This is a genomic window from Victivallaceae bacterium (assembly GCA_036659455.1).
Taxonomy (GTDB): Bacteria; Chlamydiota; Chlamydiia; order Chlamydiales; family Chlamydiaceae; genus JAVXCN01.
Map to the genome: position 1 here is coordinate 115,343 of JAVXCN010000001.1, position 57,671 is coordinate 173,013.

43 protein-coding genes and 4 tRNA genes (2 of these 47 running past the window's edge) are annotated in these 57,671 nt (G+C 38.0%); 21 read left to right on the top strand and 26 right to left on the bottom strand.

Translation table 11 applies throughout. The features are described 5' to 3' along the window. From RSA43_00495 to RSA43_00510, 4 genes are all read right to left on the bottom strand, one after another. Window positions 1-231, bottom strand: the start of a protein-coding gene (locus tag RSA43_00495; GenBank protein ID MEG2495771.1) for a hypothetical protein. Its footprint begins 3,117 nt before the window's first position; the window shows 231 of its 3,348 coding nt (coding positions 1-231); it begins with the start codon at window positions 229-231; its stop codon lies off the left edge, out of view. Further along, the gene (locus tag RSA43_00500; protein MEG2495772.1) at window positions 228-1,439 is read right to left on the bottom strand and encodes a YihY/virulence factor BrkB family protein; all 1,212 of its coding nucleotides are present in this window, start codon (window positions 1,437-1,439) and stop codon (window positions 228-230) included. Before RSA43_00500 ends, RSA43_00495 begins: the two co-directional genes overlap by 4 nt. Window positions 1,440-1,614: 175 nt before the next feature. Next, window positions 1,615-2,433, bottom strand: a complete 819-nt coding sequence (locus tag RSA43_00505; protein ID MEG2495773.1) for a class I SAM-dependent methyltransferase — start codon at window positions 2,431-2,433, stop codon at window positions 1,615-1,617. Window positions 2,434-2,460: 27 nt separating this feature from the next. Next, window positions 2,461-3,648 carry a hypothetical protein gene (locus RSA43_00510; GenBank protein MEG2495774.1) on the bottom strand — a complete coding sequence of 396 codons (1,188 nt, stop codon included), beginning with the start codon at window positions 3,646-3,648 and terminating at the stop codon, window positions 2,461-2,463. Window positions 3,649-3,847: 199 nt separating this feature from the next. Between RSA43_00510 and rpe the strand changes: the two genes are divergently transcribed. The 4 genes from rpe to accC are packed head-to-tail and all read left to right on the top strand — an operon-like array spanning window position 3,848 to window position 6,980. Beyond that, window positions 3,848-4,549, top strand: coding sequence for a ribulose-phosphate 3-epimerase (gene rpe / locus RSA43_00515; protein MEG2495775.1), 702 nt, complete (start codon window positions 3,848-3,850; stop codon window positions 4,547-4,549). Between the two features lie 2 nt (window positions 4,550-4,551). After that, complete coding sequence (locus RSA43_00520; GenBank protein ID MEG2495776.1) at window positions 4,552-5,109, top strand: elongation factor P; 558 nt, start codon at window positions 4,552-4,554, stop codon at window positions 5,107-5,109. A gap of 13 nt (window positions 5,110-5,122) precedes the next feature. Further along, window positions 5,123-5,626, top strand: a complete 504-nt coding sequence (gene accB, locus RSA43_00525; GenBank protein MEG2495777.1) for an acetyl-CoA carboxylase biotin carboxyl carrier protein — start codon at window positions 5,123-5,125, stop codon at window positions 5,624-5,626. Window position 5,627: 1 nt separating this feature from the next. After that, a complete protein-coding gene (accC, locus tag RSA43_00530) occupies window positions 5,628-6,980 on the top strand; it encodes an acetyl-CoA carboxylase biotin carboxylase subunit (GenBank protein MEG2495778.1) in 1,353 nt (450 codons plus the stop codon). Here the strand turns inward: accC and RSA43_00535 are convergent. Beyond that, window positions 6,954-7,610: an LOG family protein gene (locus RSA43_00535; GenBank protein MEG2495779.1), complete on the bottom strand. Its 657-nt coding sequence runs from the start codon at window positions 7,608-7,610 to the stop codon at window positions 6,954-6,956. The two genes, accC and RSA43_00535, sit on opposite strands and share 27 nt — an antisense overlap. 58 nt (window positions 7,611-7,668) lie before the next feature. Between RSA43_00535 and RSA43_00540 the strand changes: the two genes are divergently transcribed. Together RSA43_00540 and RSA43_00545 are read left to right on the top strand one after the other, a co-directional pair. After that, window positions 7,669-8,550 (top strand): UbiA family prenyltransferase, encoded by an 882-nt coding sequence (locus tag RSA43_00540; protein MEG2495780.1) that lies wholly within the window; start codon window positions 7,669-7,671, stop codon window positions 8,548-8,550. 8 nt (window positions 8,551-8,558) lie between these two features. Beyond that, window positions 8,559-9,209 carry a UbiX family flavin prenyltransferase gene (locus RSA43_00545; protein MEG2495781.1) on the top strand — a complete coding sequence of 217 codons (651 nt, stop codon included), beginning with the start codon at window positions 8,559-8,561 and terminating at the stop codon, window positions 9,207-9,209. Here RSA43_00545 and RSA43_00550 read toward each other — a convergent pair. The 5 genes from RSA43_00550 to RSA43_00570 form a co-directional block, all read right to left on the bottom strand. After that, entirely contained in the window at window positions 9,168-10,073 is a 906-nt protein-coding gene (locus RSA43_00550; protein MEG2495782.1) for a YitT family protein, read from the bottom strand. The two genes, RSA43_00545 and RSA43_00550, sit on opposite strands and share 42 nt — an antisense overlap. Window positions 10,074-10,097: 24 nt before the next feature. After that, window positions 10,098-10,171 (bottom strand) — tRNA-Asp (locus RSA43_00555). Window positions 10,172-10,175: 4 nt separating this feature from the next. After that, window positions 10,176-10,248, bottom strand: a tRNA-Val gene (locus RSA43_00560). Between the two features lie 78 nt (window positions 10,249-10,326). Continuing rightward, a complete protein-coding gene (surE, locus tag RSA43_00565) occupies window positions 10,327-11,151 on the bottom strand; it encodes a 5'/3'-nucleotidase SurE (GenBank protein ID MEG2495783.1) in 825 nt (274 codons plus the stop codon). An 80-nt stretch (window positions 11,152-11,231) separates the two neighbouring features. Beyond that, window positions 11,232-11,978: a tRNA 2-thiocytidine biosynthesis TtcA family protein gene (locus RSA43_00570; protein ID MEG2495784.1), complete on the bottom strand. Its 747-nt coding sequence runs from the start codon at window positions 11,976-11,978 to the stop codon at window positions 11,232-11,234. 168 nt (window positions 11,979-12,146) lie between these two features. On the opposite strand from RSA43_00570, the gene RSA43_00575 reads away from it, so the two are divergent. The 3 genes from RSA43_00575 (at window position 12,147) to RSA43_00585 (ending at window position 13,120) form a co-directional block, all read left to right on the top strand. Further along, window positions 12,147-12,557, top strand: coding sequence for an SEC-C metal-binding domain-containing protein (locus tag RSA43_00575; protein MEG2495785.1), 411 nt, complete (start codon window positions 12,147-12,149; stop codon window positions 12,555-12,557). 171 nt (window positions 12,558-12,728) lie between these two features. Further along, a tRNA-Thr gene (locus RSA43_00580) sits at window positions 12,729-12,800 on the top strand. Window positions 12,801-13,037: 237 nt separating this feature from the next. Further along, window positions 13,038-13,120, top strand: a tRNA-Tyr gene (locus tag RSA43_00585). 748 nt (window positions 13,121-13,868) lie between these two features. Here RSA43_00585 and RSA43_00590 read toward each other — a convergent pair. From RSA43_00590 to RSA43_00600, 3 genes are all read right to left on the bottom strand, one after another. After that, a complete protein-coding gene (locus RSA43_00590; protein MEG2495786.1) occupies window positions 13,869-17,255 on the bottom strand; it encodes a hypothetical protein in 3,387 nt (1,128 codons plus the stop codon). 15 nt (window positions 17,256-17,270) lie between these two features. Continuing rightward, window positions 17,271-20,660: a hypothetical protein gene (locus tag RSA43_00595; protein ID MEG2495787.1), complete on the bottom strand. Its 3,390-nt coding sequence runs from the start codon at window positions 20,658-20,660 to the stop codon at window positions 17,271-17,273. Between the two features lie 83 nt (window positions 20,661-20,743). Further along, a complete protein-coding gene (locus tag RSA43_00600; protein ID MEG2495788.1) occupies window positions 20,744-24,127 on the bottom strand; it encodes a hypothetical protein in 3,384 nt (1,127 codons plus the stop codon). 203 nt (window positions 24,128-24,330) lie between these two features. Here RSA43_00600 and RSA43_00605 point away from each other — a divergent pair, with 203 nt between their 5' ends. Genes RSA43_00605 through RSA43_00615 form a run of 3 tightly spaced genes read left to right on the top strand, consistent with a single transcriptional unit; the run spans window position 24,331 to window position 26,692 of the window. Continuing rightward, window positions 24,331-25,125, top strand: coding sequence for a hypothetical protein (locus tag RSA43_00605; protein ID MEG2495789.1), 795 nt, complete (start codon window positions 24,331-24,333; stop codon window positions 25,123-25,125). A 14-nt stretch (window positions 25,126-25,139) separates the two neighbouring features. Then, a complete protein-coding gene (locus tag RSA43_00610) occupies window positions 25,140-25,943 on the top strand; it encodes a hypothetical protein (GenBank protein ID MEG2495790.1) in 804 nt (267 codons plus the stop codon). A gap of 17 nt (window positions 25,944-25,960) precedes the next feature. Continuing rightward, entirely contained in the window at window positions 25,961-26,692 is a 732-nt protein-coding gene (locus tag RSA43_00615) for a hypothetical protein (GenBank protein ID MEG2495791.1), read from the top strand. Between the two features lie 59 nt (window positions 26,693-26,751). On the opposite strand, the gene RSA43_00620 is transcribed toward RSA43_00615, so the two are convergent. From RSA43_00620 to RSA43_00630, 3 genes are read right to left on the bottom strand one after another with little or no spacing between them, the layout of a single operon-like run. Next, window positions 26,752-32,460, bottom strand: a complete 5,709-nt coding sequence (locus tag RSA43_00620) for a hypothetical protein (protein ID MEG2495792.1) — start codon at window positions 32,458-32,460, stop codon at window positions 26,752-26,754. A gap of 35 nt (window positions 32,461-32,495) precedes the next feature. Further along, window positions 32,496-38,174, bottom strand: a complete 5,679-nt coding sequence (locus tag RSA43_00625; protein ID MEG2495793.1) for a hypothetical protein — start codon at window positions 38,172-38,174, stop codon at window positions 32,496-32,498. A 41-nt stretch (window positions 38,175-38,215) separates the two neighbouring features. Then, entirely contained in the window at window positions 38,216-43,933 is a 5,718-nt protein-coding gene (locus tag RSA43_00630) for a hypothetical protein (protein ID MEG2495794.1), read from the bottom strand. A gap of 232 nt (window positions 43,934-44,165) precedes the next feature. Here RSA43_00630 and RSA43_00635 point away from each other — a divergent pair, with 232 nt between their 5' ends. From RSA43_00635 to RSA43_00645, 3 genes are all read left to right on the top strand, one after another. Beyond that, entirely contained in the window at window positions 44,166-45,008 is an 843-nt protein-coding gene (locus tag RSA43_00635; GenBank protein ID MEG2495795.1) for an RluA family pseudouridine synthase, read from the top strand. A 125-nt stretch (window positions 45,009-45,133) separates the two neighbouring features. Continuing rightward, complete coding sequence (locus RSA43_00640) at window positions 45,134-46,129, top strand: hypothetical protein (GenBank protein ID MEG2495796.1); 996 nt, start codon at window positions 45,134-45,136, stop codon at window positions 46,127-46,129. Between the two features lie 181 nt (window positions 46,130-46,310). Then, complete coding sequence (locus RSA43_00645; GenBank protein ID MEG2495797.1) at window positions 46,311-46,808, top strand: hypothetical protein; 498 nt, start codon at window positions 46,311-46,313, stop codon at window positions 46,806-46,808. Between the two features lie 116 nt (window positions 46,809-46,924). Here RSA43_00645 and RSA43_00650 read toward each other — a convergent pair whose 3' ends face one another. From RSA43_00650 to kdsB, 7 genes are all read right to left on the bottom strand, one after another. Next, window positions 46,925-47,560 (bottom strand): adenylate kinase, encoded by a 636-nt coding sequence (locus tag RSA43_00650; protein MEG2495798.1) that lies wholly within the window; start codon window positions 47,558-47,560, stop codon window positions 46,925-46,927. A 12-nt stretch (window positions 47,561-47,572) separates the two neighbouring features. Beyond that, complete coding sequence (gene pgl, locus RSA43_00655) at window positions 47,573-48,337, bottom strand: 6-phosphogluconolactonase (protein ID MEG2495799.1); 765 nt, start codon at window positions 48,335-48,337, stop codon at window positions 47,573-47,575. Window positions 48,338-48,582: 245 nt separating this feature from the next. Continuing rightward, complete coding sequence (gene zwf / locus RSA43_00660; protein ID MEG2495800.1) at window positions 48,583-50,094, bottom strand: glucose-6-phosphate dehydrogenase; 1,512 nt, start codon at window positions 50,092-50,094, stop codon at window positions 48,583-48,585. A 9-nt stretch (window positions 50,095-50,103) separates the two neighbouring features. After that, window positions 50,104-50,556 (bottom strand): Holliday junction resolvase RuvX, encoded by a 453-nt coding sequence (gene ruvX, locus RSA43_00665; protein MEG2495801.1) that lies wholly within the window; start codon window positions 50,554-50,556, stop codon window positions 50,104-50,106. After that, entirely contained in the window at window positions 50,516-52,150 is a 1,635-nt protein-coding gene (locus RSA43_00670; protein MEG2495802.1) for a CTP synthase, read from the bottom strand. The genes ruvX and RSA43_00670 overlap by 41 nt, the downstream gene beginning before the upstream one ends. A 73-nt stretch (window positions 52,151-52,223) precedes the next feature. Then, on the bottom strand, window positions 52,224-52,364 hold the full coding sequence (locus RSA43_00675; protein MEG2495803.1) for a hypothetical protein: 141 nt from the start codon (window positions 52,362-52,364) through the stop codon (window positions 52,224-52,226). Between the two features lie 244 nt (window positions 52,365-52,608). Beyond that, window positions 52,609-53,367, bottom strand: coding sequence for a 3-deoxy-manno-octulosonate cytidylyltransferase (gene kdsB / locus RSA43_00680; GenBank protein ID MEG2495804.1), 759 nt, complete (start codon window positions 53,365-53,367; stop codon window positions 52,609-52,611). A gap of 216 nt (window positions 53,368-53,583) precedes the next feature. Here kdsB and RSA43_00685 point away from each other — a divergent pair, with 216 nt between their 5' ends. Continuing rightward, a complete protein-coding gene (locus tag RSA43_00685; GenBank protein MEG2495805.1) occupies window positions 53,584-54,270 on the top strand; it encodes a hypothetical protein in 687 nt (228 codons plus the stop codon). Here RSA43_00685 and RSA43_00690 read toward each other — a convergent pair. Both RSA43_00690 and RSA43_00695 read right to left on the bottom strand, forming a co-directional pair. Continuing rightward, entirely contained in the window at window positions 54,256-54,534 is a 279-nt protein-coding gene (locus RSA43_00690) for a hypothetical protein (protein ID MEG2495806.1), read from the bottom strand. The two genes, RSA43_00685 and RSA43_00690, sit on opposite strands and share 15 nt — an antisense overlap. A 211-nt stretch (window positions 54,535-54,745) precedes the next feature. Next, window positions 54,746-54,943, bottom strand: a complete 198-nt coding sequence (locus RSA43_00695; protein MEG2495807.1) for a hypothetical protein — start codon at window positions 54,941-54,943, stop codon at window positions 54,746-54,748. 329 nt (window positions 54,944-55,272) lie between these two features. Between RSA43_00695 and RSA43_00700 the strand changes: the two genes are divergently transcribed. From RSA43_00700 to RSA43_00720, 5 genes are all read left to right on the top strand, one after another. Beyond that, window positions 55,273-55,893 (top strand): tyrosine-type recombinase/integrase, encoded by a 621-nt coding sequence (locus RSA43_00700; protein ID MEG2495808.1) that lies wholly within the window; start codon window positions 55,273-55,275, stop codon window positions 55,891-55,893. 21 nt (window positions 55,894-55,914) lie between these two features. Next, complete coding sequence (locus RSA43_00705; GenBank protein ID MEG2495809.1) at window positions 55,915-56,121, top strand: helix-turn-helix domain-containing protein; 207 nt, start codon at window positions 55,915-55,917, stop codon at window positions 56,119-56,121. 64 nt (window positions 56,122-56,185) lie between these two features. Beyond that, window positions 56,186-56,434, top strand: coding sequence for a hypothetical protein (locus RSA43_00710; protein MEG2495810.1), 249 nt, complete (start codon window positions 56,186-56,188; stop codon window positions 56,432-56,434). A gap of 128 nt (window positions 56,435-56,562) precedes the next feature. After that, window positions 56,563-57,282, top strand: coding sequence for a ParA family protein (locus RSA43_00715; protein MEG2495811.1), 720 nt, complete (start codon window positions 56,563-56,565; stop codon window positions 57,280-57,282). A gap of 2 nt (window positions 57,283-57,284) precedes the next feature. Then, a complete protein-coding gene (locus tag RSA43_00720; protein ID MEG2495812.1) occupies window positions 57,285-57,614 on the top strand; it encodes a hypothetical protein in 330 nt (109 codons plus the stop codon). Window position 57,615: 1 nt separating this feature from the next. Here the strand turns inward: RSA43_00720 and RSA43_00725 are convergent, their stop codons facing one another. After that, window positions 57,616-57,671, bottom strand: the 3' end of a protein-coding gene (locus RSA43_00725) for a hypothetical protein (protein MEG2495813.1). It continues 259 nt past the right edge of the window; the window shows 56 of its 315 coding nt (coding positions 260-315); its start codon lies beyond the right edge, outside the window; it ends in the stop codon at window positions 57,616-57,618.

Below are 57,671 nucleotides of genomic sequence, written 5' to 3' on the forward strand. Positions count from 1 at the left end.
ATTTCCGGTTTTCGGATCTTCCATTTTTAAAGAAGATAACGTTTGTTTACCGAACCATGAAAGAGAAGAATGTTTATATGAACATTTCCATCCGGTTTTTTCTAAAATCAATTTTTCAAATATTTTTTTACAAATAAACACATCAGAGAAATAAGGAACGGAAAAAACGGCCAGACCAACGAAGCAAAAAATAAGGATGATTGTCGTTTTAAGGTGTTTTTTTTTAATCATGACTTACTTTCAATATCGGTTACCAACAAGTTAAAAGATGATGATTTTCCTTCTTCAAGAATTTTTGTTAGAGAGGTTTCGATAATTTCTATTTTTTCTTGATTCGGAAAATTGTTGTTTTTTCGTTGCTTAATCAGTAATTCGAAGACGGTCATAATCGATATTTTTTCAAGAGGAGAAGAAGGTTGGTACCTTTTGCCTTTTAATGAAATAATCTCATTTAAAAATCCTTGGTTTATAAGAAAAGAAGTATATTTTTGAGTTTCGGATAAACCTATTTTCAATTTTTTTGCCAAATCGTTAAGAGAAGGTGCAGGCTTACCGTTACGGAAAATGTCGAAACAATAGCTGAGAATAAATGAACAGATGACCGTAGTGAAGAAAACGCCTTCGTGGAGATGTACGGCCGGTCCTGAATAAGTATCCAGGTTTTGTAGGGAGAATGTCAAAGCTCCTCCGATCAGGAACATGTACCAGCATACATACATCCACACAATTAAAATCGGAAGGGATGATAAAGCTCCGTAGGTCACACTGTAGTCAAATATCTTGATTTGAAAACTGAAATACCAAGCTTGCAGAACATAATACAAGGATCCGATAATGAATCCGGAAATAAAGGCAGGAGATGCCTTTACTTCTGCATGGGGCATGAACATATACATGCAGGATAAAAGCACGCATACGATCAGATAAGGGAGAAGATAGGAAATAAAATAAAAGATAATGATTGAAGTATTCAGATTTAAAAATTTAGGTTGTGTTAGAGGAAGAACTTTAGTTAAGTAAACGAAAGAACCACTCGATAGAAGGAAAATGGCCGGACTGATCAAAACGACGGCAAGATAAGCTCCGATTCTTTTAAAACTCTTGATTAATGAATGAGATTCCCAAATCTGATTCATTGTGTCTTCTATGGTTCTCAAGATACTGATTCCTGCCCAACAAAAAACCAAAAAACTTCCTGCCAGTACGATAATCGCAGTGCTTTTTCCCGGATTGGAGGCAGCAGTTTCCGATAACTTTTGAATTTGATCACGATAAGTAGGAAATTTTTCGAATAACCAACCTTTAAAATCGAAACTGGATAAAAAGCCTTGAGAAAGTCTAAAGAAAAAAACGAAAACGGGAGCTATCGTTAATAATCCGTAATAGGTTAATAAAGAAGCTCCTTTGTCAACGTCTTTTTTAATTGAGATCTTTAACATAATCAAAACCGTTTTCAAACTTCTAAGTAGAAAGTTTTTAAAAGGTTGTTTAGGTGAACATGAATAATTCCAAATATCATACTTAAAAAAACGACGCAATTTAGATATCATAGAAATAAAAAATGATTTTATTTTATTTTAATGAAAAAAATAAATATTAGATAAAATAAAAATTTTATTTTCTCAAACAAGATATCTTATAGGCTTTGATAGCGAGGAACAAAGGAATTTCTTTACGCGCTTTATTTTCGGCTTTGCTTTTGGAACCGATCGATGTTTTATCGGAAATCCACTCTTCCATACATTTAATTAACAGACCGGCTTCGGAAAAGACTTGAGTCCAATAAGAAAGAGGGAAATGAAAAGAAATCGTCGAAACAGAGTTCTTTTTACCCGGATTCATGACGATCGGAATGGAGGTTTTCGTGAGATACCGATCGACTCGACGATAAACGGATTGTTGTTTTTCGTCCACGCTCCATGAAGACAATCTGGGAATTCTAAAGCAAGGGTGATTTAAAACCGCTATGAAAACACCCCCTTCTTTTAGTAAAGAGACTCCGTAATTGATTGCTCGATCAGGGTATTCCATATTTTGTAAGGATAAAAGAGCAACGGCATGAGAAAAAGCCATCGGATTTTTCGAATGTTCGGTTGTTGTTGCAACGGAAAGATCCTTAATCGAAAAGCTATGATTTTTATTTCGGTTCTTGAGCTCGGCTTCTCTAATTAAAGAAGGCGAGACATCCAATCCCAGATAACCGATTTTTTGAGGAATAGCTCTGGAAAGAACGCCTTGACCGCATCCGAGATCGAGAAGAAAGTCGGATATATTTCGTTTATCCACTTGTTCTTGAGGATTTTTAAAATCAAGAAGTTTGAGCAACCTCGGTAATATAACGTTGCGGTGATAATAATGACCTTTATCGGCTACGGATTTACCGTACTCTTTCGAAACCTCTTCCCAAGAAGATGAAGTCGTTTTACGTTTCATGGATTGTAATTGTATCCGTTAGTGATTTCAACTGTTGTTATCGTCTATTTCCGAATTTTCTTGAGCCCGGCTTGACGATTCGGTCATTCGATCAACCTCCCGAGACAATCGATCAATCTCACGTTGAAGTTGAGTGCATTGAAGTTGAGATCGATGGACGATTTCTTCCAAACATTGAATTTGAGTTTGTAAGGTTACTCTGGTTGATTGAGCTTGGGCTATATCTTCTTTAATATGGCTCAATCTCTCCCTTTCCTCACTAACGGAATCGCTTAATTCCCGTCGAGCTTGTTCAAGAGCACTCCGTGCTTCGGTTAAATCTCTGATGTTTAGACGACATTGCTCGGCATTTTGGGCCATCGATCTTTTGAAGTCGTCACTGAAAATACTCATCAGATGATTAATGAGAACTGCTGCCTGAGTCTTGAATTCACTTACGTCGATTTTTAATTCACCTGACGTTTCCCGTAAATCCTGAGACGTTATCTCAATTGCTTGGATTTCCTTCAGACATGTCGTTAGTTGATCCAAAGATGCTTGTACCGTTAGGGCATCTCGTCCGATAATGGCTCCGGCTTCGGTCAGCTTTAGGGTAACGGTATGTAAAGTGGCTAAGGAACCGGTCAATTGTTCATTTTCAGTCTTCAAGTGCAGGATTTCGGTTTTTAAGGCCTCGCGATTTTCTTCGAGAGATAAGATGAGTGTCCTAGATTCCTCAAGCATGGCTTTGACTGTTTGAAGGTTTTGAGTCAGCTGATTATTGCTTTTCTCTAAGGAACTAACTTCGGCCGATAACTTGTCGTTCTCGGTTTGCATGGTCCTGACGGCTAGTTTGAGATCACCGGTATGGGATTCGATATCCTGCAAATTATCTCGAAGAGCCCGGTTCAAATTGTTTGCCATCAATTGAGACTCTTTTAATCGACGAATCATTGCTCCGGTTTCTGAGGTAGCTAATTGATAAGCAATAATGGCAGCGAAAATGAATATCAAACCGGAGATAACGGCAACCGGAGTATTACCCAAAACGATAGCCGTCACTAGAGCAACAATGGAAAGAATCAAAACAGTGATAACCGGGATGAGTTTAACGGAAAGCTTAAAGTAACCGCAACATGATCTCGGTTCTTTTTCAGGCGTAACCGCTTCTTCGTTACTAGAGCTTTGGTTTCCGATATTTACGAGAGCAGAGATCGGATTAACAACGCTGCTCATAATAATTTCACATCCCATGACTGAAAGGGGTAATTTTAAATTTTTTTCGCTTTTAAGACAAGATGTTAGGTAAGACGAAAACACTTGTTTTTATAAAAAACTAAAAGACATTAACCATATAATCTTACTTAGTGTAAAATTTTGCTTTGGTTTCGTGTCGCGGTTTCCGGCATTGTATCTAATAAAGGTGGAATTTCTTTTGGTCAGCACGGATAGTAATAAAAAAATATTTATAGGTCCGTCTATCTTTGGGGCCGATTTCGGGCATTTATCCGAAGAAGCGTCTCGTATCGAAAAAGCCGGTGCGGACTTCATCCATGTAGACATTATGGATGGCCATTTCGTTCCCAATCTTACTATGGGGGCTAAGGCAGTAGCTTCCGTTAATCGGTCAACGGACTTATTTCTCGAAATACATGCCATGATTTATAACCCGTTTCAATTTATTGAAAGCTTTGTAGAGGCAGGAGCCGATAGGATTATCATTCATTTTGAAGCGACGGAAGATGTTGAGAAAACTTTGGATTACATTCATAAATGCGGCGTACGATGCGGGTTGGCTTTTTCTCCCGGAACTTCCGTTGAGTTCATTCCTAAATTCATTCATTCTTGCGATTTGATATTGATTATGTCCGTCGTTCCCGGATTCTGCGCTCAAAAATTTTTGGAAGATACGCCGAACAGAATTCGCTTCGTCCGTGATATGTGTAAAATTTGTTTTGATAAACCACAGGAAGCCGATTCGTTTTTGATAGAAGTAGACGGAGGAATCAATCGCGAGACTGCTCGGTTATGCATTGATGCGGGAGCAAACGTTTTGGTTGCTGCGGATTATCTTTTCTCCGAACAGGGGGGAGACATGGAATATAAGATCAAGGAATTGCGCAATAGTTCGAGGTGAAAATGGTGCAAAGCAATCAGATTACCGTCGGTATGATGATTTTAATAAAAGATAAACTTTACAAAGTGTTGTCCGTTTCGAAGGTCTCGGGTCCTAAAGGAGACGTCTTTATTAAGGTTGAAATCAAAGAACATGATACGGATATCGTGACCGAGAAGAATTTTAAACTCGGACAAGAAGTTCAGGACGTGAATTTCGAAAATAGAACGTTAGAGTTTCTTTATCGGGAGGGGGATGGGTATCTGTTCTTGGATATAGGTAATTACGAAAAAGTGTTTATTTCCGGACCTGTCATGAAGGATAAATTTTTATTTCTTAAAGCAGGGATTTCATTAACCGCCGTTATGTACGTGGAAAACGTTTTTTCCATCGAACTTCCTCACTTTTTAGAATTAATGGTATCTAAAACGGATTTTCCGGGAGAAGATGTGCCTATGACCGGAGGAAACAAAAGGGCGTTACTGGAAACGGGAGTTGAAGTATTCGTTCCTCCTTTCATAGAAATCGGAGACGTTATAAAAGTCGATACTCGTACTTCCGAGTATATTCAAAGAGTTTAACAGGAATAAAGGAATGGATCTGAAGCAAATTGAGAAGCTTATGATTTCTATGGGACGAAACGGAATCAAACGTTTCGTTATCAAACGAGAAGGTTTAGAACTTGAATTAGAGAGGGAATCGGCGGAAAAAGAGACTCCTACTTATCTGACTCATTATGATGGGGGAGTTTTTTCCGGATTTACTAAGGAACAACACCCGCCGGTGTATTCGGTAAACACTGAGAAACCGCCTAGGGGAAACGCGTCCGTTGAAGAAAGCAAGCATGAAACGGGAGAGACGTTTGTCACTTCGCCAATGGTAGGAACGTTCTATGCTACATCGTCTCCCGATAATCCGCCCTACGTGAAATCCGGAGACTCCGTGAATGAAGATACTCCGGTTTGTATTGTAGAGGCGATGAAGGTTATGAATGAAGTCAAAGCCGGAGTAAGGGGAGTAGTCGTTGAAGTTTTATTAACTAACGGGGATCCGGTTCAATTCGGCTCTAAATTATTTCGCATAAAGGTGTCGGAATAGTATGAAAAAGGTTTTGATAGCGAACAGGGGTGAAATAGGCGTCAGGATTATAAGGGCTTGCCACGATCTGGGATTGTCCACCGTAGCCGTTTATTCACAAGCCGATGCGGAAGCCCTTCATGTGCTTTTGGCAGATGAGGCTGTTTGTATCGGTGAGCCCCAAGCGACTAAATCTTATTTAAAGATCTCTAATATACTGGCGGCTTGCGAAATTACCGGAGCCGATGCCGTTCATCCCGGATACGGTTTTTTGAGTGAGAATGCTAATTTTGCTTCCATTTGCGAAAGTTGCGGCTTGAATTTTATCGGTCCGTCTTCGACATCGATTGCTTTAATGGGGGATAAAGTATCTGCAAAACTGTTGGCTAAAAAAGTAAAATGTCCCGTAATTCCCGGCTCGAACGGCTTAGTAAAGGATGAGGAAGAAGGTTATGCGATATCTGCCAAGATTGGATTTCCCGTTATTATCAAGGCGGTGGCCGGAGGCGGAGGAAGAGGAATAAGAGTCGTTTACGATAAAGACGAATTTCGAAGGAATTTTTGTGCCGCAAGAGCCGAAGCTGAGGCCGGATTCGGTAATCCCGGTTTATATATCGAAAAGTATATAGAAAATCCTCGACATTTAGAGATTCAGGTTTTAGGTGATAAACAAGGCAATTATATTCATTTAGGTGAACGGGATTGTACCGTTCAAAGAAGACGTCAAAAATTAATTGAGGAGACTCCGAGTCCTGTTCTGACTGCCGAATTAAGAGAAAAGATCGGTAAGTTGTCTATTGAGTTAGCGAAAAATGCAGGTTACTTTTCCACAGGAACGGTAGAGTTTTTATTGGACAAGAACAAGCATTTTTATTTTATGGAAATGAATACGCGTATTCAAGTCGAACATACGATTACCGAAGAAGTGACCGGTATAGATCTCGTAAAAGCTCAACTTCAGATTGCAATGGGTCATAAACTCCCTTGGAAACAAAAGAACATTAAACTTAGCGGACATGTCATTCAATGTAGGATTAATGCGGAAGATCCCGGAAACGGCTTTATGCCCTGTCCGGGTAGATTGGAGTATTATTTACCTCCCGCGGGGCCCCATGTTCGGGTAGACGGTGCTTGTTACGCCGGTTATGTCATTCCTCCTTATTACGATTCCATGATAGCTAAAGTGATTTCAAAAGGCAAAGGTAGGCAGGAAGCTATTGATATCATGAAAAGAGCTCTTAAAGAATTTCACATCGGCGGTATTCATTCGACCATACCTTTCCATAAATTCATGTTAGATAATAAGGATTTTTTAGAACTCAATTACGATATAGGTTTCGTTGACGATTTAATGTCTAAGGATGTCTCTTTTTAGATTTTCCGATGGGGAGATGAGGGCTTGAATTTTTGAAAGAACGTCTTGTGGTTCGATAAGAATGAAATTTTCCGCAAGTGCATCCTTTGCATAACCTTTATTGACGATATTAAGACAAAACCAACGAAGAAACTCCTTCCAAAAATCTTTTTCTATCAGAAATAAAGGAAGAGACGTCATGTGTTCCGCTTGTATAAGAGCACAAATTTCAAATAGCTCATCGAAAGTTCCGAACCCTCCCGGAAAAAACAAAAAGAGACAACAGTTTTCGATCATAACCGTTTTTCTTATGGAAAGATTATAAAAACTCTTGCTCAATCCGGGAGAAACGTAAGGGTTGTCTTGAGCTACTCCCGAAAGATTTAAACCGTAAGATTTGGAATTTCCTTCTAAAGCTCCTTTATTGGCAGCTTCCATGATCCCTTCTCCTCCGCCGGTAACGATATTATAACCGTTTTGCGCTAATTCTTTGCATAAACGGAACGCGTCAGCATATTCTCGAGAACAAGAAAGTACTCCTGACCCACCTAAGACGCCGATTGAAGGAAAAGAGTCTTTCATGAGCTTCGTGCCTTCGTCGTATTCCGAGAAAAACTTTACGTCAATCAAAGGACGGTAACGATTTATCATTGGGCTTTCCTTTTTTCGTTTTAAGAGATATATTCGCTTTATTTAATTAACTGAAATCATGAACATACTTGATATTTTTCTTAAGTTAAATAACATAAAGTATGCTCTCTTCGGTATTCTATTTTTTCTTTCTGTTCTTCCTATTGTTTTTCTTGATCGACAATTTGCCTTCTGGCGGGACGTACCAAAAATTTCATTTGGGTTACTTGGCATTATAGCGGCACGTTCCTTGGGAGTTATTGTTAACCAGATATCGGATCGTCATCCGGATTTCAAAAATCCCAGAACATGTCATAGACCGATAGCATCGAGAGAAGTTGCAGTTCATAAGGCCGCTGCCTGTGCATTATTTTCTTTGGTGGTTTTTCTATTCTGCAGTTCGATTTTCGGAAAAGAGTCTTTAATATATTCTTTAATATGTATGGGATTGATGATAATCTATCCTTTGTTTAAGAAGTTTAGTATATATTGTCATTTTATTCTGGGTAGTATTTATTGCTTAGCTGTTTTGAACGTTTTTTGTGTCTTATCCGGAAAAATTATTTCTCTGAAATCTTTATTGATGGGAACGGCTATAGGACTTACGATTACGGCTAACGATATTGCTTATGCTTTGTATGATATCGATTTCGATAGAAAAGAAGGTTTATATAGTATTCCGGCCCGTTACACTATTAAACGTGTTTTTCGGATTATTTCTTTTATCTATTGTATTTCGTTATTTTGTCTGATTTTGTTGGGAGTTATTTCTTTATTTCCTTCTGATTTTTATATGTTTTTAGCGTTACCCGCCGGTGCCATGTTTTTTAATTATAGACGGTTAGTCGGAAATTTTTTTCGAAATGACCAAAAGTGCGATACTTTATTTATCGGTAACGTAACAATTGCTTTTGCTTTTTGTCTTATGACGTGTTTATTTTTTTTTAAACGTATGTTTTAGGTTATGATTTGAGTCGTTTTATCATAGGTATTTCGGGATCATCCGGAGTTATTCTTTCCGTCATTTTAATTAGGGAACTAGTGCGGCTCAATCACTGTTTGGAGGTTGTGATCAGTTCCGGAGGATACAGAACGATTTATTATGAATTGGGAAAGGAATTTTCGACCCCGAAAACATTCATGAATTTATTTTCACATGAAGAACGATTACGAATTAATCTTCATGGAATAAACGATATTGGTGCCGGAATCGCTTCAGGTTCCTACGAAACATCAGGTATGGCTATAGTTCCTTGCAGTATGGCTACCGTTGCGGCTTTAAGCGTAGGTTTAGGAGATAATGCGTTAAGGAGGGCAGGAGACGTTATCATGAAGGAGAAACGAAAATTTGTTATAGTTCCCAGAGAAGCTCCTTTAAGCACTATCCATCTTGAAAATCTTTTGAAATTAAGTCGTATGGAAGGAGTCTTTATCTTACCGCCTTCGCCCCAATGGTATTTTCGACCTCAATCTTTAGAAGAGGTAGAAAAATTAATTGTAGGAAAAATTATGGCTTGCCTTGGGATAAAGAGCGATTTATTCAGAGAGTGGAACGGTAAAATTGAAAAAGAAAACAATCTAGTGTCCCTTGGTCTGTTTGCCGTTGACCACCTCATGTAGATTCTCGATTGCAATGAAAGCAGACGGATCTTCCTGATGCACAATTTCTTTTAGTTGAGAAAGTCTAAGACGTTCGACAATAATATAAAGCAATTTTTTTGTTTCTCCCGTATATCCTCCTTCAGCATGAATATACGTCAAGCCGATTCCCATGGTTTCCATAAGGATCGCGCCTAATTTTTTAGGAGTGTTAGTGATAATCGTTACGGATTTCGTATCCTCCAATCCGACAATGACCATATCCATAACTTTTGTTGCTACGACGTAAGTCATTAACGACATGAAAGCAGAATGCCAATTTTTGTAGGCAAATCCTCCAAAAATAAAGATGAAAATATTGGCGAAAAGGACGACTTGTCCTACGGTAAATCCTTTTTTCCTATTGATAACAATTCCCAAAATTTCAGTTCCGTCCGTCGAACCGCCGTGTCTTATGATTAAGCCTATCCCGCATCCGATTATAAATCCTCCGAGAACGAGAATTTCCAAATCCGAACCTTTAAAAACCAACGGTGGAATATTCAGCCATCCGGGAAGATAGTCGAACAATAATAGGCATCCGGAAAAAATAATGACTGCGGACAACATTTGGATGACGAAATATTTTCCGATTTGCTTATAGGCAAAAAACACGAAAGGAAGATTGAATAGGATCAGGAAAAAAGGAAGGAATTTATGTCCGAAAAAATGAGAAGCTATGATCGATAACCCTACGATCCCACCATCTATGAATTCATTGGGAATCAGAAAAACTTGGACGCCGCAAGCCGCAAGAAGACCGCCCAGTAAAAACCAAGAAGACGTTTTAAGAAAATATCTAAAAAAATCAAATCTGTAAGATGAAATTCTTTTTATTCTTCCCATAGAACCACCTAATACATCCTACAACGCGGGAAACGGGGCTCGAACCCGCAACTTCCGCCGTGACAGGGCGGTGCTCTAACCAATTGAACTATTCCCGCTGAATGGACGCGACAGGATTCGAACCTATGACCTCCTGTGTGTAAGACAGGAGCTCTAACCGCTGAGCTACGCGTCCTTCGAAGGGGAAATTTACCGGATTAAATACTTTATAACAATCAATCTTTTAAGGTTTTTCAAGTGTTTATAAATACATTTATTCGATTTGTAAGGAAGTATATGAAGGATGTCGATCTACGAAATCGTCAAAAATATTGCGTTTTTCTTGAAATTTGCATCCATCGATCTTATGGGAGTCAAGAGGCGAAAAAGGTGCTACGGTTATGTAGCCTTCAATAAGCGTTCGATATTCATCGGAAGCATCATTTAACGATCCTTCCGTTTTGCTTCCGATCATATAAAAATCACGACTTCGTTCTTTCGAAATCAAACAAGGATCCTCCACACAAAATTCGTGTCCGGGGGTAGTAAGGCGTAAACCTAGATATTTATCGCATGAAGGAAAATTAACGTTCAGACAGTTGGGTTTTTTCATCGGATGAGCCAGAAGATAGTCTATCAGGATCTTAATATAATCCCCCCCCGGTTCTTTTTGAAACGAATCAATATGTCCGACTTGAGAAAAGGCAATGGCAGGAACTCCTTTTAATGCTGCATCTAAAGCAGCTCCGGCTGTTCCTGAATATAGAACGTTTTGTCCTGCATTCGAGCCGTTATTGATTCCGGAAAGAACGATATCCGGGAGAGTATCTTCGAAGACAACATTCAAACCCAATTTCGAACAATCGACCGGAGTGCCTTCCACAGCCCATTTCGAGATTCCGGGTTCCGAAAAAATTTGACTGATAGCTACGGGATGACGATGAGAAAAAGCCATACTTTTGGCGGATTGGTTGGTAAGAGGAGCTACGATGAATAATTCGCAGTCGAGTTTATTTTTTACGATCTCGATCAATATATCTATACCCTTGGCGTAAATGCCGTCATCGTTGGTAATAAGGATTTTCAATGGTTTGTTCATATTTTTTTTAGGCTCGCTTATTTTACGGATATTCAATTTCAGTTTATTTGATTCTTCCTTATTAAAAAGAATATCGTTTTTTAATCGATAGATAAAGATTTATTTGACCCTTGTTTTAAAGAAGTCAAGAAAATATTATTTTCAATTTGGGGAAAGATTGTTTTTAAGTCTTCAATAAGAGTAATCGTTTTCGAACGGAGGGAAACAACGGGACAACGGCAGGTTGTTCTGAGAAAACCGTTTTCTCGAGCAAATTTTTTGATATCGTTTTCTTCGACGAATATCAAAGGTCTCAGAATGGTTACATTGAATCTATGCATGTGAATGACGGGAGGAAGACCTGCGAACTCGCCTTTGTGAAACAAATTCATCAATGTCGTTTGTATTGAATCATTCTTATGGTGACCGAAGGCAACGGCGGATGCGTCCAAGTCTTCGGCTGCTTTAAAAAGGATTCTTCTACGAAATCTCGAACAAGAGTAGCATTCGGGAACATCCGGTGAATAAGGGGAGTCTATTGAGGAAAAAGAGATGTCTAGCTTATCGCAAATATTTTTTAAAAAAGATTTATGTATTTCGGAACCGCATGAAAATTTTCCTCCGACATGAACGGCGTGTAAATCGACGTAAGGGAACCCCTTTCCTCTTATCGCGGCAAGCATCAACATAAGCGATAAACTATCTTTGCCTCCGCTTAGAGCAATCACGATTCTTTTGTGCTCGGATAACATTTCAAAACGGTAAAGTGCTTTTCTAACGGCGCTTTCGATTCTTTTCCCCGTATTGCTTTTTTTGTGAAACAATCCGTTGGGAAATAAGACTTGCATATGGTCGGAAAAAGTGAACACGAAAAGAAACAATAAAAAACCTTTTCGCATTAAATATCTATACGTTTTTTATGTAAACATAATATTGAATTCTCAATCGAATTGTATTATAATTTCCTGATTTCCGACCGGTTAATGAATTCGGATACCTAAAAGAGAAGGTGGCAGATGCTTAAAAAGCCTAACAGAAACGATCCTTGTCCTTGCGGATCGGGTAAGAAATATAAACAATGTTGTTTAATCATTCAAAAACCTTCATCAGCTACGCACACTCCGCAGGGTAGGATGAAATTTTCTGCTGAGGTTATATCATCGTCTCAGTCGAATTATGTCGATGTTTTTAAAAAAATTTCCTCCGGAGTGAACGTGGTTGCAACCGAAAATAAGACATTTTCCATTACAAAAGAAAAAAGTATTTCCAAGAAAAATTTGAAAAAAATTCAGAAAAAAGAAGAAGCCAAGATGTCGGAGAATTTAAATAAATATAGTTTCGAAGTATTGGATTCGACCAAAAAAGAAGATGAATTTTTACCTGCTACCGAAGATTTTAGTGTTTCCGATTTTCAACAAGACGATTGACGAATTCCGGGCTCTCCGGATCATTCGTAGCGTGAGACTATGAGGGGGTATGTTGCGGTTTTTCATTTTGTTTGAAATTTCTCTCCCATTTTGTCTCTCACTGAAAAACGATTTCGTATCTATTTATTAAATTGAGAATAATTTTTATTTTTGATATAAAATCGCCCCTTCGCCGGTGTAGCTCAATGGTAGAGCGCTCGATTTGTAATCGAATGGTTGAGGGTTCAATTCCTTTCACCGGCATTTTTTTATGTAAAAATCCTACGGATGATCGGTTAGATTTCGTTATTTGATTGTACCGTGATTTTGTTTTAGGAAACGATGTTTGAGAAAGATTCGATTCGTTTATATCGTGGGTTGATCTATCAATGAAAAGCAAAGTTTGGTTGGATTATTAAGTTGAAAATAATCGTTGTTTTTTGTTATAAGTCGCTCCGTTATTTTTCAGAGTTTCTTTGAAGAATGTTGCTTTATCTGTTTGGGGGTGTCGCATAGCGGTCAATTGCATCGGACTGTAAATCCGACTCCTTAAGGATACGTTGGTTCAAATCCAGCCACCCCCATCCTTTTGGGTATTTTTCTGGTTCGTTAGGGTAATAAATAGTTCGCGTTTGTTTTGATTTTAAGTTTTGAATTTTTGAAATATAGACTTCAAAAGTTGATGTCGATCTTCACATTACTATGGCCGGAGGCTAAATTCTTAATCATGTCGATTGTTATATAAAAGTTTTGATCGGTTTTTTCATTCATAAGTTGACGAGCTTTTTAGTTTAATGGAATCTATTCGTTCATTTGACTTGCTTCCGTATTCTGTAGGTATGAGAATGCCTATGAATTGTAAATCAGGCTAAGAAATCATGAAGGCATCACAGCTGCATTAGAATATTTTAATACACGAATACTTAATCGAGTATCAATTATTGCTTTAATAGATCAGCTTCTTCGGGATTCAGCGAAATATGACAATATTCGGGAATTCCGTGCAAAGAGCTTCTATGATATTTAAATTAATCGAAACTCCGGTACATTGAAGAATATGATATAGAATATTTCGTAAATGAGTGTTCGAAATCCTTTGAATTACTTCTCGATAGAACGAACTAATCTCTTCATCTGTTACATTTTAAAAAAAACCGGGAGGAGCTATGAGACACACTAAACAACCGTTCCCTCTTGTTTTTTCAATCAAAAGCTACTAGGTATGTCTGACTCCAAATATCGTAACGATTCACTATGAAAAGGATTTTTTTGCCTTAATAGTAAGAAGATTCAATCGTGGATAAATTGATTGAATCTTCTTCAGTACTGTATTTAAGGTGTAGGGCTGGTGGCATTTAATCTTACAATCCAATACGAGCATGCGAATATATCCGTCTCTCCTCTCAGCCGATACAGGGCAAGGTAAGTGCTTGTTGAATTGGTAGGTGTATCTACGGAAAATGTAGCGCACATTTGTTGCGTCTGATATACTGCGTAACCTCGTGAGTCTCTGCAATTGTTTGTCAAATCAGTGGCTACGCTGTCTCTATATAAAGACATGCCCCATGCTCGACCTTCAGGGTCTCTTATATGCCATTGGATATAAACGGTATAGGTGCCTTTTTGTAAAATATTCAGATTTTTGTTGCTGTTGGTAAGAGTAAAGTAAGAAGTTCTATTTGAAGATTCTTGAACAGTTACGGTTGCATTACCCCATTGCCAATATACGTTCTGGTTTATCCTGGTGGCATTGTTTCGTAGTTGTGATACGCAGGAATAATAAGCTATGTTTTTTGACGGTAATTTTGATTGAAAATAAGAATAATTAATAGGATCCTTATATTGTGTAGGAGTAGGTATCGCTCCGAAACTATTATTCCCGGTTTTTAAAATTCCGGTTATTGGATTTGCTCCTGAAAGAAGGACATAAGATTTGCGGTATTGATCAGCTGAGATTAACTGATTATCTTGAGCAGCAGTCGGAAGATTTGTGATTTCGAAAGAAGAAGCCATATTGAGATCTCCCGTCATGGTACCACCTGTTAAAGGCATGAATTTAAGTTTTTCAGTGTTAAGGGTGGATACAAGGTTATTTAAAGTAGCGCCGTCCGTATCGCTGCTTGCGTCCGTAACTCCCTGAACCCTAAGGTTATTTACGGCAACGTTTTGTGCCATGGTACCGCCTGCTATAGGAAGATAGGGGCTCATATATGAATCCATATCTCCTTTATTGAAAAGATCGGTCGGAGACGGATTGGTTTTGGACGTAGAGATAGTATGTAAATCCATCCTGAGATTCCCCTCCATCGCTTCTCCAAGAGAGAACAGTGGGTTTGTGGCGGTTTGTACTAAGGTTGAAAAATTTTCAGTCGTTGCGCCGTCTGTTGGGGCTGTTGCCGGCGCTAAATTCGTAATCGCATTGCCATTCATATCTAAAGTTCCCGTTAATGCTTTGGAAGCATCGACAAGGAAATAATCAATTGTTTGATTATTGAAAGCATCCGTCATCGTTTTCAAAGATACGGTATTGGCATCAACTAGAGTTCCGGTATTCAGGCCTGTAATTTTATGATTATTCATATCTATGGGACCGGTCATAGTACCGCCTGTTTTCGGTAAGAGAAGACTCAGAGAATCTTTAATTTGTTTAAATGATACGGCTTGTTGTCCCACGGCTCCCGAGACAGGAAGTCCGATAATTTCCTTATTTGCAAGAGTCATATTGGAGATTAGAGTATTGGATTGATTCGTATGCAACATATCGGTTAGAGCATTTAGAGTATCGGATATAGCTTGATTGACTTGACCTAAATTAACAAGTGCGGAACTCGTACCGTTTGCCAAATTATTTATGAAATTATTATTGACATTGAAATCTACCGTCATGGTACCGCCTGCTAAAGGAAGATAACGATTGGTCGTTATGTCGGCATCATTTTTGAGTGAAAGGTAGTTCACGGCTTCCGAATCGGTAGAAGGATTTGATAATCCGGTAATTTTTCCTGTAGAGGATAGAGTTATGGTTCCCGTTATCGGTTTTCCGCTAATCGTTCCGGATAAAGGAAGATAATTCAAGACGGAAGTATTTAATGTTCCGAGATTCAGAGAATCTTTTGGGTTTACGGGAGGTGCGTTTTGAGTGATTTTCTGATTGCTCATCATAATTTCTCCCGTTATGGTACCGCCCGCTAAAGAAAGAAACTTGTTCTCATTCATTGTATCGTTCAAAGTTAAATTATTCAAAAGAGTAGTGCCTGTTGATATTCCCGTCATTCCCGTAATCTTTTGGTTTCCCATATTCAAATTCGATGTCATTGTTCCTCCGGATTTAGCGATCAAAAGATTTCCGGACGAACTTAAAGTTTGCTGAAGATTATTGAGATTGGCTCCGTCGGTTCCGTCAACGGCGTCTCCCGCATTCGTGATTTTATGACTGTTCATGTTAAGATCTTCTGTTATGACTCTTGAAGAACTTACGGCTATATATTGAGCGTTTATTGATGAAAGATTTTGTAAAAGAGTCGTTTTATTAACGGCATCGGTATCCGATACCGGATTTGAAATGCCTGTAATCGTGGCCGTATTAGTAAAGGCTAAATTTCCGGTTATGCTTTGCGTAACTGAAGTTCCCGTAAGCTTAAGATAATCATCCGAAAGTGTATTGACGTTACGAAGATTAACGGCATCTCCATTGTCAACGGCGTCTCCCGCATTCGTGATTTTATGACCGTTCATATTAAGGTTTCCCGTCATACTACCCCCTGTTATCGGAAGATAAGCGGATAACATCATATTCAGATGGATTTTATTAACGGCGTCTTTAAGATTACTCGGTTGATTGTTTTGCGAGACGGACGATACGGAAACATCTCCTTGCATAACGGCATTGTTCAGAGGAGTCAATGTACTGGTTTTAGAGATTAAATAGGTGTTTAATGAAGCCAAGTTAGCTGCATCGGTATCCGATACCGGATTCGCTATCGAAGTTAGTGTGTGTCCGTTCATATCCAAATTTCCGGTCATGGCAATATTTCCGGATAAAGGATATAATGTAACATTCGATATCGTGGTTAATAAATTTCTTAATGTTTTTACGTTAACGGCATCGGTATCGTTAACGGGATCGTCGATACCGGAAATGCTTCCGTTGACGGTAATAGCTTGTTCGATCGAATTGACGGAAACGGTTGGAAGTCCGCTTAAGGGTATGAGTTTGTCGAATTCGAGTGTCGATAGTTCTGTGTATTTGTTACGATTTATCATATCGCTAGTGTTGATGGAATCTCCTAAATTATTAATAGACAAGCCGTTCATATTTATATTTCCGGTCATAACGGAGCCGTTAAGAGGAAGGCAATTGGCATAAGAAGTATTTAAACTATTGGTGAAAAATTGAAAATTAACGGCATCCGAAGCAGTTTGAGGTTCTCGAATACCCGTGATTTTTGCCGTTCCGTTGAATGTAATATTACCTGTAAGCGGTCTTAGCGTAGTCGTTCCTGTTAAAGGAACGGCATTGAGCAGACTCGGATTGGAGTCTATAATCCTATTGATTTCCTTTTCAACGGAACTTTTATTCATTCCGTTATTGGAATTTAAAGGATTTCCGAGATTAACGATTTTCATGAGATTAAGGTTTAATTTCTGATTTAACAGGCATACGGGAGGAGAGGCTTTTGTAAGATTTTTATTTATAAGAATTCCTTCTTGTTTTTTCATAATTTTCCTTTTTAATTAAGGGGTTATTTGACAAATGCTCCAAGACAATCCGTAAACCGGTCTTGTATTCCAATTATTATATAGTTTTATATAGTGGTTATCGGTTCCTGTGGTTATCGGAATCGTGAATAGAGCAAGACTATATTCGGATAGGCCGCTATATATACTGGTCACGGTTGTTTCGGTTCCGTTTAGAGATAAAATTATACTGCATGTTTTTGTTGCGGTACCATGATTACGCGGAACCTCCGTTTCCAGATTAAGTATGAACATATATGTCCCCTTTTGTAATATTCTTAAGGCCGCTTTTTGATATAAAGTCGGAGATGTGATATCCTCGATACGGAAAAAGCTTGCGGCATCAAAGGAATCGAAATAAGTGCCCTGTACCAACTCAAAATTTATCGGAGTATTGGTAATAATATTAGTTGGGGCTGGTCCGTCGGTTAGATAATTATTACTCGTTCTCATTTTATAAGGTATTTGATAGGGGACTAGGATTTCCATAGGGACCGGATTCGTGTTACTCGACGGTGTTGTAGTAATTTCGACTTGTCCCAGGGAACTCATATTCATACTTCCCGTCATAGTGCCTCCGGCTAAATTTAGAAGAGGCGGAATATTAGTCTTAACGTAACCTAAAGATACGGCTGATAAACTAGTCATCGTAGACGGATTTTTTATATTTTTTACGGAGTTGCTTCCTAAATTTATGCTTTCGGTCATTTGTCTCGTACCGTCTAGTAATAGATAAGAAGCAAATGTCGTAGAAATATTCGTACTAACGGTGGTGAGATTCGTTAAATCCGAAGAATTCACCGGATTAGCGACCGATGTAATCTTTTTGTTTCCCATATCAAGCGAACCCGTCATGGTATTTGTCGTAGAAGTTTTAACGTATAAAAGGATTTTCTTGTCTAATGACTGTTTATTGACAGCATCCTGATCCGTAGTGGGATCAGCTAAATCAACGACTTTAAAAGTGTTTCCCATATCGATATTTTGATTAACTTGACCTCCGTTAAGTCTGATGTATTTATTGTCAAACGTTAAGCCAGTTAAACTTGCTAAGGAAGAAGAGGAGACGGCCGTTTGAACCGGAAGTGTTGAAGTATTATAAAGAGGAAGTCCTATTATTTGACCGGCACCGGATAGATTAATGGATCCATTGACGGTTCCTCCTGTTATTGGAAGAAGGGTGTGTTTTGTATTTGTTTCCCGGGTATTCAATTGTCGAAGGTTAACGGCGTCTGAGTCGTCAGTTGGATTACTTAGGTTGATTATTTTATTATTGTTCATATTTAGATTACCGGTCATTGTATTGGAAACGTTTTTTTTAACGTAGGGTTCTAAGGAAGCCGTTGCATAAGTTCTAGTGACCGCTGCCGAGTCTACTGATGGTGGTGCCGAATAGTTGTTTTGGATAATTGCATGATTGGCGGCATTTATCGGAGCGGTAGTTGTTCCTCCCGTTTTCAAAAGATGATTGGAGAATCCGTTTTGGATTAAGTTATCAGCCTGTGAAGAATTAACGGCATCGGTATCGGCAATTCCGTTTTTAACATTCATGACTCGATGTCCGCTCATGTTTATGGGACCGGTCATATTCGGTTTTGGTGTTCCTAGGGGTAATAGCAAAGCTTTTTTTTGATTGATTACAGTATCTAAAGCGTCTTGACTAACTATATCCGAATCATCCGTCGTGGTCGTGGTCGTAATTCCGGTGATTTTCGTTGTGTTCAGTACAATATTTCCTGTCATAGTACTTCCCGCTAACGAAACGAGTAGTGCCGTTTTTTCGTCTAATATCGATTTGTTCACGATATCGGAATCCAGAACGGCATTTCCGAGAGCAGTAATTTTAGAGTTGCGCATATTGATATTATCGATTGTATTGGTCGATGCCTTTTTTGCAAAAAGATCCAACCACCGATTCATGCTTTGAAGATTAACGGCTTCTCCTTGGGCGGAATAATCCTTCAGATTTATTATTTTTCCTTGAACGGTAAGAGCCCCCGTTAAATCGGAACCTGTTAGTAACACGTAATTGTTGAAAAAAGATAAGATTTCTGTATTCATAGTATTTTTATTGATTAGATCATTGCCGGTTAACGACGTTTGGCTGAGATTTTTGATATTATGTGTTCCTAAATTTAAAGAAACTGTCATATTCGGAGTTCCCGATGCATTCAATAAACCGGATAAGGAAGATGCGGTTTCCGATTGCATAAATTTGAAATTGACGATATCCGAATTGTTAACGGCATTGGGAATACCCGTAACGGTGGCTCCCGGTGACAACGTGACGTTACCTGTAACAGGATGTCCTGTTACGGTTCCGGCAAGAGGAACGAAATTATTCAACAATGTATCGATATATGATTTATTAATGATATCTCCTTCATCCGTTGGATTCGCGGAATTGGTAACAGTAAAGGAATTATTGAAAGATAACGCTCCCGATAAGCTTCCTCCGGTTTTCGGAAGATATTTGCTGACTTCGGTATTCATTGTATTTAGGTTAACGAGATCTCTATCGTTAATCGGCGCATCGAGATTGACGATCTTATGGTTATTTAGATTGAAATTCGAAACGATTCCTCCGGTTTTCGGAAGATAATTTGCTAAAACGTTTTGAGTTTGAGATATAACCTGAGAAAGAGGAACGGCGTGAGTCGTTTCGGTAGGTGTCGCTGTTTTTATGTTAGTAATTTGCTTGGATCCTAAATTTAACGAACCGGTCATAGTGCCGCCGAGCAAAGGGAGAAACCCATTAAGAGTTTTGGTGATTTCCAATTCCAGAAATCTTAAATTAACGGCATCATCCGGCTGAATCGGTGTCGCTAAAGATTTAAGGATATGCGTACCGTCGAAAATGAGATTCCCTGTTATCGGATTTATCTTTGAATTCCCGGTTAAAGGAATATAGGAGGCGTTAAGAGCATTCGTTAGCAAGGATTTTAACTCTCCGAATGATAAAGCATCTTCATTGGCATTGGACACAATGTCGGATACGTTATGGGAGTTCATATCGATATCTCCCGTCATAATGCCGCCGCTTAATTTTAGATAGGAGGCTTCCGTTTTATTAATCTCGGATTTAAGTTGTCCGAACGGTAAGGCGTCCGTAGGGTTGGAAGCATTACCGGTATTGATTACGGATGATGTTCCGTTGAATACAAGATCTCCGGTAACGGGTTTAGAAGGTTCCGTTCCTGTTAAAAGAATGAATTTTACGGTATTTCCGGCCCCTCCAGTAATAACCGAAATAGTTAACTCAGACACTTGCTTATTGTTCACGCCATCTGCACTATCAATGCCGTCACTGACATTTATAATACCATGATTCGTCATGTCCAAAGGCATGTTAACGGAAATTTCCGGAACAGCCTTCAGAGGAGACATTATGGAAGCTTTTGTTTTAAACGTCGAATTTTTTTTTTTTCATTGTGATCCTTTTTTCTTTTTTTTCATGATGATTCTTTTTATTATTTATAGATTCCCGATATACTGACTAACGACCAGAGAAAGCCCTGGAAGGATGTATCGGCGGCAGTCATATTAGTTAAGTAAAGGTAAGCTGAAGAGGGTTCGGTCGAAGATGAAGCCGGAAATTTACAAGGAATCAAAAACGACATGGAAGCCTCTGTTAATTGAATAAATTGCCACTGATTTAATACGGCATTGGTTCCATTTAAATAGAAGTTTAGTTGAAGTAAATTTGCAGGGGCATTGGTTCTAAAGGAGATCATCAATAAATAGAGAGCTGATGTCGTGAGATACAGTCGAGAATTATTGGGGCCTCCCACTACGTAATCGACGGATGTCGATTGGAAGCTATATCCTTTTCCGTCCGGTATTAACCAGTTGAGATTGGATGATCTCGGCCAAAGTATACTGGCCGATGTCGTATTGGTCATTAATTTTGAACAAACGACAGGATCCTTTGCGGTATCCATTATTTGTTTTGTCACCAATTGATTTTCGTTAGCCGGATTGCCCATATTCGTAATTCCGTTTAGTGTAACAGTTCCGGTTATAGTACCTCCGGTAACCGGAACGTAAGCAGACATAGTCGTTTTCAAAGTAACCAGATTACAAGCATCGGGATCTAAAATAATAGATGGCGATGCCGTTATCGTATGGTTATTCATATCCAAAGCTCCGGTCATGGTGCCGCCCGCTAACAACAAATATTTAGATGTTTCCGCAGCAATACTTGATTTGACCGTTTGTAGGTTGCAGCCGTCCGTACCGTTGACGGGAGATTGAAGATTAGTAATTTTAGATCCGTTACTGAAAGTCAATTGCTGCAGCAGAGTGCCACCGGTCAAAGGAAAACAAGAAGAGGCTGCACTCGTCAATTGTCCGTAATTAACGCCGTCAGTCAAGTCGGTTCCCGAAGCCGAATTAATGACGGTTGAGCCGTTAGTCAAGGAAAGAGAACTCTCCATAGCTTTACTTCCGTTTTTAGGAAGATAGGTAGCGGCGGTCCGGTTAATCAAGTTCGTCATCGTGTCTAAATTAACGAGTACATTGTTTGCGGTTGTGCCGGCAACATTCGTTATTTTATAAGAGGCGCTTCCTCCCATTCCTATGGGGCCTTGTAAAGTTGCACCGCTTGTTTTTACATAGGAAGCGGCATCGATTGAGTTTACTTTGTCCTTAACTTGCTTGCCGTTTACGGCATCCGTATCGATTGTTCCTTCCGCTAAATTAATAATATTGGATCCGGTCTGCATATTCAGAACGTCTGTCGTTGGGAGAGTGTTTGTAAATAAAGTACCTCCGGTTTTCGGAAGACATGTAGATGGTTGCGTATCCCAATAAGCGGCATTGATGATTTCGAACGTTCCTGTCGGTGTCGGTAAGCCATTGATAGGATTTCCGCTCATGTCTAGGTTTCCGGATAGGGAATCCGTTTTGGTACGAAAATACAGTGCGGACGAAGTCGTTATGCGATTGGTAAGAGTATTTTGATTAATACCGTCAGTTGCGCCGGACGTTGCGATATTAAGGATGTTCTGATTATTCATATTAAGCGATCCGGAAAAATTTACTCCTGTCTTCCAAGCACCTAATGCAACGTATTGAGTTGAAAAAAGGTCTAGAGCATCATCCATTTGCTTTTTATTAACGGCATCGTTGCCTTGCGTTGAAGGAGATAATCCGGATAACTTTTTAGACGACATATTCAATGTTCCGGTTAACGTCCCTCCGGCTAAAGGAAATTTTTTAGCTAACTCCGTTTGCGATTGTTCAAGATTTACGGCATCGGAAGTATTCGTTCCCGAAGCCAAATTTTTGATGCAAGTCGTAATTATTTGCGGTTGCGTAAAAGCACCTCCGGATAGAGGCATATATTTGGATATTTCATTATTGAATTGATTGAAATTAACTCCATCCGTGTTTGAAGTACCTGCTGTTATTATAATATTTTGGTTGCCGGAGTTAAGCGGTCCCTCCATACTTCTGCTTCCGTTTTTAGGAAGGTAATCGATCACGTTTGTATTGATTGCAGTTGTGACCTCGTTAAAATTTATGGCATCGGTAAGATCCGTTGAAGGAGATAAATTTTTGACGATTTGTCCTCCTGCGTTGATATCTCCATCCAACGGAACGCTTCCATCCAATTTGACGTAAGAGGAAAATGCCGAGGAGTTATTATTTTTCAGTTGTAAAAAATTAATGGCTTGAGAGTCGGAAGAAGCCGTTTGAATTCCGGTTAACGTAGCATTGTTAAAGACTACATTTCCGGTTATCGGTTTTCCGGCAACCGTTCCGGTTAAAGGGATTTTCTCTTGAAATTTAGTGTCTGCGTAATTCTTGTTTACGGCATCTTCTGAATTAATCGGAGAGGCGACATCGAAAACCCTATTACCGGTCATATTGATATTTCCCGTTAAAGAGAGAGTACCATCTAACTTAACGGAATTTATTAAAGCCGTATTTAATTGAGACAAAGTTACGGCATCTTTTGATGAAGTCGCATCGGAAAGATTGGAATAAACGCCGGTTGTCGAAAGAGAGTTTGTGATGGCGCCTCCGAGTAAAGGAAAATAAGAAGCGGCTAAAGTGTCCGCATTGTCTTTTACGCATTGTAAATTGGCGGCATTGTTGTTTACGGTTGTTTTAGCAAGGTTGTTTATCGTTAATCCGTTCATGTTAATATTGCCTCCCATAACGGAACCGGATATTTTAAGGTATAAGTCGGAAGCGTTATTGATGCTCTCGTTTGCATACTCCAGATTAACGATATCGTCATCGTTTGCCGGTTGCGGGATGTCGGTGATTGTTGATGAGGAGAAGATTAAATTTCCTGTAATCGTTTGTCCGGAACCGTTAGGTCGTAAATAATTTTGCAATGATGACTTCAACGTATTTTCCAAAACTCCTAGAGAAACTGCGGATGTATCACTGGGAGGATTGATCGGTAGTCCTGTAATTGTCTGTCCATTCATATTAATGTTACCCTGCATAGTTCCTCCCGATATACTCAAAAGAGAGTTAACGGAAGAAGTCGTTTCCGTAGATAGAGAAGATAGCGTTGATAATTCATTATCTTGAGTCGGATTTCTCAATCCCGTTAAAGTATGACCATCGGATATTACGTCTCCCGTTACTTCTTTACCGGCAACCGTTCCCGTCATAGGAATAAAAATCGATGAGTTAAGATTGGTAATCTCTTGATTAATTATCTCGGTTGTCAATTGTCGCGTTGCCATTGCATAGGGATCATTGGGATCCGTTTGCAGATTAATAATGGAAAAATTATTCATGTTAAGATTGAGATTAAAGTTCGCATCAAATGTAAGCGCGATCGGTGTGGGAGTAGAAATCGTTTCCTTTAAAAAATTATTATTTTTGTTCATATCTTTTTGTTTTTTTAATAATTTAGATTTAATTTATTTCTTTATTTAAATTAGTTAATAAAAACTACAATTTTTGATTTGTTTTTATATATATGTTTTTAAAATTAATTTAATTATTATTATTGTTTTTAGTTTCATAATTAATTTGACTTTTTATAGTTAATATTATCTTTTTTGATTTTTAATCAAAAAAGATAAGAAATATGTTTGAAAGAAGTTTAATAAAATCTCTAACTCCGGATCTTACGGCCAAATGTTTGATAGCGAACGATCTTATTGTTAATAATTCATTAACGGCGGAAACCGTTAATTTAAAGGGAAACCTTTCCGTAAACAAGTCCGTATCTGGAGAGACGGACGTCAGCATAAAACAAAATGCCACGATTAACGGTAAAATCAATATACAAGGAAAAACATCCGTTAACAACGGGCTATTCATGGTGAACGGTTCGACTATCGATATGTCCAATCACAAAGTGATTAACGTACCGACACCGACATCTTTATCATCGTCGGATAATACTTTGGCTTGTAATTACGGAATGATGCGTTATCCGGTTTTTTATTGTAAAACGACGACATACACAACAGAGCAATCGTGGCAGCAAAATACGAGCTTAGCTTGGAAAACAATGACCGGGCGTTTATATCGATCACCGGGTTTTAATAATTATTTTCGATTCGAAGGTAATAACATCGGTTTAAGATTTTTAAGGCAAGGCACCTATCAGATTAGCGTAGCTATTACTAAAAGACGAAAATTAGGCAACGGTTATGGATCTCTTATTTACTTGGAGCAACATGGATTAGGGAAATTAAGTACGCAAAACATATGGAATAAAGGGGGAATTAACCATCAAGTGTGTTTGGAAGCAACGGTCAGGATCACTTCCTCCAATATCTCGAATGCCGTATTTTATCTCTCACGCGATAATTCAGGAGGACAGATTGTACTTATCTTGTTCAGTTATTCCATATTAGGATTTCTTGAAAATTAAAGGCGGTGAATATCATGTCAATAAATAATAAAGCAACGGTTGTTTCAGACGTTCCGGAGACGGCTATCAATATCAATTTGGAGGTAGGAGGAGCGGTCAATGTTCAACAGAGTTTAACAGTTAACAAAAACACCGTTTCCGAAGGAAATCTTATAACTGTCGACATGCTCGTCGGAAAGAATTTCATTTGTTTATCGGATCTTAATATTAAAGAACCCAGTACGTTAGGCGAGGTTGTTATAGTAGGGACAGGTCTGAAGAACAATCGAAAAATCATTAACGTAGGTAATCCTTTTTCGAATACCGATTTATTGAATCTTCGTATATTGCAGAATTTATCTCCTAAATGCGTATCCGGGAGCTCTTTTATTGTAGGAGTATACGTACCAAGAGAGACCTATATCAACTGGATTCCTCGTGGATTAGCCGACTATCACTCTCCGGGTGCCGGTGAGTATATATCGGTATATCTTGACAAAATTTATCTTCATAAACCGGGACTTTACAGAATTTCTTATGCGATTAACAGATATAGAGGAGAAAATTCTTTTATGTCTTCCGGTCTAAAGTTTAATGAAATGGCAGGTTTCGTCGTTGTAAATTTGACCAGCGGAGGAATTACTAATCAAATCGGAGGTGTTGATGTCAGAGGTTGGGCTCAATGGAGTGATGCCTGCCTTTCGGAATCTTTACTTTTCGAAATTCCGCCTCCGGGGCCGTCAAATAACGATACTTATGTAACCCTATTTTCAAATGAGGCTTTCGATTTTAACGAATTCACGTTTTCCGCAACGTGGTTCCCTCAAAATTATAAATAATCAAGGAGTTTAATTGTATGATAGAAACACGCGATAATTTGCCGGTAATTATTGAGGCCGGTATACAAGCTCCTTCTATGAATATAACCGAATCAAGCTCTCATAAACGCAATTTAACGGTCAAAGGAACTTTAAGTGTTTCCGGTGATATCGATTGTAAAGGAAATACAACCGTAACTAATTCAGCTTATTTTCAGTCGGAATTATTACTTTTAGGAAAAATGAATGTCTCAGGAAATTTTATAACCGGAATTCCCGATCCCGTTGATGCGGGAGATGCCGTTAACGCAAAGACCCTAAAAAATATGTTGAATATTGAGTTCATCCATTTTTACGGTAGCGGCAATTATTTGTTAAATAGCGGATCATGGATGCCTTGGATTTTCGGACAAAAAGTTTATTTGAGCTCTCCTAATGCTTCGGAATATTTTACAATCAACCAGCGGGAAATGACTATTCGTCAACCCGGTTTATACTTTATTTCCATTACGTTATGTAAACAAGGTGCTTATATATTCGATCAAAACGGTCCGGGGGCCTTGTTCGGAGTTTTTTATGGGCTTAACAGAAACGTCAGTTCTTTCGGAACTAGGAGCACAGGAAGCAGCAACGTGCCCTCGGCATCTCTTGACGCTGCTTTCTATGTGGCACCTTCGGAAGTAAATCGAACGTTGACTTTACAAAGCAAATCCGGGTGGATGCGAGTGGAATTCTTTTCATGGAGTATAACGAGATACGCAGTTGTTTAAACGAAAAAAGGCCTTACGTCAATACGTAAGGCCCTTTTATTTCTATATTCCTAATTATTCTATAATTTTATTATTCCGTAAGAAATACGACTCAGCATTATATCTGAATCTTCATTGTGTTTGATTATTAATTTCATGCCCGATTCGATAGTAAACGTTCCTGATAATATTAGAGATTCGGAAGCTTTCAAATAACCCCAAACTAATGTTTTTTCATTGTTCGCATCGTCGACAAGAACTGCCGAAATTTTGGATGACGTCGCTAACTTTTCTTCGGAAGTCATACAACAGGTAAAAAAATAAAGTCCGTATTTTGAAAAAGCAAATCCTGAAGATGAATCGTGGACGATTTCGGAATAACCTTCCGAAGCCCATTCCTCCGGCATTGGAGAAGTAGACGGTTTCCAGACGATTCGTTGATTGAATTCGGTTACGGATCTTCTATAATGCCTATCGATCTCATCAATCACTTGTTCGTGAACAACGGCGTCTTGATCATCCATACCTGTTTGCATACCGGAAACGACATGATTGTTCATATCGATAATATTACGGAATGAGGGAGATGTTCTGGATAAATAATTATTATCGACGGCTACTAGCCTTGCGTTCAAATCAATAAGAGTAACGGCATCTTGCTCATTAACGGCCCTTTCTTTCATCTCGAAGGTTTGATCTGCGGCTATGGTCAAATCTCCTCTCATAACGGATAAAGATGTATCTATGGATATGAGTCGATCAAGGTGTGTTTTGAGAGTTCTGAGATTAACGAGAGATTGAGGTAAAAGAGGATCTTTTAATGATTGGATTCCGTTGCCGTTCATGTAAGCAGCTTTTTTTAAAGGAGAACTTTTTAAGTTAAGGACTGATTTAAGATTAGCCCAAGTATTTTTGAATACGGATAACGTAACGGCTTCTCCGTTATTTTGTAATTCCGATAATATGATTTTATTGGAATTCATATCCAAATCGTTCTGCAGAATAGGGGAGTCATGAAGTAAAAATAGATTTTCGTTTTCGGATGTCATTCGTTTCAGAGTGCCGAAATTAATTAAATCGTTTTTGGATTGCGGATCGCTTAAATTTATCATTTTTTTATCGGGATTCAAAATGATCTTACCGGCTATTGATACGGATGACTCATCCGGAAACGTTTTGAGATAGTTGTTACCTAGATTGATCAAAGTTCCGAGATTGCACAGGTCGTTTTCTTCCACGGGGTTTCCGACATTCATTATTTGACTGTTTTCGATATTTAAACCTTCGGAAATTATCGGATTATCAATAGATATGAAATCTTTTAATTTTTCTTCGGTATAACTTTTTAAAGTCGATAGATTAATGAGATGATTATCTTCGGAAGCATTTTTTATATTCTTTATCGCCGATAATTCATTGAAAAAGACATTTCCTTTCAGAGGATTTTCGGAACAAGTGCCTTCCGAGGATAAGTAAGCGGAGACACGAGATTTCAGAAGCCTTAAATTTATACCGTCCGTCAATTCGACGCCTTCGGAAATACCGGATATTTTATGAGCATTCATGTTTAACGAAGCAGTTATAGTTCCGTCTGATTTTTTTAAAAACATGTTTTGAGCTTCTTTAATCCAAGAATTCAATAGATCTAAAGTTAAACCTACTCCCGGTTCTTTAGAACTTGTTAAGGATGAGACGGTATGTCCGCTCATGTCTAAGGGGCCTTCCGATTTCATAATGCTACTTGGATCTTCCGTAAAAGAATCGGGATAATCGGATAGTGTCGCATCTAATATTCTTTTGGAAGCCTGAAGAGAAACGGGAGAATCGTCATTAATCGGAGAGGAATCGTTTTCCAAAATAACGGAATGACCATTCAATCCGAGGTTTCCCATTAGTGAGCCTCCTTTAAGCGAGATATAGCCTTCATAGACGGTTTTAAACAGATTTTCGGTTTCCTTAAGAGTTAAAGCATCTTTGGGATTGATAGTTTTACCGAATTGTTGAACAGACAGAGATTTCATATCGAGATCGTACGATAAACTGTCGCCTTGATTTGAAAGACAGTCTTCGAAAGAAGAAGATAAGAGATTTTTAAGATCCGAAAGACGTAAGGCTTCTTTAGGAGAAATAACGGTTGCCCCTCCTTTTATTTTATATCCGGATAAGGACAAATCGTAATTAATTCCGATAGAAGATGTTAAAGGCAAAAGAGCTGAGAATTTGTTTTTTACGATTCTTAAATTGACCAGATCGTTATCTTCAACGGCATCGCCGAGATTCAGGATATGATGATGATTCAGGTCCAAAGTGTCTGCTTCGGTAGAAGAATCGGTTAAAAAAGTTTTATGAGTCGGAAAATTCGTTAGATAACCTAAAGTCAAAGCATCGTTCTCAAGCTCTGGGTCACCCATTTTAGTGGGTTTAACACTCCCGTTACATAAGATATTACCGGTTACGGTTCCTTGAGGAGTTTCTGAGGATACAAATCGATTAATTATTTTCTCAAATTGACCTAAAATTACTGCTTCATTATCTTTTTCGGCCTCTTTATTAATGAAAAGACGGTGAAAAGACATATCGATATGTCCTAGAACCCGGTTATTCGTTCTTCCCAAATATTTTGCTTTGAAGAGAGCGGCTTCCTTGTTAAAATCGGATAGAGGAGCGGCTTGTTGTGAAGACACTGCCGGCGATAGTCCTTCGATACCGTATTTTCCTGAAAAAGACAGAGATCTTGCTAAGGATGGGTTCGACTTCGTTAAATGAAGATATGATGTTAACGTGTCATTCAACAGTTGTAAATTTACGGCTTCTCCGGGCTTTTTCGGCACTCTTACGTTACGAATGGTTTTTCCTTTTAATCTCCAGTTACCTTCGATTCGTCTATTCGAAGATCCCAAACCGACATAATCTTCGGCAAAGGTTTTTAAATCGGCTATCGTGCATACATCGGTAGGATCGGTTGCTCGAGCTAATTCTTTAACTCTATAAGACTGCATGTTTATGTCTTCGGAAAGCTCAACAATTCCGGTGTCCGTTTCTTGTAAAGGAATTAGATTAAGTTTATCAAACTCTTTTTTAACGGTTGATACGTTAATGCCATCGAGGTTTTCAACGGCATCGAGAATATTTTTGCATCTGTTCTCGGAAAAAACAAGGGTTCTCGTTAACGGATTCGTTTTATCGTTGCCTTTTTTTGTAATGAGAACCGTTTGCAATCGGTGTAACGTTTGAACGTTTAAAGCATCGGAAGGGTTGACCGGATCGGTAATTCCGGTGATTTTATATTCATCCTGAAGATGTAAGGAATGATTGATAATAGTGTTGACCGAAGATTTAAGGGAGATAAAATTATTCAATTTAATGATTAAATCTTCTAATCGAAGCAGGCTTTTTTCATTATCGGAATGTGATAAGCCTATAATTCTATGATTGGATGCATCTAAGGTTTCCGAAAACGTCACTTCTTTTCCCATAAACAGAAGATCTTTTTTCTCGTTAACCAGTTTTTTTAAAGTCCGTAAATTGACAACATCATCTTTGTTTTCCGGATCTTTTATGTCTCGTAGACCATGAATATCATCGAAATAAAGAGTTTCCGCAGAGATTCCTTTTTCGACGAAGGTTTCTCGTGATAAATACCGAGAAATTTCTTTTTTTAAAGAAGATAAATTAACACCCTCGTAATCCGTTTCGGCATCCGCAATTCCTCGAATTCGATATAAATTTTGAAAATTAATGTCTTTCTCAATGACTTGTTGTCCCGATAACCCTTTAACGGAAATAAAGCCGGATAGTAGTTTCTTCAGAGTCGTTTGATTAACGGCATCGCTGATGTCGATAGGGTTTCCAATATTTTTCAGTTGTCCGGTTATTGTCAAAGTTCCGGTGATTTTAGGATTATCAATGTCTATGTATTCGGAAGATTTTTTCAAGACGACTTCCTTGGATTTCTTATAAGTTACGGCATCTCTTTCATCGATAGGTTCGGGAAGACCGGAAATACGAGCATTCGGTCCTAAAAACAAATCTCCGGTTATTACATCGTTTCTCTCAGATGAAAGAAACAATTTTTCGTTATCTCTTAAATTTTTAAGATTCACCGGTTCATGAAAATCTTGAGGCATTTTTTCCATGCTCAATTTTGATGAAGGAGATAGTCTAATCTCATTTTTTACCGGATTAAGATCATCGTTGCCTTTTACGGAAATGTATTTTTCCGACCATTTTCGCAATTGGCTTAACGATACGGCATCTCCTTGAGAAGATCCTTCCCGGATTCCGGAAATGATATGAGAGTTCATATCCAGATTTCCTTTGAATCGTCCGAGTGTCGTCGATACGTGAGTCGAAAAAACTTGTTTAAGCTTATTAACGGCAGACAAGGAATTAACTGCGTCCGTGGGTTTCTTTGGGTTGGAATTGATGTTATCAATAGACATTGCATTCATGTTTAGATCCTCTTCGATAGAAACGGATTGAGGAGTCATGAACACGGCTTGTACTTCATTCAGCTTTTTCATAACGGTTCTTAGATTTACGCCGTCGTCTTCCAGTATAGGATCTCCTAATTGAAAAACCTTTAAACCTTTGCAATTAAGTCCGTTTATTAATACGCCTCCCTGTTTACCGGCCATTTTTTGATTCAGATCGCGCAATGATTTTCGGACGGTAGATATGTTCACGGCATCTCCGTCATGTTCGGCATCGATTAATCCTTTAAGAGTCGATTTGCCGTCGAACACGAGATCTCCGTAAAAATGTTTTACGGTTTCTTCAGAAGCGTAACTTAAGTGGGAGTTTATGATATTTTTCATTTGCAAAAGACAAACCGCGGTATTAGAACCTTGTTTCGGCTCTATACCTGATATGATTTGAGATGATAAATCAAGGTTACCGTAAACGGAAGCGGATTTTAGGGAGACATAATCGGAGGATGTTTTTTCAAGAGCAATAAGAAAATTTCTAAGATTCATAATATCGCCGTCTTCAACGGGATTTCCTAATTGCATAACGGTATGGTTACCGTCGAATTCAATGTCGATATCGAGTTCCGGATTCGTTTTTGCTTTCCTTGAAAGAAACAATAACGATTTCTCTTTAATATCACGAAGATTTAAGGCTGCAGTTTCGTCTTCGGTGCTTTTAAGATTGTTTATACAGTGTCTTGTCATATCAAAAGAGGAATTTAAGGATATGGGGTTATCATTTTTTTTAATGTAATCGGATAAAAGATCTTCCGTTAATTTTTCGAGAGAAGCTAATGTCAGTGCGTCGTGATTGTCCTCAGAAATTTTTAATCCTTTGATAAGGGAGGTATCGGATAAACGAAAAGTCTTACCGATGATTTGTTCGTCGCCTGATAAACGAATTTTATTTTTTATTTTCTCGTTAAATACGGTTAGGTTAACGTATCCGTTCGGAGTTTTCGATGATGTTTTTAAATTTGATATTTTATGTCCCATAAAATCCAAGGTCAATGACACCTCACCGCCTTGTTTGGAAACGAGATCGTTTTCAGGTTCGGACAGTTTGTCGTTTAAGTAGCCTAAAGTGATGACGTCTTTATCTTCGGGAGAAGATGAACAGTTTACGATCGTGCAGTATCCGTCAAATACCACGTCTCCGAAGATGCACTTGTCTCCGGTTCCGGATAAAGGAACGAAATCGTCGTTTTTCGTATTTTCATTATTTTCAGGAATTGATGAATCGACGGGAACTCCGTTATCGGAAGAATTTTCCGAAGTGCTTTCTTTAAACGGAACGGTTTTATTTTTTTTTATTTTCATAATTCTTTTCACTCAAACATTTTATTTTATTTGATTTACTTATCGGAAACATAAGCCTCCGAAAGTCTCACCAGAGACCAACCGTTGTCATAAACATCGCAGTCGTATAGAGGGATTTTTATCTTTAGAAAATAAGGGTCTTCGGGATCTTGAATATCTATCTTGAAAGAAGAACTCATGCAAACGGAAGAATCCGGAGATAGATAAACCGTTTGTAGGATTTTATTTACTGAGGAGTTTTTCAGAATAAGTTCCAAAGAAAGGCAAGTATCAAGACTCATACCGAACTTGATGTCGGCAACGGTTATTGAGGATGTAAACATATAGAATCCACTTGTTTTTAGGAATAATCGTTCTTGAAACGTTCCCCCTATCGAATACATGGAATTGCTTGTCGAACTTTTCCACGGTAAATAGGATTGTTTTTGTACTCGGAAAGTCGTATCCGAGGTTTCGGAGTTTTTTAATAGGAAAGGTTTATCGGTAATTTTTTTCCAAAATTCTACCGTTGTTGCATCTCCGTATCGTTCCGGATATCCCACATCTTTAAATCGACATTTTGCGGAAGGAGTCAAATCGGTATCTAAAATTAAAGGGGAATCGGCCACAATCAGTGTAGCAAGCGTTTTTTCCGTTTCTTTTTTCAAACATTCCAGATTAGCCGCATCATCATCGTTTTCAGGAGCAGGAAGATCCGTTACTTTACCCTGTATTTCTAAAGAACCTGAGAATAAGCCCCCGGATTCGGATAAATAGTCTTGGATTATATTATTTAAGGTTGTCAGATTGACTCCGGCAGAATTTGATGCGTTAAAACCGACATTGGTGATTTCATTACCGTTAGCTTGCCATGAATTTTTAAAAGAATAATTGTCTTCCTTGTCTTCGGTTATGAATCCCGTTTTTATTTCTTCGGTAATTTTGTTTAAATAAGTAAGAGTTACCGGTTCCGAACCTTCGGTAGGCTCTCGTAAATTCGAAAGATTTCCTATCGTAAGATTTCCTTGCATGGGTAGAGAACCGTTTTTCGGAACGATCATTGCATTTAAATGTTCGATTTGAAGTTTCAGATCTTTTAGAGTTAAAGTATCGTCTTCTTCTTGAGCTTCCGATTGCAATGATATAGAGTGATTGTGAGCGGAAATATCCGATGATAATAAAACGTCGATACCGCTACGAATATCTATGTATTCCGATAATATTTTTCTCAATTTTTTCAGTGATACGGAGTCTTTATTTTCTACCGCTTCCGACATATTTTTGAAAATATATCCTTGAGCATCGATATTTCCGATAACTGTTCCCGCAGAAGACAATAGAGACTCGGTAGCCGTATCCAAACTGCTTTTCAGAATTTTTAAGTTCATTCCTTCCAACGGAGTTACCGGATCACCGTGACCTTTGATGGTGTGATTGTTTAAATTCCAAACGGATTCTATCGTGTGTTCTTTAGTCCTGTTTTCAAGCGGTAGTCTTGTTTCCAGGGCGTATAGCATTTCTCCGAAGTTTACGGCATCGAAGTGGTCTTCCGAAGGTGCCAAACGAGTGATTTTATGATTCGCAATACGTAGGTCCGTATTTATTTCCGGTGCTACTAGAGAAAGTAAATTACCGTAAATTTCTTTCGTTTTTTCGAATGCCGAAGGAAAATCTATGGCATCGGTGTCTTCAACTCCTTCTCCCATATTGATGAAGCTGTTTGCTTGCAAATTTCCGTTTAAAATTCCTCCGAAATTTTTTAAAAGAAGTATTTTCAATGCTTCGATTGCTTTTTGTAACGTTCTTAAATTAACGGCGTCGTAGTCGTGTTCAGGATCGGCAATTCCGGATAATTCTCCTTGAACAATAAGATTACCGCTTACGATTCCTCCGTTGTTATCGATCAGATTATCGGTTTTTTCTTTGACGATGCGTTCACCGGAAGATAGGTTGACGGCATCGTAGTTTTCAACGGGATCTCCGACATCGGTCACAATTCCTTTTATATGCAATGCCTTTTCCGGTGAAGAAGGAATGTTTTTAAGAATAATTTCGGCTTTTTTTAGGTTAATCAAAGATTCGGCATGTTCGGTGTTTACGGCGTCGTTTTCGTTAATGGGAGATTTGTTTATAAATATTCTTGACGAAGAGCCGAGATACAGAGGACCGGAAAGAGTGACGGGGAGCGGTGATTGTTTTGCTGCAAAATCGTTTATGAAGGTATTTAAAGTCTTTAGATTGACTCCGTCCGTATTATCTAAAGGATCCGATATTCCTTGGATTTTTTTTCCGTTCATATTTAGATCGCCTTCGCAAACGATATCTTTTTCGACTATATAACGGGTTTTTATAGCTTCCGTTTCAATATATAGATTTTTAAGATTGCAGAGATCGGTGTCTTCAACGGCTTGAGGTATATTGCGTATTTTTGAAAATTCGTTGAAAATGAGATTAACCGTTAAAGGTTTGCCGGTTGCTGTTCCGGAATAGGATAGATAATCGTTTAATTTTCGATTTAACTCCGAAAGAGTTACCGAAGAATTAGGAAGAGTCGATCTTCCAAGCCCTTCAATGCCGTGATCACCGAAATTCAGATCGCCTTCCGTTTTTCCTCCGGATGTTTGAATGAAAGTATTGGTAGAAAAGATAGCTTTCAATTGGTTGAGGGGAACGGGGGCTGATATCGATTCGGCAAAAGATAAACCGTTTATTATTGCTTTAGGGGTGCAGACAATATTTCCTTCCATCTTTATCGATTGTTCGTTTTTTACGTAAGATACGTATCGAGATGTGATCTTTTCCAGATCTCTTAAAGACAGAACATCCGATTTTTCCGAAGCTTCCTTAAGATCCGTTAAGGTATACAGATTTTTGAAGTTGAGATCACAGAAAAATTCCTTGTCGGAAGAGTAGGGGACGAATGAAGAAAAATAATTTTCCATAAATTCTAAATTGACGGCATCCGAATTTTCTTTGCAGATTGGAATACCGGTTATTTTTTTTCCTTCGAGATTTAAATCACCTCTCATCGCATTGGAACGATTTTTAGCTGCATAAAGAGGGGTTATTTTAGATAGTTTTAATCGTAACGTTCTGAGATTCATGGCATCCGAAGGAAAAACGGGGTTCGAAAGTCCTCGGATTTTACATGACATATTTCCGTTTAAAGTAATATCGGTAACGAGAGGTGATTTATCAAAAGAAACGGAAATATATTGTTCCAATATTTCTTTACAGGTTTTTAAATTCACGACATCTTCTTCCGTCTTCGGATCCGGTAATCCTTCGAGGGTGCTTTGCTCGTCAAATATCAGATCCCCTTTTAACTCGGTCATCGAATCGGCTAATATCGGGACCAACGATTCCGAAGTTTTTTTGACGTCAAGGTATCTTACGGCATCATTAGGGTTAACGGGCTCTTTTAAATCGGCAATTTCTAAAACGGAAAGATTTTTCGTCAATTCGGAACTAATGATATTAGGAGAAGTTTTGATGAACTTATCTATAATATCGACGGTCGAAGCCAGATTAACCGCATCCGAAGCTCTCATCGGATTTGTCGATGTTTTAACGGTATGAGAAGAATCGAAGTTTAAATCGATTTTGATCCGTTCGGATTGTTTGCCCGATAAATCGATCCCGGTTTTTAAAAATTTCGACATGAATTTTTTGTTGAACGGTTGTTTTTCATCCGTAGGTTCGGAAATCATGAAAATCCGTCCGTTTTCGAAAACGATGTCTCCTTCAGCTAAAGTGTTTTCTCCTTTTAACGGTATTAAGGACTGTGTATGCCTTAAAACATCCGATAATATAACAAGATCATAATCCTCTACGGATGACTTTAAGTTAACGATACGATGTCCGTTCATAACCAAATCCGAAATATTTGTGTCTTCGCTATTTTTAACGAAGGAGGAAGCAAAATCATTAATGCGATCGTTCAATGTTTTTAAAGATACGATCTCCGTATTTTCAACGGCATCTCCGATTCCTTTGATTCCGTATCCTTCGGAAAACATTAAATCGTTTAAGAAACGAGTCGGGGAATTCCCCCGGATAGGGATCATGTCTTTGGTAAAACTGTTGAGAGTATTTAGGGTTAATGCGTCTTTGGGAGCAGTCGGATCGGAAAGTCCGCTTAATCCGAGATTACCTTCAAAAATGAAATCTTCATTGAAAAATTCGGTTTTCACGGCTTCTTTGATAGGGATACAATCTTTAAAAGATTGTTTTAAGTAAGCCACGTTAATAGCGTCATCGTCGTTTTGGGGATTCGGAATCCTTGTTATTTTTTTATCGTTCAGTATGATGTCTCCATTGACGGTTCCCCCGGTTAAAGGTATGAAACCCTCTTTATGAACGGATGCCAATCTTTCGGAAGTCTCTAAATTAACTCCTTCCGTATTTTCAACGGCATCAGCTAGGTTTATAACGGAAAATGAAGAACCTTGAATATTTCCTTCCATCGGAAGATTATTTTTATGTCCTAGAAATCGAGTAAGATAGGTTTTAATTGTCTTGTTTAAAAAACCGAGAGTGATTGCATCCGTTTTTTCTTGAGGTTCTCCCAATCGAGAAATACGATGTGTTTTCATATTAAGAGAGTTTTCCAAAACCGTATTTTCGTTAGATAAGTAATCTTGTTGTTTCACCTTTATCGTTTCTTTGACTTCTCCGTAATTTATTGCTTCGGATTCTAAAGAAGAAGGTTTGATATTCTTGATTTTCTTATTGTTGAAAATAAGATCTCCGGTTACGGGATTGAAAACTCCGTTACCTTCCGTAGAAATATAAGGAATCAGAATCTTTTTGAGAGTATTTACCGTGAGTAAATCATTATCGTTTATAGGATCTTTAAGATTAATGATTGAATTATTCCCCATGTCTATTTTTCCGGTAATGATTCCTCCTTTTTTGTGTATCATAAGGTCTTTGTCGTCCGAGTTTCGAATGAGCTCCGAAGTTTCTCTCATACTAAGAGCGTCGGAAGGCACTTGACTGTCCGGAATGTTCTTAATGACGGAGTGTTTATCTAAATATAGATCACCGATAAACATTTTTGTATTATCAGACTGTTTCGGATAGTTTGCCGACATTTTTTCAAAGTATCGGCGATTGACTCCGTCATAATCTTCGGAAGGATCTTCGAGGGAAAGAACGGAGTGGTTTTCGAGACTTAAATGCTCTCGCATGAGAGGTGCATTTTTTGAAATGAAATGCGCAGATATTTCCGTTAATTTATTTTTTAAATCTTTTACCGTAACGAGATCTCCGTTTTCCAAAGGAGGAGAAGTATTTTTAATCGTGGCCTTACCGTCGAAAATGAGATTACCGAAAACGGTTTCAATCTCTCCCGCGTTTAAAGATAGGTAACCGTCTATTGTCTCGTTTAATTGAGATAAAATAATCGGCTCGGAATGTGTGTCGGCTGTTTTATAAGAAAACAACGGGTGACTGTTCATGGATAGTCCGGGAATCATCGTTGTTTCATTATTTTTTAAATAAAAACTTTTTCGTTCATTAAGTTTTTTGTTGAATTCCTTCAATGAAATCGCATCTTCGTCATTTACCGGAGAACCTATATCAGTGATCGTAGACAAACCGTTAAAGACTATATTTCCCGTGACGTTAATACCTTCCGGAGTTCCTCCGAATGAGAGATAAAGAGGCACGTCTTCGAAACCGGTCCCGGATAACGGATTCGTTTTTTTTCGAATGTTTGTTTTTTCTTTCATAACACCTTAATTTTATTATTAAATTTTAATCCTGTATGACCTTAACGTTTAACTTCGCACATCCTAACGATGCTCCACTTCAAAGATGTATAAGAACAGGAATTTGCGTGAGCATTTTTCAGTTTGAAGACTTTTGAAGAGTTCGGACTTATTGAAATGACTGCTTGCAAAGTCACTACGTGATTGTCACGGCAAGAAAATGAAGACAATACGGATAAATTTTGTTGTTCGAAGCTTATTAATTCCGTAACGGTATCTCCCGTCGTAATGCGAGCCGATACGTTAATGAGATAAATTCCCGGGAATAACGGTTGTAGGGATGTTCCGTCTTCCGAAATCGTAAAAAATCTATCGGCAGGGGAGTTTTGAGCTTTTTTCGACCATACGATATGGTTTCCCGATTCCCAAACGGAAGTATTTTCGTCTTCGCCGAATAATACCGGTATTTGCGTTAGGGCTTCTATCGATTCCGAAAAGGGAACTAAAGAATCGACTATTCCGGAAGAAGAGACGTTTGTTATTCGCCGATTATTCATTCGAATATCACCGGCAAGAATCTCTCCTATGTTCTCGTTTCGAGAAACTTTGGACATTTTGACGTAATTCTCAAGTAATGATTTGAGATTTTTTAATGAAAGGACCGAATAATCCGATTTGACAAGAGAAGAACGTAATCTATATCCGTTATCGAATGATAAATTTCCTTTTTTTATTGTTGTAGTTGTAGTCGTATTACGGATATATTTTTCGGTTTCTTTATTTAAAGTCCCCATATTTAGGGCATCGTCGTCTTGTTGAGGATCCGCTAAGTCAATTATGGCATATCCTCCCATATCGACGTCATGATCGAAAGACGTAACGTTTTCCGAAATATAAAAATCGTTCAGAAGTTCCTTCTCTTCGTTCAGCATAGCTAAATTCAAAAGTTCCGAATCTTCTTCCGGTTTTCCGAGATTGAAGATCCGATGCCCGGAAGCATTCAGAAAATTTATGGAATCTCCGATTCTTGATATTCCTTTTTTTGACGATTCATTTAAATATAAACGAGCGAATTTTAAGTTAACTGCATCTCCGTCATTTTCGGGATTACGAATTTGTTTTAATCGACCTTCAATATTGAATGTAAGGTCGGTCGATAATTCAATCATCATTCCGTCGTTTTTAACATAGTCTTTGAGATAGGTATTTACGGCGTCTAAGTTCAAACCGTCATCGATTTTAACGGGATTCGATAAATTGGAAATAATTGTTTGTCCCATGTCTACATCGGCTTTTATAACGGGAGAGTTTTTCGATAGATATTTTGTGCACTCTTTTTCTATGTATTTGAGAGCTTGACCTGATTTTACGGCATCTCCATCATCGACGGCATCCGAAAAACCGATCAGTCTCGAATTATCGTCCAAAGATATATCTCCTTTGAAGACATGAACGGCCCAATTGGAAAAACCGACTTTTGAATAAACGGTTTCTCTTAAAATGTTTAAATTTACGGCATCTCCGTCATCAACGGCATTTCCGAGACCCATTATTCGGTTCATACCCAAGTCCAGTGTAGATTCAAGAACATCTTCTTGAGGATTGAATAATTCGTTCTTAGAATCCGTGATTTTTTTAATCAAAGTTCTTTTATTGACGATGTCGTTAGGTAAAGCCGGATCTTCGATATTTCGAATAGGATGTCTCTGTAAATCCATAGTGCATTGAATGATATTGTCGATGTTTGCAAGAATTTTGGATGCTTTTTTTTCATTAATCAATTCGGATAAGCTTCGTAAATTCAATATATGATTCTCGGATGAGGTTGTGATATCGGATAGCTTATGTCCCCGGAAATCAATCTGTCCCGTGATAACGTTATCATTGTTCGAAACCATTAAATTCTCGGATTTATAATTATCCGTCAGTTCGATAAAGGATAAAAGATTGATGACGTGATCTTCAGTGTTCGGATTACTTATATTTCTCATTCTATGACCGCTTAAACTTAAATTGCCCAAAACGACGGGATTTAATCGGGAAACCGTTGATGAACTTTCTTGGATAATCATCATTCTGGTTGTTTTGAGATTGATTATCTCGTTGTCTTCAACGGCATCTCCTAAAGACGTTATCGTATATTTATTGTCAAAAGTCATATTTCCTTGAAAAGGATGAGATTCGTCATTGCCTTTCAATGACAGATATTGCTCTCCGAATGTTTTGAGATCTCCGTAGTTGATTGCCGATGAATCGTTCGTTAAATCGACTGCTATCAGATTTTTTGATTTCCCCTTCGAAATTGTAATGGATGATAGAAATTTGGGAGCTTCCTTTAAGATCCAATGTTTTGTTAAGGAAGAAAGAATCCTTTTTAGACTTCTTAAGTTTACGCCATCTCCGGGAAGTACCGGATCTCCTATATTTTTAATTCCGGCCCTGTCATCGAACGTCAAATGCGAAGAAATAGGTTTCGAAGCAATCTTATTTAAAAGTAACAGATCCGAACACCTTTCATTCATACTGCTTAATCTCAATGCTTCATTAAATTCCGTCGGTTTCGGAAGATTTAAGAAAGAAAACCCATTCATGTTTAACGAATAATCGATTATTCCTCCGGATAACGGAATGCAGGCTTCCGTTTTTTTGAGATCTTCAAAAGCTTTTCCGACAAAACCTAAAGTAAGAATATCTCCGTCGTTAATGGGATCTTTTAGTCCATCCAATATCCCGGACCCATTTAACGTTATATTGCTTGTAAAAGGCTTGTTCATCGTCGTTCCCGATAAGGATAATCGTTCCTCGAACAGTTTCTCGGTTTGTTCCAAATTGACGACTTCGGTATTGACGGTTGCATTCCTTATTCCCGATACCGTATTCGTATGATTAAACGATAAATCTTGGGAAATAAGATTTTCGGTGACTCCGGCAGTCTTCAGAAAAGTTTTTTCGCAATGATTTTTTAATGTCTGCAAAGACAGTGCTTCCGTATCTTCGGCCAAGGAAATATTGTTTCTAAAAGCCATGCCGTAAACACGTTTTCCCTGCATGTGCAGCTCGTTGTTAATGCTTCCTCCGGTCAGAGGAAGAAAGAGACCTGAATAATCGGATATGATTTTGTCGGTCTCCTCAAGATTGATAAGATCGTAATCGGATGCATGCTTTCCTAAATTCGTAATGGTCGTTGTTTCATTGAATACCAGATCTCCTTCTAAAATGATTTCGGAAGAACTTTTTTTTAATATATTGTCCTTTAGGGCTTCCGAAAGACTTTTTAAATTAACGGCATCTTTTGCTCTTTGTCCTAATGAAGAAAATGATACCGTATGAATATTGTCGAATTTTAAACGACCGCTAATAGGATTTTCCGCTGTCGTTCCGGAAACCGAAAGATATTCGTTTCCTAGAAGTTTTAAGGTTTTTAAATTAACGCCGTCAAAGTTATTAACCGGATCGGACAGATTGATTATCCTATGATCCGACATATTAACGCGTTCGAGAGGGGTATTTTGAAAAGTGTTTGTCAGATAATCGTTTAAAAACTTCAAATTGATGGCGTCTCCTTCATGTTTCGGTTCAGGTAGACCTGTTGTTGTATTTGAACCTTTAATGACGATATCCGAACCTATAACAACTCGATTTTCGGAATTTTCGTTTTTTATTAGGAAAAAGGATAATTTTTTCAGGTTTTCCATTGTCGCCAAATCCGACTCTTCCGAAGCTTGCATCAAATTTTTAATAAAATAACCTTCTTTAAAACTAAACTTTCCTTTTACGGGATTTTTAAGAGTTCCTTTTATGGAAACATACTTTGTTAACTCTTCATTAAAGTATTTAAGATTAATCGCGTCAGTTTCCGAAGCCGGGTTGTTCATAAAGCGTATGTTTTGCAAATCGACATCTAAATCGGATTTTAATGCTCCGCCTTTTATAGGTAATTTTCCGATAAAAGTTTCCGATAGGATTTGGTTTAAACTTTTTAAATTAACGGCATCTTGATCGAAAACAGGCGATAAATTGGTTTTGATCTTATGAATACCGTCGAAGACAAGATTTATTGTAAGAGGAGATTTACCCGGAATGACAACGTTTGCAAAAATTTCATGGAACGTTTCCAAGTGGGTAATGTCGTTATCTTCTTGGGGACTTCTAAATCCGGTAACGGTATGATTACTGTCGAAAATCAAAGAACCCGAAAAAATTTTTTTTTTCGGAAATTCCATATTCAGTCGTTCTTTAACGAATTTTAAATTAACGATATCGTTATCACCGGAAGGCTCTCCCAGATTAACTATTTTATTATTATTTAGGTCTAAAGCCCCTTCAAAGACTCCTCCTTGTTTGTTTAGTAGTTTTTTTGATTCCTGAAGCAGAAGTTTTTTTAGTGTTCGTATGTTAATCAAACCTTTTTCGTTAATGGGATCTCTAAGATTAATGATTTTATGATCATTAAGATTCATATTGCCTTTCAGAGAAAAACCGTTGACGGTTACATAGAGTTTTTTTTCCTCATCAAGGAGAACGTTCAATCGTTCGACGGAAATCATATCTTCCTGTTCTTGAGAATTTGAAGGAAGATTCGAACATATTTTCTCGTTCAAATCGAAATCGCCTTCGGATACGGATCGATCTCTTCTAATGCAAAAATCATTGAAGTAATCCGAACACATTTTGTTAAAAACTTTACGAGATACAATCTCGGATTGATCTTTGGCGTCCCTGAAATTTTTTATCGTTGAAAAATGATTAAAGACTAGGGAAGAATTCAAAACGGAATTTTTTTTCGTTCCGGTTAAAGGAACGAGAAAAGGCAGTTCATCTATAATTTGCTGCAAGATAACTCCATCTCCATCGGTAACTCCTTTTCCGACATTAACTATTCCTTGGTTGTTCATATCAAGAATTTTATGGAAAATTCCTCCTGTTTTTAAAAGAAATTCCTCTTTTCTTTTTTGGAGAGATTCATTGACAAATCGACGATTGATGGCATCGGAGTTCGTTATCGGATCTTTTAATCCCGTTAAGCGTCTTCCTTGTTTTAAAATTCTGTTGCCTTCGATAGGTGAGTTTTTATTGTTTCCGGAATAGGAAATATAATCGATAAATAAACTACGTACGGTTCTAAGATTGACAGCATCCTCGTCTTTTTCAGGATCCGCCAAATCTATGATTTTATGATTATTCATCTCGATATTCGTATTTAACTTTTTATCGGAAAGAGATAAGTAAAGGCCCTTTTTTCCCTCGAGCAATTCATTAAGCACTTTCAAATTGATCGGATCATCGGATTCTAAGGCAGCCGCTATATTTTTTATCGTGTAATTTCCGTTGAAATTTAATGAAGAAGAGATTGGGTTCGAAGAGGAATTTCCGGAAGAAGCAATAAGAACGGTATTGAGGTGATTCAGTTGTGATAAAGTAACGGCATCGAAATTTTCAATTCCTTCACCGACTCCGAATATTTTACCTGATATTAGAGATAAGGGACCTTCCGTTTCGGCGGATTCCTTAAATATAAATTTCCCTTCCAGATCATCATCTATGGCGTTTTTGACTTGTTTGAAATTAACAATTTCATTATCTGCTTTTGCTTCCGATATCCCCGTGATTTTATGTGTGCCGTCGAAAACTAGATTTCCTGAAACGGGATATTCCGGTAATGTTCCTCTAAGAGAAATGTAAGTTTCTATGTTTTTTTCGAGTTGTCGGAGTTCGGCTCGAAGATATCTTTTCTCTGTCGTAGTGTCTCCTTTTTTGTTTTTTTTTGTGTTTTTGATCATATGGATTCCTATGGTTAACCGATTTTCGTTTCCGAAATCGGTCATTTAAAATAAAATTCAATCGTTTTTTCTTTAAAATTTAGATTAAACTTTTGAATTCATTTTCAAATAAAATCAAAATTAATTTTTAATAATCATTTATTTAAAAAATGTTTTTTTTAAAATGATTTTTAAAAAAATATTCAAATCAAATGAGTTTTCATTTAAATTACTTATTTTTTAGGTTTTTTTTATGGAAACGACTCCGACTTTGCTTGCGCTTCTACAGACGCACTATCCTGACTCTTCCATATCGTCTCTTCGATCTTGGATTAAATTGGGTAGGGTTCTCGTAAACGGAGAAGTGATTAAAAAACCGGGAGATCATTGTTCTTCGGATGCTTCAATCGAACTTCTATCACAAACCGCAACTCAGCACAGAAAGTTTGCGGGTATGCGTATTCTTTATGAAGACAACCGATTGGTGGCTATAGATAAACCTGCAGGTATGCTAAGTGTCCCCGCAGCCGGTAAAGAAAGTCATGCTCTGGGATTTTTAAAACGTTATCTCAATACGCCTCATCTTTATCCGGTGCACCGGATAGACAAAGGTACCTCAGGAATAATGATTTTCGCTAAAGGTATCGATTCGGAGAGAAAATTCGATACCGTTTTCGAGCAACATGACATAGTCAGAGAATATATTGCCGTTACTGAAGGGAACGTTGAAAAAGACGAGGGGACTTTTTCCTGTTATATTAAGGAGCAATCTTTATATAAGATGTCATTGACTCGGTATCCGAAAGACGGCAAACTGGCCGTTTCCCACTATAAAACGGTCAAACGCTCCGATAATTTTTCCTACTTACTATTCTCTCTTGAAACAGGCAGAAAACATCAAATTAGAGTACATTGCCAAGCCATGGGGCACCCGATTATAGGTGATCGTCTTTATGGAGCATACGGTAGCCCTATGAAAAGAATTGCTTTACATGCTTTGCGCCTGTCGTTCACTCATCCTTTTACTCATAAGATTCTGGATTTGTATTCTTCGATTCCGGCTGCTTTCAAAAAATTGGGATTTCCTGATTTATAATCAACAATAATGAACTTCTATTAAGTTATTTTAACTTTTTAACAAATCAATTTAACAAATCAATTATTTTTATTTAAGATAAATGTTATAATTTAAGTTATAATAAATTATTTTAAATATTTTTTATGATTACTAGTTATAATGATTCACTTGTTTACGCTGCTTGCATGACGGCTGCTAATGCCCTTTCGGATGTCAGCGATATTTCTCTGTCTCAAGACATTCAAAATGTTTTTAATTTTTGTACTACCATTCCCAGCTTACAAACACAGGAATCAATAAGCGACGGCAAGAGACTTTATGATCATTTCAAACTAGGACAGCAATTCCCGAAACTTTATATAAAGACACAAAGCGACCGGGAAGAAGTGTTGGAACGTCATTATGAGAGTAGAGCAAGACTACCGAAAACGGTTTTTACAACAAGCTACGTCAACGGCGTCCCCGTTTATCAAAAGGTGGATGTAGTTTATAGCAATTATTCCGGCAATGATTTTTGGAATTGTTTGTTATGTTTATATTGTATAAGACCTCTGACCACCGCTCCTTCGAGTGGTAGTCGTGAGTCCGACAAATGGAAAGTAATTATCGTATTGATTTTGATTGCCGTTATTCTGTTATGTTTATTCGTATCTACCGCAATTTGGACTTGCCACCAGGGAATTAAATTAAAAGAGTCCGTTAAACGTACGAAAGTTCTTAGTGAGCTGGTCCATCAAATATCGGTTGCCGAATCTAACGGCGGTGATGCCGTTCAATTGGCTAACGATATGTTTATTGTCCGCGACGCTATCCTTATTGAGAAAAAAATAACCGCAATCAGCCGAATGAAGGTGGCTGCCGGAACTGTTACGACAGTTGCTTTAGTTGCTATGTTAGCACTTGTCATTCTAGGGTGTTTGGTGCTATCAGGAGTAGCTGGAGGGCCTACAATGATAACGGCTCTTATCGCACTAGGATCCATCGGAGGCGGCGCTTTACTCTTATCATTGACTTTATTTTTATCGATCGCTTTATATAAAACCTCAGCTAAAGACTCAATAGTTCGTCAATCTTGTACGCTTATAAATTCTCTTATTACGGAAGCGAATAACAAAATGTTGGGACAACAACACGCATAGGAACTCTATTAAAGCGATTGTTTTTATGGTGTTGAAACAAAAAGTCTCTTTCAATAAAAAATTTTCAAAAAAGATTTAAAATTGATAAAAGCAGATCATTTTTATTATTAGATGTATATAAAATCAGTTTCTATTATAATGGTGAATTATTTTATGTCGTGTATATAACCGGTACTAATTAATGATTAGTTGTCTTAGCAGCGTCTGTTATTCCATCCAAGATATGAACCAAAGAATGTTTGTAATTTGCGCCATTGGGGATATACTTCTGTTTCCGTTAAACTCAGTCTTGACAACCGTTTTCACTTTTATTGCGTTGTGCACAACCATAATCGCTGTTCTTATTAAATATTCAGTTCATATTTTTCGTTATGATCGTTGTTGTAAGTCTTGTATCTCCGGTGAATGCTATGCCATGTTTCGAGGAGGCTTGTCGATATCTAATTTTCAACATATCGGATATTTAAATTTAATCCCCATTCTAGGACCTTGTATCGTCACCTGTATTCTATTCTATCGAGGGATGCGACATGGTGCCTATAGCAACTCTTTAAGAACACTAGGATGCTCGTCCTCTTTTGGAAGTATATTATATTTAGCTTTCTCCGAAACGCTTGAGCTACCTTTAGCAGCCGTTAGCAGCATACCTTCCTTTAAACAAGACTTAATCGTAATTTAAATCTTACAATTTGATTATTTATTTTAAATAAATTTATTATTGTTAATAATTTTAAATTACTTTATCATGTTAAGTAGATATTATATGTCTATTTTTAACGCATGTTAACGATTAAACTAATATCGAATTCTGTTAAAGACTTCTTCTCGACTTCCTAAAGCATTAATTTCTTCCACTTCGCAAAATTTCTTAAAATATTCTAATAAGGGAAGTGTATTATGAAAATAAACGGTTATTCGCTGCTTAACGGATATCTCATTGTCATCTTGTCTTATGATAAGGGGAGCACCGCATTTAGGGCATAATTTTATTTCTTCTTCAATGTTTCCGACGTTAACGGAAAATGAGGACTTACACTCCGAACACGAAATCCTTGATAAAATCCGATGAACAATCTCGCTTTCAGGAAGATTTAAATAAATGACTCGGCAGATAAATCCCGTGTTTTTAATATAATTAAAAAGAACTTCAGCTTGAGCAATCGTTCTGGGGAAACCATCCAAAATATAGCCGTTATGACAATCCTCTTCTTGAATACGTTCAAATACCATTTGAATAACCAAATCATCCGGTACTAATTGTCCTTGGCTGATTAAAAATTCCGCCTGCTTACCTATATCGGTGCCGGAAGAAATATGAGCTCGTAAAAGATGGCCGGAGCTAATCTCCGGAATGGATAACTTTTCGGATAGTCTCTCAGCTTGAGTGCCTTTTCCGGAACCCGGAGCTCCTATAAAAATAAATACGGTCATAATTACTCCGACTTATTCGAAAATTGAGAGGGTATTGGTATCATAAGCATCCTTATTGATAAACCATTTAACGGGTGAATGTGAATGGTTTAATAACTTTGCAGGCAATACAACATTTTCGGGTTCGGTTATAGTTTTTTCAAAAAGACGCTTCAAAATATCTTTTTTATCGGCGCCGGAAACATAAATGACGACTTGACGAGCTCGGGTTATGCAAGGAAGCGTTAATGTAATCCTTTCAGTATTTAAGAAAGGTACGAAATTAGCTACGACATCTTTTTCTCTTTCTTCCAAAGCTTTCGTACCGGGGAATAAAGAAGCAATGTGTCCGTCAGTTCCTATACCTAACATCACTAAATCGAAAGTTCGATCGGGAACTTTTCGCTTTATGATCTCATTATAAGCAATGGCCGATTGTTCGGGGGTGTCTTGCATATTCATTCGAAAGATATTATTCTCAGGAATATTAAGATTCGACAATTCATTCATGGCATTCCCATAGTTACTATCGGAATGATCGTCAGGAACATTCCTTTCGTCGCTCCAAAATAAGAAAATTTTTTCCGGAGGGGGTAAAAATTCTTTTTCTTTAACAATATTTTTGAAAATTTCCAAAGGAGTTCTTCCTCCGGATAAAGCAACGAAAAAGGAATTTTTATCATTACAGGAATAACGAGCTTCAGTAATCCAATCAGCAGCCGTTAAATGTAGGAATTCGGTATAGTCGTCGGTTAGAAAGATTTTATTTTTTTCATCAAAGTTTACGAATCTGACCATAAATTTTAACCTTTCGAAAAATAAAACCGAGATGATACCGGAAGCATTTTTTTTAAGATTCCTGAATTGAATAAGAATTTATATTTTGAACGGTTGCCATAATTTTTTTTTCCGTGGTTCTGTTGTTAGGCTTCTAATCTTATGTATTTCTTGGTTTAGATGAGGTATCTCTTATCCTTACGTACGATGAGTTGCTCACAACAACAGAGAAGATGCACCGACAAAAGTGTCCATGCCTATCATGACTATAAGGGCAACCAGCACCGTTCGTCTCTATTAATCAATTGATCTGCTTCTTTAGGACCGGAACTTCCCGCAGCGTAATTCGGAAAATCTTTGGTATCGGACGTGTCGTTCTGCCAACGCTCTATCACTGGAGTAAACAGTTTCCATGAAGCCATAACTTCTTCTTGTCCCGTGAATAAAGTTCTGTCTCCGCACATACAGTCATATAATAATTTCTCATAGGCTTCCGGAGCAGTAATTTCAAAATACCCGTCATAGCGGAAGTCCATTCGTACGGGCTTTAAAAGATTCGTCGTACCGGGAATTTTACAATAGATTTGGAGAGCTGCTCCTTCATCGGGTTGCACCCTGATAATAAAAAGATCGTTTTGAGGACAGCTTTTCTGGTTCGGAAAAAGATTATATGGGGCTTTTTTAAAGAATATGGCTATTTCGGAACGCTTGGAGTTTAATCGTTTTCCCGATCTTAAATAAAAAGGCACATTCTTCCATCTGGGATTGTCTATTTCAAGTTTAAGAGCGGCATATGTTTCTACGATAGAGCTGGGGGATACATCATTTTCTTCTCTATAGCCCTTAACTGAGATCCCGTTTACAGATCCGGATGCGTATTGCCCTCGAACTACCGGAAAAGAGTCTTTCTCGACAATCGGTTTTATGGCATTCAAAACCGAAACTTTTTGTTTTTTTATACTTTCCGATTCCAATCCGGACGGCGGTTCCATCGCCGTTAGAGACAATAACTGCATCATGTGATTCTGTATCATGTCTTTCAAAATACCGGCTTCCTCAAATAGATTGCCTCGAGTTCCTATGCCTATTGACTCACTCACCGTAATTTCCACGTGATCGATGAAATGATGATTCCAAAAGGATTCGAAAATCATATTGGAAAATCTTAACGTTAAAATATTTTGAACGGTTTCCTTACCTAGATAATGATCTATTCTATAAATTTCCGATTCTTTTATATTGTCGTTGATATTACGTTGAAGTTCCTTAGCTGTTTGTAAATCTCTTCCGAAAGGTTTTTCGACAACTATACGAGACCATTTATTTTTTTCTTTTTCCGAATCATAAATCAAATTATGATCTTTTAAATTCTTAATGATTTCGGGAAAATATTTAGGGGGAGTAGAGAAATAAAAGATACGATTCCCTTTAGTTTTTTCGGTAATATCCAGTTTTTCCAGAAAAATTTTCAGACCTATATATCCGGAGGGATCGTCAAAAGAAGACCGATGATAAAAAATACGGTTTTTTAAATCGTTCCATGCTTTGAAATCAATTTCTTTCGAAGAAGTTTTAGCTAAGGATTCCGAAAGCTCTTCCTTGAAAATCTCATCAGTCTTATCTCGTCTGGCAAAAGCCACGCAGGCGAAAGAAGAGGGAAGTTTTCCGCTTTTATTTAAGTTGTATAAAGCAGGAATTAATTTACGAGAAGTTAGATCTCCAGTGGCTCCGAAAATAACTAAAATACAAGGAGAAGGTTGAAAACAGCCTGTTTGCATACATATCCTTTAGAAATTTTTGTTTTCAAGAAAACTATCCAGAATAACAACCGCCGATAAGGAATCGGTTTTATTAATCCTTTTTTTTCTTGTTAATTTATGCTCATCTTTTAAAATTCTTTCGGCTTGAGCCGTAGATAATCTTTCATCCCACAAAACAACTTTCGTGTTTAATGAATTTTCAATAAGGTCACTCCATCTTCGAACATCTTCGCAAAGAGTTCCTTGGGTACCGTTCATCTTTATCGGATTACCTAAGACAATACAACCGATGCCGTACCTCTTAATCATTTCTCCAAGAAAATCCAAAGCCTTTTGTTGTGTCGTAAACATATAAGGATCTAAGGGAAGCGATAGGGAGAGGTTCTTATCGGCATAAGCTAATCCCCAGCGTTTCAAACCGTAATCAATACAAAGAAAATTATCGTTCGTTATGGGAAACCTCCGATAAAGACGAAACACCCTTTTTATTCAAAACGGCCTCTATAAAACTATAAAAAAGAGGGTGCGGAGTGATCGGTTTAGACTTGAATTCCGGATGAAACTGAACTCCAATCATCCAAGGATGGTTTTGATTCTCTATGATTTCACAAAGATTCTCTTGTTCATAAACTCCCGTAACCGCTAACCCCTTACTCTGCATTTCTGTGATATATCGATTGTTGATTTCATAACGATGCCTATGTCTTTCATGAATTATTGACTGACCGTAAGCTTCGAAAACTTTTGAATTTTCTTTTAATCGGCAGGGGAATGAACCCAATCTCATAGATCCTCCTTTGTCCAGGATCTCCTGTTGGGAATCCAATAGACAAATAACCGGATGAGCCGTTTCAGGATCGTTTTCCGTAGAATTAGCTCCCTCCAACCCAAGAACATTCAAAGCAAACTCAATTACCATGATCTGAAGACCTAAACAAATCCCGAAGCAGGGAAGCGATTGCTCACGACAATAACGAGCAGCTTCGACTTTTCCTTTCCAACCTCTGACACCAAATCCTCCGGGAATCAAACAACCGTCGCAACCTATCAAAGAAGTTTCATATTCGAAAGAATCTGCATCGACAGGACAAATTTCAACTAAGGTATTTAAAGACAGTCCGGCGTGAATAAGCGCTTCGAAAACGGATTTATAAGCATCTTTATGTTGAAGATACTTTCCGACTATTCCTATAGTGAGTTTTTGTTTCGGGTGTTTTGTATTATATACCAATCGTTTCCAGTCCGAAAGATCTATATCCGTCTTAGAGTTTAATCCCAATCCCGAAAGAACAAAATCGTCCAATTGTCTGTCGTGCAAAAGAATCGGAAGTTCATAAACCGTATCGGTAACGTCGGGTATGTCAAAAACGGCTTTTATGGGAACGCTGCAAAATAAACTGATTTTAGCTTTGATATCTAACGATAAAGGTATTTCGGAACGACAAAGAATGGCATCGGGAATAATTCCAATACTGCGTAAGGTTTGTACCGAATGTTGTGTGGGCTTCGATTTTACTTCTCCGGCCGCTTTTAAATAAGGGACGTAAGTCATGTGAAGTTTTAAGCAGTTCGAAGGGTTTTCATAACAAAATTGTCTGATGGCTTCGAGAAAAGGTAAGGATTCTATATCCCCAGCCGTACCGCCTATTTCGACTATAACAACTTGAGCACCGGTATTTGAGGCACAAAGCCGAATGCGTTCCTTAATTTCATTCGTAATATGAGGAATAACTTGAACGGTGGCTCCTAAATAATCTCCACGACGTTCTTTTTTCAATACCTTATCGTATATCTGTCCTGATGTAGCCACAGAATTTTTAGACAGCTTACCTGAAGTAAATCGGTGATAATGTCCCAGATCCAAGTCGGTTTCCATACCGTCATCCGTCACGTATACTTCTCCGTGTTCAAACGGATTCATCGTACCCGGATCGACATTAAGATAGGGATCCAATTTTAACATTGCGGTAACTATGCCGCTCTTTTCGATAAGTAAGGATAATGCGGCTCCCGTTAATCCCTTCCCTAATGAAGAGATAACGCCTCCTGTTACAAAGATGCACTTAAACGACATGATCACAATTTCTCTATAATTTCAATATCTTCGGGATAGTCTACGGCAGGGGATTCGTCGTTTACAATTACGATTAATGCACGGACCGCTCCAAAAACGATAACCGTTCCAAATCTTTGACTATCAATAAATCGGTACTCGGTTGTTTACAAATCGAAACCAAAAATGTCTTACTGAAACAATATCCCATAATGGATGTAATAAAAAAAGTCATTATCTCGTTTTAAACCCAGAATGAACTGATGACTGAAGTATACTTTTCTGAAGAATCGATAACGCATCGGCTGACCCGCCTTTAAATAAACCGATCATTTCCGTCATTGAATTAACTAGGGTATGGACGTGTTTTTCTCCCGGTCATTTATTTCTTCAAAAGATCTTGTAGGAATTGGAAGTCAAAAACACGATGGGCAGAGGAAGCACGGGTGTAACATCAAGCATAAGGCTCTGCTAAAACATCAATACAATAACAATTTTTCTATAATTTCAATATCTTCGGGATAGTCTACGGCAGGGGATTCGCCGTTTACGATTAATGCACGGACTTTTCCTCCGTACTCCAAAAACGACAACTGTTCCAAATCTTCGACTATCGATAAGTCGGTTCTCGGTTTTTTACAAACCGAAACCAAAAACGTCTTTCTGAAACAATATACTCCACAATGGACGTAATAAAAAAAGTCATTATCTCGTTTTAAACTCGGAATGGACTGACGACTGAAGTATACAATATTCCCCAAGGAATCGAGAACGCATTTGGCCCTTTTCATCGAAAAAACTTTTTCGGAATCGGAAGTCAAAAAAACGGGGGTTATAACATCAGTCCGCTCATCATCAAGCATAAATTCCACTAAAGCGTCAATCGACCCCGGCTCTAAACAAGGCTCGTCCCCCTGAATGTTGACAATGATCTGAGCTTCAAGGCAATACTTCTCCGCAACTTCAGCAACGCGACAACTTCCCGTCGGATGCTCCATTTCGGTCATCACGCACTTACCGCCGAAAGAAATAACGCAATCATAAATTTTATCGTCATCGGTAGCTACAATTAGGTCATCTAACTTCTTAGATCGTACGGCTTGTTCATAGGTTCTTTGAATTAAAGGTACTCCGGCAATCAAACTTAAAGGCTTTCCGGGAAAACGTGAACTTCCCCATCTAGCAGGAATAATTCCGAGAACCTTTCCAAAAAACTGCTTGTCTTCAGAAGAAGACATTTCATACCACTATGTGAAAAAGTGACAATATTCCTGATAATATGATTATCAACAAGATTTTTTTTATAAAAGTTTAAAAATGGAACTACGGATTACAAGTATGACAACGACATGACTAATGTTAGATTATAATTATTTTAATAATCCTGTTATTAAAATAATTTATATTATTGTTATATTACTAATAAGTTGATTTATTTTTTTTGGATTTAATTTATGCTCTCTCTCTGTAGAAGAAGTTTCATAAAGATCATTTTTTTAGGTTTAGCTATGACATCGTCAAACGGTCTTGCTACCGAATACGGCAAGGGAATCGTTAAAGCTAAAGAATTAATCCTGGAAAAGAAAACGAGTGAACGTTCTACCATTGGTTCCAAAACAAGCGAAAAAGAATGGAAATCGTTTAAATTCAAGGACGAAGGATTCGCAATAGATCTTCCTACGATTCCCGCTCATTCCAAACAAACTATAGAAATTCCTCAATCGAATTTAACCATCACTTATGATACTTATGTCAGCGAACTGAATGAAGACGCCGTTTATGTCGTTTCAGTATGGGAATATCCCAATCAAATCGATATGTCTTCGCCGGAAATCAATCTTCAGGAAGGTTTTTCCGGAATGCTTTCTGCGCTGCCTGAATCTCAAATTCTTCTTATGAAAGCAAAAGAAAATCAAGGGTTTAAAGCTCTGGAGTTCTGGGTTAAAAACGAAGAGATTTTTTTTAAAGGAGAGCTTATCTCGGCCGGCAATAAATTATATCAACTTTTCGTTGTTTACAAAGATAATGAGAGCAAAGATAGCGTTGATTATCCCAAATTCATTTCATCCTTCAAGTTAATGAAAGAACCATCAAAAAGCAAAGCCACGAATTGGAAAAAGGTTTTCCTAAAAACGTCGTAATAACATGGCATCCGACCTTGTGTTTTTAGGAGAGAAAAGAAGAGACATTTCGAGAGGGGTTTGTTCCGAAAACACGAAAAACACGAAAGGCTCGGAGAGTTTTCCTCCTGAAACGTACGTTCCGTTTCTTGCCTTGAAAAGCAAAAGACGTTTTTCCTTGAAATTACGGTCGTATGTTCGTCCTCCGGCACCTAATCCGAAAGAACGTGAAGGACCGGGGGTTCCCGTTATCCAACATGTCCAGCTTTGTTCTTTTTCGTTCATTCTCTCGTCCTTTTCCTTTTTTGTGTGAATCTCCGTTTATTTATCATAAATGTATTTTAAAGACTGTGGTTAAACGATCAGGCTAAAAATGAGTGAGAAAAAACACATCCATACCCCAGTTAATTCAATACAGACAAGAAAACATGGTATGGCTTCTCGTCCATTTTGAAACATAAGAGATTCGGTTAAAGAATTGTTTTAAGCTTGTTGCTTATTCCTCGCGTCTTCGTTGAGCAAACGGAGAAAACAGAATATTAGAGATCTTCATATCATCAGGAATAGGAATGAAAGTTCGTGCTTCTTCTTCCCGTTTCCGTTCTTTCAATTCTTCGCGAGTGTACACGGAGAATTTTACAACGTCTCCAAAAGCTTCTCTAGCTAGTTGGCTTAAGCAGCGATCATAAAGCATTTCCGTCGACAGTCTGGCTCATCAACTGCCGATAGATAGAAATTCATTTGTCCAGTATCTCTAGGGTCAAACGCTGTTGCTTTTAGCTCAATTACAAAATAGCATCTAAGTTTAAGGTGATAAAACAGCAGGTCAATCTTGTGATCTTCCCCCTCTACTTCTATGCAAAATTGTCTACCTACAAATGCGAATCCATCTCCTAGTTCTATTAGGAACTTTTGGAGGTGATCCATAAGTCCCTGTTCAAGTTCCCTTTCCCTATATTTTTTATCCAAAGCTAAAAAGGAAAAGTTGTATGGGTCTTTTATGGTTTGCTCTGCCAAATCTGATTGAGTAGATGGAAGGGTGTTCTTAAAGTTGGTTATTGCCTTTCCTTGACGTTTATAGAGGTCAGATTCAATCCACATCTCAAGCATGCTACGGCTCCAACCGTTTTCAATTGTTTGCTGTATTATGCTCTTTTCAACCTACTTGTACGAACAGGTTTAAGAACAGTTGAAATTTCTAGAGCCACTGTAGGCGATCTTCGTCAAGAAAGTGGCGAGGCTATTTTACAAATCCAAGGAAAGGGAAGAGATTCCAAAGATGACTTTGTTTTGCTTGTGGATGAGACTTTAAGACCTTTGCGTAAGTATCTTGCTAGTCGTGGAGCTTTATCCGAGACAGACCCTTTATTTTCTAGCACATCTAATAGAACGAATGGAGAGCCTCTGAAAGAAAGAACGATTAGCTGGATTATCAAAGAGACTCTGCGAAGGATTGATATTGATGATTCTAGGATCACAGCTCACTCATTAAGACATACAGCCGTTAGCCTAAGCATTAAGAATGGAGCATCATTAATTCAAGCTCAGGCTATGGCAAGACATTCTGACCCAAAGACGACTATGATTTATTTTCACAACCATGAACGCATCAAGTCAGGTGCTGAACGTTACGTAATTATTTAAAGGAAGAGAAGGACATAACCCATGAGTACGAAGATAGACGACGACACTCTTTATGACGTTGCTGGATTAGCTAAAATACTGGGTGTTACAGAAAAGACTGTAAGAAAGATGCTGTCTGAAGGAGAACTCAAAGGAAAGAAGCTGGGAAGAAAATGGTATGCCACTGGTGCAGCCATTAAATCTCATTTTGATGAGGGGAGTCACAAAGGCAGCTCAAATGACAAATAATGATTCGATTGCTGTAAAGGTGGAATTACGGCAATAGAAATTGTTAGCCAAAAGAGGAAGAAGAATGAAATTAACTGGAACGATAAGAATAGTAGCACAAGTTATAGGGGTTTTTGGTGGATTGTTCTTTGCTTTGATAGGCTACAACATTCTTCCAACGATTTTTTATTACTCAGGGATCAGTTTAGGGACTTACATTTATCTTTTTTCAATTGTTTGGTGTGGACTTTGGTTCGTATTCGGCTTTTGGATTTTGTATGGCTTAGTCGGCTTGGTCTATAGGTTAATAAAAAAGATTATGGATAACGGTTAAAATACAATATATACCATAAAGGGAAGTATTTTAGGTAAAGGATACGATTATGGAAATTCTGGCTATTTTGAATCAAAAGGGTGGATCGGCTAAAACAACGACAGCTAAAACAACGACAGCCGTAAATCTTGGGAGCGCTCGTAAATCTTGGGAGCGCTCTTGCTGAAAAAAAACAAAGAGTTCTTCTTATAGATATTGACCCTCAAGGTTCGGCATCTAGCTGGCTTGGATTCAGAAATCCATCAAAGGGACTATTTACCTTATTTACAGAAAATGGGAGTATTTTAGATATTGTATGCAAAACAGGGGTTGATGGGTTAGACATCATAGTCTCATCTCCTTGGTTGGTTAGTGCGGATAAGGCTCTTGCTGGAGAAGTAGGAGCAGAGACTATTCTAAAAAGAAATTTAGCTAGTCTCAAAGACAAGCCTTGGGATTATGTCCTTATTGACTGCCCTCCAACGCTTGGGATTATGTCACTAAATGCGTTGACGGCAGCTCACAAGGTTCTTGTTCCTCTAGAGACGCATATTATGGCTGTACAAGGATTAGCTCAATTGCTTCATACTATCAATACTGTAAAAGATAGGCTGAATCCTACACTTGAGATTGATGGCATTCTTCCTTGTAGAGTGAATAAGCGTACGAGGCTCTCACAGGATATTATTGCTGACTTACGAAAGCGATTTAACGGCCAGGTATATGAAACAACGATAAGAGAAAGCGTGAAACTAGCTGAAGCTCCTTCTTTTGGAAAGCCTATTACGATTTATGACTCCAAAAGTTCTGGGGCTACAGATTATCGTAGTTTAGCCACTGAAATTATTAAACGTAGAAAAGGGAAGTAAATATGGCAAAAAGGCAAACGATTGGAGAGAACCCATTAGATGGTCTATTCCAAACAACAGAGAATAATGGAACTTCCGTAGCTGTCCTTGAAGAAGAAAAGCAAGCTCCTAAAATAAGGCAGAAATCTTCAAGAAAACAACGAATTACTGTTCAAATCTCTGAAGATGTCATTGAGCGCATCAAAAACGCTGTGTATTGGACTCCTGGCCTTACATTAGCATCTTTAGCAGAAGAAGCCTTTGCTAAAGTCGTGGATGCTTTAGAGGAAGAAAGAGAAGCCCCATTTCCTAAAAGGAAAGAAGAGCTTAAAACTGGTAGACCGATAAATTGACCTATTTGTTTTTAACATCTACCTTTATAGGATATCCTGGGTCTGAAATCTGAAGAT

What these genes read in the sequence shown, in the direction of transcription:
- RSA43_00615 (MEG2495791.1), top strand. Translation starts at nt 25,961, where the DNA reads ATGATAGAAACACGCGATAATTTGCCGGTAATTATTGAGGCCGGTATA.
- RSA43_00570 (MEG2495784.1), bottom strand. Translation starts at nt 11,978, where the DNA reads ATGCAAGTCTTATTTCCCAACGGATTGTTTCACAAAAAAAGCAATACG.
- RSA43_00500 (MEG2495772.1), bottom strand. Translation starts at nt 1,439, where the DNA reads ATGTTAAAGATCTCAATTAAAAAAGACGTTGACAAAGGAGCTTCTTTA.
- RSA43_00645 (MEG2495797.1), top strand. Translation starts at nt 46,311, where the DNA reads ATGATTAGTTGTCTTAGCAGCGTCTGTTATTCCATCCAAGATATGAAC.
- RSA43_00520 (MEG2495776.1), top strand. Translation starts at nt 4,552, where the DNA reads ATGGTGCAAAGCAATCAGATTACCGTCGGTATGATGATTTTAATAAAA.
- RSA43_00535 (MEG2495779.1), bottom strand. Translation starts at nt 7,610, where the DNA reads ATGATAAATCGTTACCGTCCTTTGATTGACGTAAAGTTTTTCTCGGAA.
- RSA43_00625 (MEG2495793.1), bottom strand. Translation starts at nt 38,174, where the DNA reads ATGAAAGAAAAAACAAACATTCGAAAAAAAACGAATCCGTTATCCGGG.
- pgl (MEG2495799.1), bottom strand. Translation starts at nt 48,337, where the DNA reads ATGGTCAGATTCGTAAACTTTGATGAAAAAAATAAAATCTTTCTAACC.
- RSA43_00600 (MEG2495788.1), bottom strand. Translation starts at nt 24,127, where the DNA reads ATGAACAAAAATAATAATTTTTTAAAGGAAACGATTTCTACTCCCACA.
- RSA43_00685 (MEG2495805.1), top strand. Translation starts at nt 53,584, where the DNA reads ATGCTCTCTCTCTGTAGAAGAAGTTTCATAAAGATCATTTTTTTAGGT.
- RSA43_00575 (MEG2495785.1), top strand. Translation starts at nt 12,147, where the DNA reads ATGCTTAAAAAGCCTAACAGAAACGATCCTTGTCCTTGCGGATCGGGT.
- kdsB (MEG2495804.1), bottom strand. Translation starts at nt 53,367, where the DNA reads ATGTCTTCTTCTGAAGACAAGCAGTTTTTTGGAAAGGTTCTCGGAATT.
- RSA43_00550 (MEG2495782.1), bottom strand. Translation starts at nt 10,073, where the DNA reads ATGGGAAGAATAAAAAGAATTTCATCTTACAGATTTGATTTTTTTAGA.
- accC (MEG2495778.1), top strand. Translation starts at nt 5,628, where the DNA reads ATGAAAAAGGTTTTGATAGCGAACAGGGGTGAAATAGGCGTCAGGATT.
- RSA43_00650 (MEG2495798.1), bottom strand. Translation starts at nt 47,560, where the DNA reads ATGACCGTATTTATTTTTATAGGAGCTCCGGGTTCCGGAAAAGGCACT.
- RSA43_00595 (MEG2495787.1), bottom strand. Translation starts at nt 20,660, where the DNA reads ATGTCTCCTCTGAAGGCTGTTCCGGAAATTTCCGTTAACATGCCTTTG.
- RSA43_00690 (MEG2495806.1), bottom strand. Translation starts at nt 54,534, where the DNA reads ATGAACGAAAAAGAACAAAGCTGGACATGTTGGATAACGGGAACCCCC.
- RSA43_00510 (MEG2495774.1), bottom strand. Translation starts at nt 3,648, where the DNA reads ATGAGCAGCGTTGTTAATCCGATCTCTGCTCTCGTAAATATCGGAAAC.
- accB (MEG2495777.1), top strand. Translation starts at nt 5,123, where the DNA reads ATGGATCTGAAGCAAATTGAGAAGCTTATGATTTCTATGGGACGAAAC.
- RSA43_00590 (MEG2495786.1), bottom strand. Translation starts at nt 17,255, where the DNA reads ATGAAAAAACAAGAAGGAATTCTTATAAATAAAAATCTTACAAAAGCC.
- RSA43_00695 (MEG2495807.1), bottom strand. Translation starts at nt 54,943, where the DNA reads ATGCTTTATGATCGCTGCTTAAGCCAACTAGCTAGAGAAGCTTTTGGA.
- RSA43_00605 (MEG2495789.1), top strand. Translation starts at nt 24,331, where the DNA reads ATGTTTGAAAGAAGTTTAATAAAATCTCTAACTCCGGATCTTACGGCC.
- RSA43_00505 (MEG2495773.1), bottom strand. Translation starts at nt 2,433, where the DNA reads ATGAAACGTAAAACGACTTCATCTTCTTGGGAAGAGGTTTCGAAAGAG.
- RSA43_00630 (MEG2495794.1), bottom strand. Translation starts at nt 43,933, where the DNA reads ATGATCAAAAACACAAAAAAAAACAAAAAAGGAGACACTACGACAGAG.
- RSA43_00640 (MEG2495796.1), top strand. Translation starts at nt 45,134, where the DNA reads ATGATTACTAGTTATAATGATTCACTTGTTTACGCTGCTTGCATGACG.
- surE (MEG2495783.1), bottom strand. Translation starts at nt 11,151, where the DNA reads ATGAACAAACCATTGAAAATCCTTATTACCAACGATGACGGCATTTAC.
- RSA43_00620 (MEG2495792.1), bottom strand. Translation starts at nt 32,460, where the DNA reads ATGAAAATAAAAAAAAATAAAACCGTTCCGTTTAAAGAAAGCACTTCG.
- RSA43_00675 (MEG2495803.1), bottom strand. Translation starts at nt 52,364, where the DNA reads ATGACTTTTTTTATTACATCCATTATGGGATATTGTTTCAGTAAGACA.
- RSA43_00610 (MEG2495790.1), top strand. Translation starts at nt 25,140, where the DNA reads ATGTCAATAAATAATAAAGCAACGGTTGTTTCAGACGTTCCGGAGACG.
- RSA43_00635 (MEG2495795.1), top strand. Translation starts at nt 44,166, where the DNA reads ATGGAAACGACTCCGACTTTGCTTGCGCTTCTACAGACGCACTATCCT.
- RSA43_00710 (MEG2495810.1), top strand. Translation starts at nt 56,186, where the DNA reads ATGAAATTAACTGGAACGATAAGAATAGTAGCACAAGTTATAGGGGTT.
- zwf (MEG2495800.1), bottom strand. Translation starts at nt 50,094, where the DNA reads ATGCAAACAGGCTGTTTTCAACCTTCTCCTTGTATTTTAGTTATTTTC.
- RSA43_00540 (MEG2495780.1), top strand. Translation starts at nt 7,669, where the DNA reads ATGAACATACTTGATATTTTTCTTAAGTTAAATAACATAAAGTATGCT.
- RSA43_00705 (MEG2495809.1), top strand. Translation starts at nt 55,915, where the DNA reads ATGAGTACGAAGATAGACGACGACACTCTTTATGACGTTGCTGGATTA.
- RSA43_00720 (MEG2495812.1), top strand. Translation starts at nt 57,285, where the DNA reads ATGGCAAAAAGGCAAACGATTGGAGAGAACCCATTAGATGGTCTATTC.
- RSA43_00670 (MEG2495802.1), bottom strand. Translation starts at nt 52,150, where the DNA reads ATGTCGTTTAAGTGCATCTTTGTAACAGGAGGCGTTATCTCTTCATTA.